Origin of the sequence: Microbacterium sp. M28, from assembly GCF_025836995.1 — a bacterium.
In the GTDB taxonomy this organism is placed as follows: Bacteria; Actinomycetota; Actinomycetes; order Actinomycetales; family Microbacteriaceae; genus Microbacterium.
The window spans coordinates 1,977,611-2,035,281 of record NZ_CP107546.1 but is presented as its reverse complement, the minus strand read 5'-3'; the positions used below and the strand labels follow the sequence as shown (position 1 = coordinate 2,035,281).

Here is a 57,671-nt window from a genome sequence, read left to right as displayed (position 1 = left end):
TCTGCCGCGCGGATGCCGAGGCCGTCGTCCTCGTGGTCAGCGCCGAACTGTGCACGCTGCACCTGCGCTCCTCGAGCGACCCCGACACGATCGTCGCATCGTCGCTCTTCGCGGACGGCGCCGCAGGCGTCCTCGTGACGGGACGGCCACCGGCCCCCGGGATCCCCGGTGCGGAGCTGGACTCGTTCGCGACGGCCATAGCCCCCGATTCCACCTCGCACATGGCATGGACGATCGGCGACAACGGCTTCGAGATGATCCTGTCCACCGCGGTGCCCAAGGTCATCGAGGCGAACATCGACGACGCTCTCGGAGCGCTGTGCGCGGCCGATGAGGAGCTCACCTATGCGCGCGACTGCGACGGCCTCGCCGACACCGTCACGCACTGGGCCGTGCATCCGGGCGGCCGCGACATCCTCGACCGCGTGCAGCACAGGGTCGGACTCGCGGACTCCCAGCTGGAGGCCGCACGCGAAGTGCTGCGCACGTGCGGGAACATGTCCAGCGCCACGGTGCTGTTCGTCATCCGGCGCATCCTGCTGGACCCGGCCTCTCGGACGGGGGAGCGGCTCGTGGCGATGGCCTTCGGACCGGGACTCACCATGGAAGGCGGTGTCATGACCGTGCTCGGAGGGGAGGGCGGGCGTGCCTGACCTGCGCTCGCGCGACACGTCGGCGCGCGAGCTCATGGACGACCCCGATGCCGACCGGATCGCCCTGGAGGCCACCTACCGGCGGTTCCGGATGATCAATGCGCTCGTCGGAGGCTGGCGGCGCATCTACCTGCATCGGATCCGGACGCGCGTGCGCGCCGGCGACGTGCGGATCCTGGACATCGGCTCCGGTGGCGGCGATGTCACGCGCAGGATCGCGCGCTGGGTCAGGCGCGATGCGTCGCGAGCGATCGTGACAGCGCTCGACGCGGATCCCCGGGCCACCGCGTGGGCCGAGCGTCAGAGCGGGCCTGCGAACATCCGGTATCGCACCGGAACGACCGCCGACCTCGTCGCGGCGGGAGAGCGCTTCGACGTCGTCGTGTCGAACCACCTGCTGCACCACCTCGACAGCGTGCCCGACCTGCTGCGCGAGACGGAGGCGCTGCTGGCCGAAGACGGCATCGCCGTGCACGTGGACATCGCCCGCAGCAGGCGCGCGTATGCGCTTTTCGATGCACTGACACGCGTGCTCCAGCCCTTCCTCGTCGGATCCTTCATCCGAGCAGACGGGCTGACCAGCATCCGCCGCTCGTACACCGTGGCCGAGCTCGCCGAGCGCGCGCCACAGGGCTGGACAGCGGTGGCGTCATCTCCGCACCGCGTCGTGCTGCTCAGAGGCGGCGTGCGTGCCTGAATGCGATGTCGCCATCGTGGGCGCCGGGCCGGCCGGGCTGCTGCTGGCCTGCCTGCTCGCGCGTCGCGGCACGGACGTGCTCGTGCTCGAGCGAGGGACCGGCCATGAGGATCGATCGAGGGCGATCGGCATCCACCCGCCAGGCCTCGCCGCTCTCCGGGACGCCGGCGTCGATGAGGAGTTCCGCGCCGATGCGCTCCTTCTCGCCGGGGGAACCGTGACATCGCGAGGACGCGTATTGGCGGAGCAGGACTTCGTGCCTGGGCGCGAAGTGCGCACGCTCGCGCAGTCGCAGACTCACGCGCTGCTGCAGCAGCGGCTGGCAGAGCTGGCTCCGGATGCCGTGCGCACCGGTGTCCAGGTGCGCGATGTCGTCGGCCGCGCCGGTGCGGCCAGGGTGCTGGCGGTGCGAGCAGGACGGGAGCAGGAGTTCTCCGCACGACGTGTCGTCGTCGCGGACGGCGTGCACAGCGGCATCCGTGACCGCCTGGGGGTGTCCTGGCGGCGGGTGCCCGGCGCCGGGGACTACACGATGCTCGACGTGGTCGATGCGCCGTCGGACGACCGGGCGCGGCTGCACCTCGAGCCGGACGGCGTGGTCGAGTCGTTCCCGCTTCCGGGCGGAGGGCGACGCTGGGTGATCCGCGAGCGCGAGCGGACGCGACGAACGACGGCATCCTTCGCGCGGACCGTCCTCGCCCGGACCGGCCTCGACATCGGCGAGCCGGGTGGAGCTCGGCCGCAGAGCTTCCGTGCCCGCCAGCATCGCGCGAGCCGGCTCGTGCACGGCCCAGCCGTCCTGCTCGGCGACGCGGCGCACGAGATCAGCCCGATCGGCGGGCAGGGCATGAACCTCGCCTGGATCGCAGCCTGCCGGCTCGCCGTGGCGCTCACCGAGCGATCCGATCGTGAGGCCGCTCTGAGAGCCTACGAGCGGGTGTCGCTGCGGGCGGCGGCGCTCGGGCAGCGACGAGCCCGCTTCAACATGGCGATGGGCGCCCCCGTCGGGGAGGCGGCACGCGCGGTGCGCGACGGCGCGATCGCGCTCCTCGACCAGGGCGTCAGCGGGCGCCGTATGCTCGGCGCCATGACGATGAGCGGTCTGTGAACGACGACGGCCCGACCGCCGTGAGGCGAACCGGGCCGTCGAGCTCGAGACGGATCAGAGGTTGATCATGTGCCCCGAGAGACCGTGGAAGGCCTCCTGGAGCGCCTCGGACAGCGTCGGGTGCGTGTGGACGTTGCGAGCGGCCTCGAGAGCCGTCAGGTCCCACTTCTGCGCCAGGGTCAGCTCGGGCAGGAGCTCGGAGACGTCGGGGCCGATCAGATGGCCGCCGATGAGCTCCAGATGCTCGGCATCCGCGATCAGCTTGACGAAGCCGATCGGCTCGCCCAGACCGTTCGCCTTGCCGTTCGCGCTGAAGGGGAACTTGGCGACCTTGATCTCGCGGCCCTCGGCACGCGCCTGCTCCTCGGTGAGACCGAAGCTGGCGACCTGCGGCTGGCAGAACGTCGCACGCGGCATCATCCGGTAGTCGCCCAGCGTCTGGGTCTCGGCGCCGGCGATGGCCTCGGCGGCCACGACGCCCTGCGCCTCGGCGACGTGCGCGAGCTGGAGCTTCGCGGTGACGTCGCCGATCGCGTAGATGCCCTCGACGTTCGTGCGCATGTGGTCGTCGATGTCGATCGCGCCGCGCTCGGTCAGAGCGACGCCGGTGTTCTCCAGGCCGTAGCCCTTGACGTTCGCCGCGAAACCGACCGACATCAGCACCTTGCCGGTGTCGATCGACGTCTGCTGGCCGTCCTTGCCGGTGTACGTCACGGTGACCGAGGAGCCGTTGTCGACGATGGTCTCGACCTTGGTGGAGGTGAGGATCTCGATGCCGTACTTCTTGTACTGCTTGGTGATCTCCTTGGAGACCTCCACATCCTCGTTGGGCAGTGCGCGGTCGAGGAACTCGACGATGGTCACCTTGACGCCGTAGTTCGACAGGACGTAGGCGAATTCCATGCCGATGGCGCCGGCGCCGACGATCACGATCGACTCGGGCAGCTCGCGGGAGAGGATCTGCTCCTCGTAGGTGACGACGTTCTCGCTGAGCTGCACGCCGGGCAGCAGACGCACGGTCGAACCGGTGGCGATGATGACGTTGTCGAACGTGACCTCTTCGGTCGTCCCGTCGGACTTCGCGACCGAGATCGCCTTGGGGCCGGTGAAGGTGCCTCGGCCGTCGTACTCGGTGACCTTGTTCTTCTTCATCAGGAAGTGGATGCCCTTGACGTGGGTGTCCGCCACCTTGCGGCTGCGGTCGAACGCCGCGCCGAAGTCGAAGTGCACGTCACCCGAGATGCCGAAGAACTCGGCCTTGTGGGTGAAGGTGTGGGCGATCTCCGCGTTCTTCAGGAGCGACTTGGAGGGGATGCAGCCCACGTTCAGGCACACACCGCCCCAGTACTTCTCCTCGATGATCGCGGTGGACAGTCCGAGTTGAGCGCTGCGGACGGCGGCGACGTATCCGCCAGGGCCCGCGCCGAGGATGACGACATCGTAATGTGGCATGGTTCCAGCCTATCCCTCTGCAGGGGTATCCGACTCGGCGCCCGACGCGGTCCGCCGTCCGCGGAGCCAGAACCAGACCATGGCGACGACGATGGCGAGGATGCCGACGATCGAGAGGGCCCAGATCCAGGCGGATGCCGGTGAGGAATCGGTCGCGGCAGGGGCCGGCGTCGCGGTGGCGTCCGGCGTTGGGGCCGCCGTCTCGGATGCCGAAGGGCTCGGCTCACCCGTCGCGGTCGGTTCCGTCGTGGCGGGCGATGCGGCTTCAGCCACGGTGAAAGCGAACTCGCCATCGGTCGGGTGACCGTCGCTGGAGACGACCTGCCAGATGACCGTGTACTCGCCCGCGGTCCCCGCCGCGGGATCCAGAGGCTGGATCAGCACGGCCCCGTCGATCTCCGGGGCGCCGGCTGTGACGTCGTTGCCCGCGGCGTCCGTCACGACGACGCCTGTTCCGCCGGCGGAGGCGATGAGGGCGGCGCTGAAGGTGAGCGTCATCTCCTCGGGGAGCGTCTCCACCGTCGAGTCGGCCGCGGGATCCGACGAGACGAGCTCGTCGTGCGCGGCGGCGCGATGGGCCGGGAACAGCACGAGCAGTGCTGTCAGCAGCGTCGCGGCGATCGCGGTGGGAAGGACCTGTCGTCTCAGAGCAAGGGAGGGCACCACTCCAGCCTATGAGCGAACACCTCGGCGATGACCGTGAGCGGATTCGCCCTCCCGCCGCGCCGGTTCGATCAGTTAGGCTGGGTTGTCTAGGGAGGGCACCGTGACAGACAGCGAGAGCCGACACAGCGAGAACGCCGCGATCCACCGCGATGGTGAGCAGAAGCACGACGTGACGCAGACGTTCGGACATGACTCCGACCTGTCCTTCGTGCCTTTCGGCGTGGAGCTGAGCGAGGCCGAGCAGACCGCGATCGCGGCGCTGCCGTCGGGGTCGGCCCTGCTGCTGGTGCGCTCCGGCGCTCTGGCGGGGGCACGCTACCTGCTCGATACGGATGTCACGACGGTCGGACGTCACCCGGAGGCCGACATCTTCTTCGACGACGTCACCGTCTCGCGCCGCCACGCCGAGATCACGCGCAACGGCACGACCTTCGAGATCATCGATCAGCGCTCGCTCAACGGCACGTACGTCAACGGTGAGCGCGCCGACCGGCACGTCCTCGCCAACGGCTACGAAGTGCGCGTCGGCAAGTTCCGTCTGAACTTCTTCGCATCGCCCGTCGACCTCGTGGCGGCGAACGACTGATGGCGTCGGCCAGCCCCACCCGGGAACGCACTGCGTCTCCGGGTCTTCTGAGCATCGGTCAGGTGCTGGCGAGACTCACCCCCGAGTTCCCCGATGTGTCGGCCAGCAAGCTGCGCTTCCTCGAGGTGCGCGGCATCGTCACGCCGGCGCGGACGGACTCCGGCTATCGCAAGTTCTCCACGAGCGACGTCGAACGGCTGCGCCTCGCGCTCACGCTGCAGCGCGACCACTATCTGCCGCTCAACGTGATCCGCGAGCAGCTGGACGAAGCGGAAGCGAACGGCGATCTCGCCGGCGCGCTGACCCCGCCGCCGTCGATCACACCGGCCGTGCGCCGCTACCGCCGAGACGAGCTGCTCTCGGCAGCCGGAGCCGCCCCTCAACTGCTCAACGATGCGATCAGCACGGGCATCATCGCGGCGGGGGAGTCCTACTCCGAGAACGTCGTCACCCTGCTCCGAGGGCTGGTGGCCCTCGACCGTCACGGCATCGAGCCGCGGCACCTCCGTTCCGTCCGCCAGAGCGCCGAACGGGATGTCGCGCTGATCGAGTCCGCCATGTCGGCGCTGCTGCGCCGAACGGATGCCGCATCGCGCGGGAAGGCGAACGAATTGGGGCCCGAACTGGCGTCTCAGATCGACGACGTGCGGGCGCTCTTCATGAAGGATGCGCTGGGTCGCATCCTTTCGTAACGAACTGGTTGCGACACACCTTCGGCTCGGCCGGGATGTCATTGCCGGGCACGGGGCACTGCTCTAGCGTGGAGGTAAGCGCTCCAGGGAGGAATTCAGATGAATGCGGACGAGCTGACAGGCGACCCGCGGTTCGTGACCGAACTCCTCTTCACGGACGGTCTGCCGGCCATGGACGACGAGGTGGGCTACCGCGGCGCGGTCGCCGCTCGCGCCGCCGGAATCACGTACCGCCAGTTGGATTACTGGGCCCGCACCGAGCTCGTCGTCCCGACGGTCCGCGGAGCCAACGGCTCGGGATCGCAGCGCCTCTACGGGTTCCGCGACATCCTCGTCCTCAAGCTCGTCAAGCGCCTCCTCGACACGGGTATCTCGCTGCAGCAGATCCGGACGGCCGTCGACCAGCTGCGCGCCGCGGGCATCCGTGACCTCGCCGGTACGACGCTGATGAGCGACGGCGCATCGGTGTACCTGTGCACGTCGAACGACGAGGTCATCGACCTGGTCAGCCGCGGACAGGGTGTGTTCGGCATCGCCGTCGGCAAGGTCCTGCGCGAGGTCGAGTCGACTCTGGTGGAGTTCGATCCGACCGCTCCGGACCCCGTCGACGAGCTCGCGACGCGTCGCGCCAAGCGCTCCGCCTGACATCACCTCGCGCGTCGTTCGCGGCGACCCTTCGATGGTCTGCGAACCACCACACCTTCGTCGGTCAAGCGAGGTCCGCTGACGGCCGGACGGGAGTCTGCGCTGCGTCAGGCCTGCGGACCCTTTTCCGACACCGGGATGCGGCCGGTGCGGACGATGCGGTCGAGGAGCAGATCGAAGTCGGCGGCGAGTTCCTGCGCGGAGTCGCCGGGCCAGATGTGCAACGGCTTGGCAGCGCCCTGCGCCTGCTGCAGCGAGGTGCGCTCGGGCAGCTGCGGGGAGAGCACGAGCGGCCCGAACATGTCGCGCAGCTCCTTGATGCGGAACTGGTGCTCGATCGACTGCGGCCGAACACGGTTGACGACGATGCCGAGCGGCTGCAGTCGGGGGGAGAGCCCCCGACGGATCTCCTCGATGGCACGCAGCGCGCGGTCGGCAGCGGCGACGGAGAACAGCCCCGGCTCGGTGACGACCATGACGCGGTCGCTCGCGGCCCAGGCGGTGCGGGTGAGCGCGTTCAGGGAAGGCGCGCAGTCGATCAGGACGAGGTCGTAGTCGGCCTCGACGGAGGCGAGAGCCTCCTCGAGCTTCCAGACGTCGCGCACGCTGGGGTGCGGGCCGTCGAAGTTGATGGCGGACGGGCTCCCGATGAGCACGTCGATCGTGCCGGGGTGCACCTTCGCCCAGCCGCTGGAGGTGATCGCCTGACGAACGATCTTCTCCTTCGGGTTCGCCAGGACGTCGGCGACGTTGAGCCGCCCGGCGACCTGAATGTCCATCCCGGTGGAGACATCGGACTGCGGGTCGAGGTCGACGACGAGGGTCCGGACACCCCTGGCGAAGGCCGCTGAGGCCAAGCCGAGGGTCACGGTCGTCTTGCCGACGCCTCCCTTGAGAGAGCTGACGCTGAGTACGTGCACGGTGTCCACGTTACCTTGCCCTAGTCTGGGGAGACACTCAGCCCCGCCCTTGCGTGCGGATCCGCGCACGCATCGAGCAACCAGAGGTGTGCATGTTCCAGAAGATCCTTGTGGCCAATCGCGGCGAGATCGCGATCCGGGCCTTCCGTGCGGCGTTCGAGGTCGGGGCGAGGACGGTCGCCGTCTTCCCGTACGAGGACCGCGGATCCCTGCATCGGCTCAAAGCCGACGAGGCCTACGTGATCGGTGAGCGAGGGCATCCCGTCCGGGCCTACCTGGATGTCGACGAGATCGTCCGGGTAGCGCTCGAATCCGGTGCCGACGCGATCTACCCCGGCTACGGCTTCCTCTCCGAGAACCCCGAACTGGCGGAGAAGGCCGCGGCCAACGGCATCGTCTTCATCGGACCGCCCGCCGCCGTCCTCGAGATGGCGGGCAACAAGGTCGAGGCGAAGCGGCACGCCGTCGAGGCCGGTGTGCCGGTGCTGCGATCCACCGAGGCATCCGACGACGTCGACGCACTGCTCGCGCAGGCGTCCGACATCGGCTTCCCGCTGTTCGCCAAGGCCGTAGCCGGTGGTGGCGGACGCGGCATGCGACGTGTCGAGACCGAGGCCGAGCTCGCGCCGGCTCTCGCCGAAGCCATGCGCGAGGCCGCCAGCGCCTTCGGCGACCCTCGGATGTTCCTGGAGCAGGCCGTCGTCCGTCCGCGTCACATCGAGGTGCAGATCCTGGCGGACAAGACCGGCGAGACCGTGCACCTGTTCGAGCGCGACTGCTCGGTGCAGCGTCGGCACCAGAAGGTCGTCGAGATCGCACCGGCGCCGAACCTGGACGATGACATCCGTCAGGCGTTGCACGGCTACGCGATCGCGTTCGCGCGTTCGATCGGTTACGAGAACGCGGGCACCGTGGAGTTCCTCCTCGAGACGGCGGGGGAGCGCTCCGGCGAAGTCGTCTTCATCGAGATGAACCCGCGCATCCAGGTCGAGCACACCGTGACCGAGGAGGTCACGGACGTCGACCTGGTCCAGACCCAGATGCGGATCGCGGCCGGTCAGACCCTGGCGGAGCTCGGCCTCGTCCAGGACCGCATCCAGCTGCGCGGCGCTGCGCTGCAGTGCCGCATCACGACCGAGGACCCGACGCAGGGGTTCCGCCCGGACACCGGCAAGATCACGACGTACCGCTCACCCGGCGGCGCGGGGATCCGCCTGGACGGCGGGACCGTCCACCAGGGTGCGCAGATCAGCCCGCACTTCGACTCCATGCTCTCCAAGCTGACCTGCCGCGGACGCGACTTCCCCGCCGCCGTCGCTCGGGCACGGCGTGCGCTGGCGGAGTTCCGCATCCGCGGCGTCTCGACGAACATCCCGTTCCTGCAGGCGCTGCTCGAGGACGAGGCCTTCATCGCCGGCGACGTCAGCACGTCCTTCATCGACGAGCGCCCTGAACTGCTCAAGGGTCGGGTCTCGAAGGACCGCGGCACCAAGATCCTCAACTGGCTCGTCGACGTCACCGTCAACAAACCGCACGGCGCCCACCCCGGCACGGCTGACCCGCGGACCAAGCTGCCGTCGCTGGACCTGTCCACGACACCGCCTGGCGGGTCGCGTCAGCGTCTGCAGGAGCTCGGCCCGGATGCCTTCGCCGCCGCGCTGCGCCAGCAGAAGGCGCTCGCGGTCACCGACACGACGTTCCGCGACGCGCACCAGTCGCTGCTGGCGACCCGGGTGCGCACGCGCGACCTCGTCGCCGCGGCTCCGTACCTCGCGCGCCTGACGCCCGACCTGCTCTCGGTCGAGGCCTGGGGCGGTGCGACCTACGACGTCGCCCTCCGCTTCCTCGGCGAGGACCCGTGGGAGCGCCTGGACAAGCTGCGCACGGCGCTGCCGAACATCGCGATCCAGATGCTGCTCCGAGGGCGCAACACGGTCGGCTACACGCCGTACCCGACAGCCGTGACGGACGCCTTCGTGCAGGAGGCCGCGACCAGCGGTGTGGACATCTTCCGCATCTTCGACGCGCTCAACGACGTGTCTCAGATGCGCCCGGCGATCGACGCCGTGCGCGCGACGGGCACCGCAGTGGCGGAGGTCGCGCTCTGCTACACCGGTGATCTGCTGAACCCGGCCGAGGACCTCTACACGCTGGATTACTACCTGCGTCTGGCCGAGCAGATCGTCGAGTCCGGTGCGCACATCCTCGCCATCAAGGACATGGCGGGTCTGCTGCGCCCCGCGGCGGCGGCGACGCTCGTCTCGGCGCTGCGGGACCGCTTCGACCTGCCGGTGCATCTGCACACGCACGACACGCCTGGTGGTCAGCTCGCGACGCTCCTCGCCGCGAGCGCGGCCGGCGTCGACGCGGTCGACGCGGCATCCGCACCGCTGTCCGGAACGACCAGCCAGCCCTCGCTGTCCTCCCTGATCGCGGCTCTCGCGCACACCGATCGCGACAGCGGGATCGACCTGGATGGGGTCAGCGACCTCGAGCCGTACTGGGAGGCGGTGCGCAAGACGTACGCGCCGTTCGAGTCCGGTCTTCCGGGGCCCACCGGACGCGTCTACCACCACGAGATCCCCGGTGGTCAGCTGTCGAACCTGCGGCAGCAGGCGAAGGCGCTCGGGCTCGCCGACGACTTCGAGCTCATCGAGGACATGTACGCCGCTGCCGACCGCATCCTCGGACGCGTGCCGAAGGTCACGCCGTCGTCGAAGGTGGTCGGCGATCTCGCTCTGCACCTCGCGGCCGTCAAGGCCGACCCGGCGGACTTCGAAGCCCATCCGGAGAAGTACGACGTGCCGGATTCGGTCGTCGGCTTCATGGCCGGCGAACTCGGCGATCTGCCTGGTGGATGGCCGGAGCCCTTCCGCACGAAGGTGCTCGCCGGACGGACGGTCCGGCCTGCTGTCGCGGAGATCAGCGTCGAGGACGAACAGGAGCTCGCCGGTTCCAGCGCTCAGCGCCGCGCACGCCTGAACCGGCTGCTGTTCCCTGCGCCGACGCGCGAGTTCGCCCAGAAGCGGGAGCTGTTCGGCGACCTGTCGGTGCTCGATACGAGCGACTACCTGTTCGGTCTCGTCCAGGGCCAGGAGCACCTCGTCGAGATCGACCGGGGTGTGCAATTGTTCGTCGGCCTCGAGGCGATCGGCGACGCGGACGAGCGCGGCATGCGCACGGTCATGACGACGATGAACGGGCAGCTCCGGCCGGTGTTCGTGCGGGACCGTTCGGTCGCCGTCGAGGTGCACGATGTCGAGAAGGCTGACACCTCGAAGCCCGGCCAGGTCGCAGCTCCGTTCTCGGGCGTGGTGACGTTGAAGGCCGAGGTCGGCGCGGCCGTCCGGGCCGGAGAGCCGGTCGCGTCGATCGAGGCGATGAAGATGGAGGCCGCGATCACCGCACCCGTGGACGGCGTGGTCGAGCGCCTTGCGGTCGCGGCGACCGCCCAGGTGGATGCCGGTGACCTTTTGGTCGTCATCCGCCCGGGCCAGTAACCTTGACCGGGCGTGCATGCTGCACGACTGGGAGTGAGACATGACCGCGAAGAACACCGATCGACCCGACGACGATGATTCGCTCGGGGTGCTGGACGACGCCGCATCTCTGGATACGGCCAGCCTCGGCATCCTCGGCGGCACCGCTCAGGTGAGCCTGACGATCCCGACCGGCGACGAGGACGACCTCCTCGACGACGACGCCGTCGTGGACGGCGAAGTCGCATCCGAGCTGATCATCGACCCGGCACCGGAGCTCGAGCCTTCTTCGGCCGCGGACGTCATCGGGCGCATCAAGGACGGCGGCATCGACATCGTCATCGAGGTCGCCGCCGATGAACTGCCCGAGGCGCCGGCTGCCACGAGCGTCGACGCGCCGGTGACCGCGGAGGTCGTGCTCGACCACGAGGAACTCGCCGACAGGATCGCGACGCACGAAGCCGGAACGTCCGCCGACAGCGGCGATCTGGTCATCGAACGGGATGCCGAGCCGGCGACGACCGCCGAGCCGGAGCCCTCCGTGTCGCCGATCGACTCGGAAGGCACGGAGGATGCCGCGGCCGAGAGCGACGACCAGGGGGCCGCAGCGCCGGTCGAAGTGCCCGAGCCCGCACCCGCTGCGGCGGCGCCGCAGAAGGCGAAACCGCTGACGAAGCCGGCCAAGCCCGCCAAGACGAAGCCCAAGCGGACGCCGAAGCCGGTCACTCCGGTCGACACGGATGCGTCTGACGACACGGATGCTCCGGTCGACACGGATGACCGGTTCGACACGGATGCTCCCGTCGCGTCGGCGCCTTCCACCGCTGCGGCGACATCGACCGAGAGTCCGGCCAGTGCGGCATCCGAAGTCGCCGCGGCACCGGCGGACGCGAAGGTCGAGGAGCCCGCAACGCAGAGCGAACCCGCCGACGCCGCACCCGCTCCTCGCCCGAGCTCCGCGTGGGTCGCCACGGTCGAACGAGCCGCGGCAGGCGAGGCATCCGATCCCGAAGAGGAACAGGACGACACCGTGAGCACTGAGAAGGACGCCCGAACGACGTCGACCGAGACCTCGGTCGCACCGCGGCCGGTATCCGCACCCGTCCGGGCGGATGTCGAGTTGACCTCGAAGCGACTCGGCGAACAGCTCGGCCAGGCTTCGCGGGAGTCGGCGGATCTGCTGACCGCCGATCGACTGCTCGACCCGCATCAGGTCACCAAACCGGAGCCGGAGGGGGCCTGGAGCCACTTCCTGTACACCGTGTCCGGCCGCCGCATCAACATCGGCGACGGCAAGAACGCGAAGGCGCGCAAGGCGCTGTCGGCGAAGATCGCGGCTCCGCTGAGCGGTGGCGCGCGCTTCGTCCCGGTGCTCTCCCGCAAGGGCGGGGTCGGAAAGACCACGATCACGGCGCTTCTCGGCATGGCTCTCGCCGATGCCAGAGACGACCGGGTGATCGCGGTGGACGCGAACCCCGACCGGGGGACCCTCGCGGAGCGGATCGTGCGTTCGCACAACAGATCCGTCCGAGACCTCGTCCGTCTGCACGGAGAGGTGCGCGGTTATCACGACATCTCGGCGATCGTCGCCCGCGACAGCACACGTCTCGATGTGCTCGCGTCCGACACGGACCCGCGCATCGCGGACGCGTTCAGCGACGCCGACTACCGTGACGTCGCCGACATCGCGGCGCACTACTACTCGTTGGTGCTGACGGACACGGGTACGGGAATCGTCCACTCCGTGATGGGGGCGACGCTCGAGCTCGCGGACCAGCTCGTGATCGTCTCCGGCCTGAGCGTGGACGAGGCGCGACTCGCCTCCGAGACGCTGACCTGGCTCGAGACGAACGGGTACGCGGCGCAGGCCCGCGACGCGATCGTCGTGCTCAACCAGTCGACGCCAGGCAGCCCGCTGGTGCGGCTCAACGAGCTGGAGGCCCACTTCGCCACACGCGCCCGCCACGTGGTGCGGATGCCGTACGACCCGCAGATCGCCGGCGGTGGAGCCATCGTGTTCACATCGCTGCAGCCGGAGACCCGCAAGGCGGCCAGGGAGCTGGCCGCGCTGCTCGTCGAGGGCCTCCGGGCGAGCGCCGCCTGATGGCCGTCCGGGAGATCCGGCTGTTCGGCGACCCCGTGCTGCGCACGACATGCGCGCCGATCGAGCACATCGATGACGGTGTCCGCGCCCTGGTCGCCGACCTGATCGACACTGTCGAGCTTCCCGGACGCGCCGGCGTCGCGGCGAATCAGATCGGCGTCGCGCTGCGGGCTTTCAGCTACAACATCGACGGAGACATCGGATACGTGCTCAACCCCGTGCTCGTCGAGGTGCGCGGCGAGCCGGTTCCCACCGGTGAAGGCTGCCTGTCCGTACCCGGTCTCTGGCACGATGCGCTGCGCCACCCATGGGCGCGCGTCGAGGGCATCGATCTCGACGGCGAACCCGTGGTCCTGGAGGGCGAGGGACTGCTCGCTCAGGCGCTGCAGCACGAGACGGACCACCTGGACGGCAAGGTCTACCTGTCGCGCCTCGCGCCGGAAACGCGCAAGATCGCGATGCGCGAGGTCCGCGAGAGCAGCTGGTTCTGATACGGGCCGGATCAATGCCGCGAAGCGGCGTTGACGCGGCCGCGTATCGACGTTGAGCGAGCGGAGCGAGGCGAAACGCGGTGACCGCTGAGCAGCGATCACCGCGTTTCACCCGCTCACTCGGGAGTGTCAGCCACCGAGGGCGACGTTCGTGGTCTGCACCGGCTCGTCATAGATCGCGGAGATCTCCTCGGCGAAGTCGGTCAGGATCACGTTCCGCTTGATCGACATCTTCGGCGTCAGGTGGCCTGAAGCCTCGGTCCACTCGGATCCAAGGATCGTGAACTTGCGGATCGACTCGGCGCGGGAGACGTTGCTGTTGGCGACGTCGACGGCGCGCTGCACCTCGGCACGAACCGCTGCGTTGCGGGATGCCTCGGCGAGCGACATGGAAGCGTCGAGGCCGTTGTTCGCGAGCCACGTCGGCAGCATTTCGGGATCGAGAGTGATCAGCGCCGAGATGAACGGCTTCTGGTCGCCGACGACGACGACCTGACCGACGACGGGATTGGCGCGGATGGGATCCTCCAGCGCCGCCGGTGCGACGTTCTTGCCGCCGGCGGTGACGATGATCTCCTTCTTGCGTCCGGTGATGGTCAGGAAGCCGTCGCTGTCGAAGGAGCCGATGTCACCGGTTCTGAACCATCCGTCGTCGAATGCGGCGGCGGTGGCCTCCGGGTTGTTCCAGTACTCCTTGAAGACGTTGACGCCCTTGACCTCGATCTCGCCGTCCTCGGCGAGGCGGACGCTCACACCGGGGAGCGCGGGGCCGACGGTTCCGATCTTGGACTTGTCGCCCTGATTGACCGTGGCCGGTGCCGTGGTCTCGGTCAGGCCGTATCCCTCCAGGATCACCACGCCGAGGCTATGGAAGAAGTGCCCGAGCCGAGCGCCCAGGGGAGCGGAGCCGGAGATCGCGTAGGCGATGTTGCCGCCCATCGCGGCGCGCAGCTTCGAATAGACCAGCTTGTCGAACAGCGCGAACTTGATCTTCAGCCCGAACGGGATCTTGCGTCCCTCTTCGAGCAGACGCGAGTGCTCGATCGCCGCGGCCGCCGCGGCGTGGAAGATCTTGCCCTTGCCGCCGGCCTCCGCCTTCTGCTCGGCGGAGTTGTACACCTTCTCGAACACGCGCGGGACGGCGAGCAGGAACGTCGGCTTGAACGACCCGAGCGCAGGCAGCAGCTGCTTCGTGTCCGGCTGGTGGCCGGTGCGCACACCGGCGTGGATGTTGAGGATCGAGATGAACCGGGCGAACACGTGCGCCGTCGTGATGAACAGCACGGTCGACGCGCCGGGCATCGAGAGCACGGAGTCCAGCGACTTCGAGGCGTTGCGCGTCAGCTCGACGAAGTTGCTGTGCGTCAGCACGCAGCCCTTGGGGCGCCCCGTCGAGCCGGAGGTGTAGATGAGGGTCGCGATGTCGCTGCCGACGGCGATCTGACGGCGCCGTTCGATCTCGGCATCCTCGACCGAGGTGCCCTGCGCGGTGAGCGCGTCGATCGCGCCGAGGTGCAGCTGCCAGACCTCGCGCACCAGGGGCAGGTCGCCGCGGACCTCGTCGAAGCGCTGGAAGTGATCGGACGACTCGACGATGAGCGCGACAGCGCCGGAGTCCTCCATGATCCACTGGATCTGCGCGGGGGAGCTGGTCTCGTAGACCGGCACCATCACGGCTCCGGCGTAGAAGAGCGCGAAATCGATGAGTGTCCACTGATAGGTGGTGCGTGCGATGAAGCCGACTTTGTCGCCGGGCTGGACGCCGGCGGCGACGAAGCCCTTCGCGAGCGCGATCACGGCCGTCTGGAAGTCGGCCGCCGTGATGTCGCGCCATCCTTCGCCCTGCGGGACCGAGAACAGTGCCCGGTCCGGAGTGGCCTTGACCCTCTCGACGAGCAGGTCTGTGATGTTTGCATCTGGGTCGGCGGGGACGATGGCGGGAACATCGAACTGGACCATGGCAGCTCCTTCGGTACCGGTCGGGCACGGGTGTGACTCGAGTCTAGGGCATGGCATTCAGTCGCACGAGATCTGAGACTGCGTCGCACCCGGGAGCGGGGCGCTAGACTGCACATCGATGTTCTACTGGCTGATGAAGTATGTCGCGATCGGCCCCATCGTCAAGGCGATCTTCCGCCCCTGGATCGTGGGTCGGCGCAACGTGCCGACGACGGGCGCGGCGATCCTCGCCAGCAACCATCTCTCGTTCGCCGACTCGATCTTCCTGCCGCTCGTGATCGACCGTCCGATGTCCTTCCTCGCCAAGAGCGACTACTTCACCGGCCGCGGGATCAAGGGATGGGCCACTCGCTTCTTCATGAAGGCCACCGGCCAGATCCCGATCGACCGCTCGGGTGGCAAGGCCTCCGAGGCGTCCCTCAACACCGGACTGCAGGTGCTCGGACGCGGAGATCTGCTCGGCATCTATCCGGAGGGGACGCGCAGCCCCGACGGCAAGCTGTACCGCGGTCGCACCGGCATCGCCCGCATGGCGCTCGAGGCGAAGGTCCCGGTGATCCCGGTCGTCATGGTCGACACCGACACCGCGATGCCGATCGGGCAGCGTCTGCCGAACATCGTGCGCGTCGGCATCGTCATCGGTGAACCGTTGGACTTCTCCCGATACGAAGGGATGGAGAACGATCGCTACATCCTCCGTTCCGTCACGGACGAGATCATGATCGCACTGCAGCGCCTCGGCGAGCAGGAGTACGACGACGTCTACGCCTCGACCGTCAAGGACCGCCTCCCGACCCGCGTCACACGGGGTTCCTGACGCGTCGGGGAGGCACCGCACCCCAGTAAGCTGGGGAGCATGCCGAACCCGCATGACGCCGCACTCGACGCCTGGCGCGCACTTCCGATCAAGCAGCAGCCGCAGTGGCCCGACGCGGACCGCGTCGCCGAGGTCTCCGGCCAGATCGCATCGCTCCCGCCGCTGGTGTTCGCGGGCGAGGTCGACAATCTGCGGGATCGGCTTGCGCGCGCGGCATCGGGCAAGGCGTTCCTGCTGCAGGGAGGCGACTGCGCCGAGACGTTCGCCGGCGCCACGGCGGAACAGATCCGCAACCGCATCAAGACGGTTCTGCAGATGGCTGTCGTGCTCACCTACGGCGCGTCCATGCCCATCGTGAAGATGGGGCGGATGGCGGGTCAGTTCGCCAAGCCCCGCTCCAGCGACTCCGAGACGCGCGGCGACATCACGCTGCCCGCCTACCGCGGCGACATCGTCAACGGCTACGACTTCACCGAGACGTCCCGCACTGCCGACCCCGGCCGGTTGCTTCAGGGGTATCACACCGCGGCATCCACCCTGAATCTCATCCGCGCGTTCACCCAGGGCGGGTTCGCCGACCTCCGCGAGGTGCACTCCTGGAACAAGGGCTTCGCGCAGAACCCGGCCAACCAGCGCTACGAGCGGATGGCGAGCGAGATCGATCGTGCCATCAAGTTCATGGAGGCGGCAGGAGCCGACTTCGACGAGCTCAAGCGCGTCGAGTTCTTCACGGGTCACGAAGGCCTGCTGATGGACTACGAGCGTCCGATGACGCGCATCGACTCGCGCACGGACACGCCGTACAACACCTCTGCGCACTTCCTCTGGATCGGTGAGCGCACGCGCGAGCTCGACGGCGCGCATGTCGACTACTTCTCCAAGATCCGCAATCCGATCGGCGTCAAGCTCGGCCCGACCACCTCGCCCGAGACGGCTCTCGCGCTCATCGACAAGCTCGACCCCGAGCGCGAGCCCGGTCGACTCACCTTCATCACGCGCATGGGCGCGGGCAAGATCCGCGATGCGCTTCCGCCCCTGCTGGAGGCCGTGAAGGATGCCGGTGCGACTCCGCTCTGGGTCACCGACCCCATGCACGGCAACGGCATCACCACGCCGACAGGGTACAAGACGCGTCGCTTCGACGACGTCGTGGACGAGGTGCGCGGCTTCTTCGAGGCGCACCGAGCGGTGGGGACGTTCCCCGGCGGCATCCATGTCGAGCTCACGGGTGACGACGTCACCGAGTGCCTCGGCGGATCGGAGCACATCGACGAGGCCGACCTCGCGACGCGCTACGAGTCGCTGTGCGACCCTCGCCTGAACCACATGCAGAGCCTGGAGCTGGCGTTCCTCGTCGCCGAGGAGCTCGAGAAGCGCTGATCCTGTGCGGGTGCCGAGGACGCCCTCGGCACCCGCAGCGGACTCGTCGACGTGCCTGGGCCTAATCCCGGACGTCGATGGTGATCTTGACGGTGGTGCCGGCTGGGTGCATAGACTCGCCGCCCGGCTCCTGCGATTTGACCTCGGTCAGGCCGTCCTGGGCGATGTTCCACGGGAAGTCGATCCCGGACACCTGGAACCCGGCTTCCTCGAGCGTGGACCGCGCCTCGTCGCGGGTCATGCCGACCACGCTCGGCACCTCGAACAGCTTGGGGCCCTTGGAGACGATGAGCGTCGCCTCGTCACCCGGGCGCCACGGGCCTTCCTCGGCACGATCCGCGATGCCGATGACCTCGCCGTCGGAGAACGTGTCGCTGAACTGCAGCGTGGGCTCGGCGGCGACCGAGAGGCCCTTGTCCGTCAGGGCTTCCGTCGCCTGATTCACAGTCATCCCTGCGACATCCGGGACCGCGCCCAGCGACACCTGGATGGTCGCGGAGTCGTCCTCGCGGACCTCGCATCCTTCACCGCAGGCATACGCGTCGCCGCCGTCGCGCGGGGTGATGCGCACGTTGAGCACGGAGCCCTCTGCGACGTCCGCGGAGAAGTACGTCTCGTCTTCTGCGAGGTTGACCTTCGCGTCGCCGAGGATGGTGCGCACGGCATCCGCGCTCTGACCTGCGAGCGGCTCGAGCGAATGGGTCGCGGGGCCGGTGGAGATCACGACCGTGACCTCGGTGCCCCTGTCCAGGCGCTGACCGGGCTCCGGATCGGTGCGGATCGCGAGACCCGCATCGACCTCGATCGAATCCGCCTCCGCGCGGACGGCGACGAGATCGTGCTCGACGAGTTCCGCCTGTGCGGCCTCGAAGGTCTCGCCCGCCACATCCGGGACGGCGACCAGCGACCCTGGTCCGGACCCGAACCACCACCCGACGCCGCCGGCGAGCGTCGCGAGCAGCAGGACGAGGGCGAGCAGGAACGCTCCTCGTGCTCGTCTGCGCGAGGTGCGACGCCGCAGCAGCGTGGCGTTGTCGACCTGCTCGGTCACCGGTCCGGTCGGATCGGCGACGACGGCCGTGCCGGGGAGAACCTTCGTGACCTCGCCGGAGTCAAGCTGGGAACGCGCCGGGGGAGAGGTCGCCGCGGCGACCTGCGGAGCGATGCCGAGCTCCTTCTCGATCTCGCGCAGGCGGTTCAGCATCGCCTGCGCGTCGTCCGGGCGCTCCTGCGGGGACCGCTCGGTCGCCCACAGGACGAGTTCGTCCAGAGGTTCGGGGACCGAGGGGTTGCGCACGCTCGGACGCGGCACGGACTCCGTGGCGTGCTGGAAGGCGATCTGCATCGGCTGCTCGCCCTTGTACGGCTGCTCGCCGGTGAGCATCTCATACAGCATGATGCCCAGCGCATAGATGTCGCTGCGCGCGTCGGCGGTTCCGCGGGTGACGAGTTCCGGAGCGAGATAGGCGATCGTACCCAGCAGCTGCGCACCGGTGGCGGTGTTCGCGGTCGTCGCGCGGGCCAGGCCGAAGTCACCGATCTTGATCCGACCGTCCTCGGCGAGCAGCACGTTCTCCGGCTTGACGTCGCGGTGCACGATCCCCGCCCGATGGGCCGCCGCGAGACCCGCGAGCACGGCATCCATGATGGTGATCGTCTGAGGGATGGTCAGGCGCCGCTGTTCGCGCATGAGCTCGCGCAGCGTGATGCCGGGGAGGTACTCCATCACGAGGTAGGCGAGTTCGCCGTCCTGCCCCTGATCGAACACGTTGACCACGTGCGGGTCGGCCAGTCGTGCCGCTGCGCGGGCCTCCTGGATGAACCTGCTCTGGAAGTTCGAGTCGTCGCTGAGATGGGCGTGCATCACCTTCAGGGCGATGCGGCGCTCGAGCCGCAGGTCGGTGGCGACGTACACCGTGGCCATCCCGCCGCGAGCGATGCGGGCGCGCACACGGTAGCGACCGTCGACAAGCCGCCCGATGAGAGGGTCGGCCTGCTGATTCGTCGTCACGAAGAAAGTCTACGGAGAACAGGCTGAAAGCCCCGGGAACGCCTCACCCCTGAGGCGATCCCGGCAGGGGAGTCGTTCGTCATCCGAGCTGCGCGAGCCACTGGTGGGCCGCCTGCTCCCACTGGCCGTAGCGCTCGGGGAAGGCCGACTTCTGCACGGCCTGCGCCGCATCCGTGAACCGCATTGACTCCCAGCCGCTGACATCCAGCAGGCCGTGCGTCATCGTGCCGTCCGGGTTCGTGTTGCCGGTGTAGAACGTGCGGATCGCGTAGTCGCGGTTGCGGATCTCCTCCGCCGTGCCCCAGCCGGTGCTGGGCCGCTGCTGGAACAGACCGAGCGAATCCCGGTCGCCCCAGTCGAGGTTGCGCAGCCACGACTCCACCATGCTGGTCGCCAATGCGATCGCGATCCCGCGGTCCGAGACGCCGAGCTCGCGCCCGATCCGGATGATCATGAGGGCGTTCTCGGTCTGGGGAGCGTTGAGGACCGCGTTCTGGGGCCCATGATCGGTCGGCGCCAGCGCCGGAACGCTGGCGGGCTGCGCGGCCCGGGTGCCGGGGATCGCGATCTTCTGACCGGGGTAGATGATCGACGAACCCGTCAGTCCGTTGGCGGCGAGGACGGCGCTCACGCTGGTCGCGTACTTCTTCGCGATCGCGCTGATGGTGTCGCCGGCGACGACGGTGTGGCTGGTCGCCGCGTCGGCGGTCGGAGCAGGGGCGGATGCCGGCGTCGCCGCTGGTGCGGATGCCGGAGCGGCGACCCCGGAGATGCGCAGCTGTTGACCCGGATAGATGACCGACGACCGGGAAAGCCCGTTCGCCGCGAGCACGGCGTTGATCGTCGTGCCGTGCTTCGAGGCGATGCGGGTGATCGTGTCGCCGGCGACCACGGTGTAGGACTGGGCGGCGGGCGCCGGTGCGGGCGCGGGCGCCGTGCTCGCCGGTGCGGCGCCGGGCGTGAGACGCAGCACCTGGCCCGGCCTGATCAGGGCATCGGCGCCCAAGCCGTTCCATGCCACGAGATCGGCCGACCGCAGTCCGTGCTGCCGGGCGATCGCCCAAACGGTCTCGCCTGCCTGCACCGTGTGCGTGGCGGCGCCCGGAGCCGTGGTGGGCAGGGCGCGAGAGCCGACCGCATGCGTGCGTTCCAACACGCCGGTGGGAACCTCGGATGCGGCGGCCGGAGCGACGGCGAAAGCGCCGGAAAGAGTACTCAGGAGCGCGGCCGGGATGCCCACCTGGACGTGGCGATTGCGGCGACGCGTGTTCTGCTGGCTCAAGGTAAGCCCCCCCTTAGATCCTCGTCCACGCTGACACGGTTGTATACGGAAGTCAACAGAAGTGGCCAATGTGACCGCTGTTACTGATGGGGCGATATGCGTGTTCCGACCAGAGGTGAGATAGTGAACAACGTGTCTGAGACTGCCCCCGCATCGACCCCGACCGACTGGCTGACCCTGCCCGACCTCGTCGAGGTGCTCGGCGAGTCGCAGAGCCGCGTGCGCCGACTCATCGACGAGCACTACCTGGTCGCCTCGCGGCGCACGGGTGTTCTCGCGGTGCCGGCGATCTTCATCGTCGACGGACATCCGCTCTCATCGCTGCGCGGCACGATCATCGCGCTGCAGGATGTCGGACTCACCGACGACGAGGTCATCGACTGGCTGCTCGCCGAAGACGACTCGCTCGGGCGCACCCCGATCGCCGCTCTGCTGGACGGACACAAGAGCGCGGTCCGGCGCGTCGCGCGCACCCTCGCCTGAGGGCGGGCCGTCAGGCCACGCGCGACGTCGCGGCCCTGGTGAGCTCGCGCAGATCGCCGACCGCGGCGTTGTCGAGGCGCGCGCCGGTCAATGACCGGTCGGCCGTGCGCGCGTAGTCCGTGATCAACTCCTCCACACGGTCCAGCGCACCGCTGTCGCGGACAGTCGCCTGCAGCGCGGCGACCTGCGCGTCATCGAGGTCGGGGTCGCCGAGCATCTCGTCGAGCACGACGCGGGCGGACGCGGCCAGACGCTCGCGCGTGAAGGCGATGAGCACCGTGCGCTTCCCCTCCCGGAGATCGTCTCCGCTCGGCTTGCCCGTGAGCGCCGGATCGCCGAACACGCCGAGGACGTCGTCGCGCAGCTGGAAGGCCATGCCGAGTGGCATCCCGAAGCTGTCGAGCGCCTCCAGCTGCGCATCGTCGGCGCCCGCGAGGATCGCCCCGAGCCGAAGAGGCTGGGTGACGCTGTACCGAGCGGATTTGAAAGAGATCACCCGCAGCGCGCGTTCGGCGTGCTCGTCGATCGGATTGACGCTCCACGCGGACTCCTCGGTGACGTCGAGGAACTGCCCGGTCGTGACATCCCGCCGCATGCGGGCGTACTCGGCCCGAACCGCCGGTGCCTGGGGCAATCCCTGCAGGGCGTCTTCGAGCAGGTCGTCGCTCCACGCCACCAGCAGATCTCCGAGCAGCACGGCCCCGGATCGCCCGAACCCTTCGGCGTCTCCGCTCCATCGTGCATCACGATGCTCCGCCTCCAGCGCCCGATGCGCGGCAGGGCGTCCGCGGCGGGTGTCGGAGTTGTCGATGAGGTCGTCGTGCACCAGGGCCGCGGCCTGGAACACTTCCAGCGAAGCGCACAGCCGCCACAGGGCATCCGGCTCCGGCGCCTTCGGGTTCCCGACCCGAGCGACCGCGCTCCAGCCGGCATGGCAGAAACGTGCGCGCAGGCGCTTGCCGCCCGACAGCGTCGCCGCCGCGGCGTCGATGAACCGTCGCCCGTCGGGTCCGTAGGGGTCGGCTTCGGCTCGCACCCTCGAAACGAACTCGTCCAGCGAGCGGGCGACGGAATCGGCGACGGAGGAGGGGGAGTGCACGTGCTCAGCCTACGGCGATCCGGTGCAACACCTCTCAGCCGATCTCTAGCCTCCGAGCCCGGTGCGCGGGTAGACTGGAAGACACGAAACCCGAGGGGGACGGAATGCCACTGTCCGAACAGGAGCAGCGTCTGCTCGACGAGATGGAACGCCATCTCCTTCAGAACGACGCCGATGTCGTCAGCGCGCCCTCGGGGGATCGCGTTCTGAGCTATCGCAACCTCGTCTACGGTGCGGTTCTGCTGCTGGTCGGCATCGGCGCGCTCGTCGTCGGCGTCGCACTGGCCGGCGATCTCGGCGCATTCGCGATCGCCATCGGCGTCGTCGGATTCCTCGCGATGCTCGGGGGCGTCATGCTCGCCGTGACCCCGGTGCGTCGCACGACCGGATCCCTCCCCAAGGCACCGCGCGAGAAGCGCGCTCCCTCCTCGGCCGGCTTCATGGATCGCATGAACGATCGATGGGATCGCCGCCAAGAAGGTCGCTGACCCACTTCGCTCCACTTCGAGAACCCGGATGCTCTGAGCATCCGGGTTCTTCGTGTTTTCGGCGCCGGATCCTCCGCGCGCCCCCACCCTCCCTCCACTGATGCTCCACTTCGCTCCACTGTCCAGGATCGTCGGTTTTCCGCGGTTCGATGAGGCGTTCCTCGCGGGGTGATGTCGCCGTGTGCCATCATCGAGGCGATTGGTCATAGGAATGTGGAGCAAAGTGGAGTAAAGTGGGGCGTACCTCGAGTTGGCCGGACGGAGAGGGGGTGAAGGCCGATGTTGCTGGGGACGCACTCACCGAAGCTCGACGACAAGGGCCGAGTCATCCTTCCCGCGAAGTTCCGAGAGGATCTCGCCGGCGGCATCGTCGTCACGCGTGGGCAGGAACGCTGCCTCTACGTCTTCAGCACGGCCGAGTTCGAGGAACTGCACGAGCGGATCCGGCAAGCGCCGCTCAGCAACAAGCAGGCGCGGGACTTCCTGCGCATGTTCCTGTCGGGTGCCAGCGCAGAGATGCCCGACAGCCAGAACCGCATCACCATCCCGGCGCACCTGCGCCAGTACGCGGGACTCCAGAAGGAGCTCGTCGTGACCGGTGTCGGCGCCCACGCCGAGATCTGGGATGCCGCGGCCTGGAACACCTACCTCGAAGGAAACGAGGAATCGTACGCAGAACTGGAACAGGAGGTGATTCCGGGATTGTTCTGACCTCGACTGTGATGCCCCGCCGCTCCCGCCCCGACACACTTCCCCGGTGCCGGGTCGAGAAGCGGAGGGGGATCAGAGTCGAAGGTCTCCCGAAGACATCATGAGCATCCGTGACATCCACACCCCGGTCCTCCTGGAGCGCTGCATCGAACTGCTGGCTCCGGCCCTGCAGCGCGACGGCGCCGTCCTGGTCGACGCCACGCTCGGAATGGGCGGGCATGCCGAGGCGTTCCTCGAGCGATTCGAGAACATCCGGCTGATCGGTCTCGACCGCGACACCGATGCGCTGCGCATCGCGTCGGAGCGCCTGGCACGCTTCGGTGGGCGCGCCTCGTTCGTGCACTCCGTATACGACGAGATCGGCCTGCACGCGCAGGGCGCCGACGGCATCCTCTTCGACCTCGGAGTCTCCTCCCTGCAGCTCGACGAGGCGGATCGCGGCTTCGCGTACTCGAAGGACGCGCCGCTGGACATGCGGATGGATCAGACCAAGGGCACGACGGCCGCCGACGTGCTCGCGACGTACAGCGAGGGCAACCTTCGCCGCATCTTCGAGCGCTACGGCGAGGAGAAACTCGCCGGCCGATACGCGCGTTTCATCGTGCAGGCGCGCCAGCAGGCACCGTTGGAGCGGTCGGGGCAACTCGTCGAGCTGCTCGTCGCGGCGACGCCGGCGGCAGCCCAGCGCGCCGGCCACCCCGCCAAGCGGGTGTTCCAGGCTCTGCGGATCGAGGTCAACTCCGAGTTGAGCGTGCTGGCGGACGCGATCCCGTCCGCGATGGACGCACTCGACATCGGCGGACGCATCGTCGTGATGGCGTACCAATCGCTGGAGGACCGTCTGATCAAACAGGCGTTCGCCACGGCATCCGCGTCGACGGCCCCGGCCGGTCTTCCGGTCGAGCTTCCGGAGCACGCCCCCCGCTTCCGGATGCTGACCAAGGGCGCCGAACTGGCAGGAGACGAAGAGCGCGCACGCAACCCGCGCGCGATACCGGTGCGCTTGCGCGCCGCAGAGAAGCTGAGGGAGCGGTCATGAGTGCTGAAGCCACCGCACGCCGGCTGCCGCACCCGCAGTCGCCGATCCGTGAAGAGCGCGGCCCGCGCCTGCGTCCGGTCGAGGAGACGGCACCGCGCCGCCGTCCGAAGCTGGTGTACGCGCTTGTGGCGCTCGCAGGGGCGGTGCTGATCGGAGCCGCGCAGATGGGCTTGACCCTCGCGACGACGCATGACTCGTTCGTGCTCGCCGATCTGAAGGACCAGCAGCGCTCGCTGAACCTGGAGGCGCAGGCGCTCGAAGAGCAGCTCGCCGGCGCCAACTCACCGCAGTCGCTCGCGAGCAAGGCGAGCGAGCTCGGCATGGTCGTGGCCGGCAGCGCCTCGTACCTGCGTCTCAGCGACGGGACGGTCGTCGGCGCGGGTACGGGAGCCGACTGGACGTCGTCCATCGACCCGAACGGAGCGGGCGCGGTGGCCAACTCCCTGATCGAGGACCGCGCCGCCGCGGCCGCCGCGGCTGGGGCCGCCGAGCAGTCCGCCGCCGGTGATGCCGCTGCGCCACCGGAATCCGACACGCCGCCCGCCCTGACCGATGGGCTGCCGACCCCGAGCACACACTGAGACCGGAGACATGATGACGACTCGCGCAACCCGTGGTCCCCGGCGGCGTACCGTCGTCGCGCTGGCAGTCGTCTTCGCGGTCCTCGCCGCCTTCGTCGTGCGTCTGGTCGACATCCAGGTCGTCTCGGCGGACGATCACGTCACAGACTCGCTGCAGGTGGGCAATCTCGGCACGACGACGACCGTCGCCGGCAACCGGGGCAGCATCGTCGACTCCAACGGGACCGTCCTCGCCGCGAGCACGCTGGTGTACGACGTCCAGCTCTCGCCGTCGCTCATCGCGGTCGTCGACGCGAACACGAAGAACCCGCCCGCTTATCTGTGGGCGGAGGCCTCGGACAAGATCGCCGCGATCATCGGCACGACAGGGGAGCAGCTCCGAGCCGACGTCGCGGCGCGCCTCGAAGAGGACCCGGCGTCGCAGTACCTCTTCCTCGAGAGCGGGGTGAACACCGAGCAGTACCTGAAGCTGAAAGAGCTGAAGGAGGAGGGGCTCGCCTATCTCGCGATGAAGTCCCGCAGTGTGCGGGTGTACCCCAACGGCGCCGTCGCGGGCACCATGGTCGGCTTCCTCAACGGCGACGGTGAAGGCCAGTACGGTGTCGAGCGCATGGCTGGTGAGTGCCTCGCGCCGACCGACGGCTCGCAGACCTACCGCACCGGCAAGGACGGTGTGATCATCCCCGGCAGTCAGACCACCACGGATGCCGTCGACGGCGGCACCGTGCAGCTCACGCTCAACAGCGACCTGAACTGGTACCTGCAGCAGATGATCGCCGAGGAGGCGCAGCGTCAGGGGGCCGAGAGCGCCACAGTGACGGTCGTGGAGGTCAAGAGCGGCAAGATCCGCGCCGCGGCGGAATGGCCGTCGGTCGACCCCAACAACGTCGATGGCACTCCGCAGGACTATTGGAAGTCGCAGATCTTCTCGAAGTGGTTCGAGCCTGGCTCCACGTTCAAGGCCGTGACCGCAGCCACGATCATCGACCAGGGCGCCGCGGACTGGTCGACGACCGTGACGGCGAAGAGCCGTGAGCACTTCCCGAACGGGGCCGAGATCAACGACCCGTTCTCGCACCCTCAGTACACGTACACGCTCGCCGGTGCGTTGATCGATTCGTCCAACGTGGCCCTGTCGAAGTACGGCACGATGGTCTCTCCCGAGGTCCGCCACGACTACCTCGCCAAGTTCGGCGTCGGGCAGAAGACGGCCATCGATTTCTACGGAGAGCTGGCCGGCCAGCTCCATCCGGCCAGCGAGTGGGACAACCAGTCGCTGTACACCACGACGTTCGGTCAGCACTTCACGATCACCGCGGCGCAGCTCGCGAGCACCTATCAGACGCTTGCGAACGACGGACAGCGCATCGATCTGTCGCTCATCGAATCGTGCACCGGGGCCGATGGCACCGTCGTGGCGGCCGACGAGCCGGCCCGCGAGCAGGTCATCAGCGAGAGCACGGCGGCGCAGGTCCAGCGGATGCTCGAGAACGTCGCCGTCCAGGGCGGACTGTCCGAGCGGATCGAGGTCCCCGGCTACCGGATCGCGACCAAGACGGGTACCGCGCAGACACCGGACGGACACGGCGGGTACAAGTCGGGCGTGTTCGACGTGAGCATCGTCGGATACGCGCCGGCCGAGGACCCCGAGTACGTCGTCGTGGTCACGATGGACGAGCCGACTAAGATTAGGAATTCCGCTGCCACCGCCGTCGCCTTCCAGAAGGCGATGACGCAGGTGCTCAAGACCTACCGCGTGCAGCCGTCCACAGAGCCCATGGACGAACTCCTGTCCAAGTTCGATTGAGCCGGCGCCTGCGCCGCGCATGGAGATGTGATGATCGCCCTGTCCCTCGCCGAGATCGCCGCTGTCCTGAAGGGCGAGCTGCATCCCTTCGGCGACCACACCCCCGAGAGCGTCGTGGACGGAGTCGTCGACACCGACTCGCGGCAGATGGGTCGAGGGGCGATCTTCGTGGCCAAGCCCGGTGCGACGACCGACGGGCACGCCTTCGTCGGCCAGGCCGCCGAGCAGGGGGCATCGCTCGCGATCGTGGAACGCGTCGTCGACGCCCCGATCACGCAGATCGTCGTGGCGGATGCCGTCGGAGCGCTTGCCGACCTCGCCCGCGAGGTCGTGGCGCGCGTCAGGGCGCTCGGCCGGCTCCGCATCGTGGGAATCACCGGCTCGAACGGCAAGACCACGACGAAGAACATGCTCGCCCGCATCCTCGAGGGCGAAGGGGCGACCGTCGCACCCATCAACTCGTACAACAACGAGGTCGGCGCGCCCGTGACCATGCTGCGGGTCACCGAGGACACCGCGTTCCTGGTCAGCGAGTTCGGTGCGAGCGCACCGGGCCGGATCGCGCACCTGGCAGGACTCGTCGAACCCGATCTGTCGATCGTGCTGATGGTCGGCATGGCTCACGCCGGCGGCTTCGGCGGCATCGAGGCCACGGCTAAGGCCAAGGCCGAGCTGATCACCGCGACGAGGAACGGCGGAACCAGCGTCCTGAACGTGGACGACCCCCGCGTCGCGGCCATGCGTCCGGCGGCAGAGCAACGCGGCATCACCGTGATCGGCTTCGGCCAAGGCGCGAGCGCCGACGTCCGCGCCCGCGACGTCGAGGTCTCGGCATCCGGAACCCGTTGCGTGATCGAGGCCGACGACGCGTCGTTCCCCCTGTCGCTCCAGGTCCTCGGAGCACATCACATCTCGAACGCCCTGGCCGCGATCGCGGCAGCACGGGCGCTGGGCGTGCCGACGGCGACCGCCATCGAGCGCGTGCAGACGCTGAAGATCGCGGAGCGCTGGCGCATGCAGCCGATGGGCAACGACGAGGTGCGCATCATCAACGACGCGTACAACGCCAGCCCCGACTCGATGGCGGCCGCGCTGCGCACCCTCGCGCAGATCACCGGACCGGACGAGCGCACCGTCGCGGTCCTCGGCGCGATGAGCGAGCTGGGCGAGGATGCGGGGGAGGAGCACGACCGGATCGGGCTGCTCGCCGTGCGGCTCAACATCCAGCGCATCGTCGTCGTCGGCCCGGAGGCGAGGCGTCTGTACATCTCCGCCATCGGGGAGGGGTCCTGGGACAGCGAGGCGGTTCATCTGCCCGACCAGGACTCCGCTTTCGAGTACCTGAAGAACGAGCTGCGCGCGGGGGACCGCGTGCTCGTGAAGTCATCCAATTCCGTGGGGCTCCGGCACCTCGGTGATCGTCTGGGAGAATTGTTCTCGTGAGGTCCCTGCTTATGGCGGCGGCGATATCGCTCGCCTTCACACTCTTCCTGACACCGGTCTTCCTGCGGCTGTTCCGCGCATGGGGCTGGGGTCAGGTCATCCGCACCCCCGACGCGATCGAGAACCCGAGCCACGAGGCCAAGCGCGGAACGCCCACGATGGGCGGCGTCATCTTCATCGTGGGAACCATCGTCGGCTACTTCACCGGGGTCTACGCGGGGGGCAGCGAACCGACCATCTCGGCGATGCTCGTGCTGTGGCTCATGGTCGGCTTCGGCGCGGTCGGTTTCATCGACGATTACATGAAGGTGCGCTCTCAGCGCAGCCTCGGTCTCTCAGGGTGGCGGAAGATCGTCGGCCAACTGATCGTGATGATCCCGTTCGGGATCCTCGCGCTGAACTTCCCCAACGACTTCGGCAACACACCGGCGAGCGGATACGTGTCGCTGTTCCGCGACATCCCCTGGCTGAACCTCATGGCCGGCGGCCTGGTCCTCGGATGGGCGCTGTACCTCATCTGGATCTCGGTGATCGGCGTCGCGACCTCCAACAGCGTCAATCTCACCGACGGACTCGACGGGCTCGCGGCCGGCGCGGGGGTCTTCGTCGTCAGCGCCTACGGCCTGATCGCGTTCTGGCAGTTCAAACAGGTGTGCGGCGAGGAGATCGACCCGTCCGTCCTGTCCGCCTGCTACGAAGTGCGCGACCCCTTCAGCCTCGCGATCGTGGCCGCGTCGTTCGCGGCCGGTCTCATCGGGTTCCTCTGGTGGAACGCTCCCAAGGCGAAGGTCTTCATGGGCGATGTCGGCTCGATGGCCATCGGCGGCGTCATCACGGCCCTGGCGATCCTCACCCGCACCGAGCTGCTGCTGCTGATCATCGCGGGTGTCTTCGTGCTCTCCTCCGGATCGGTGATCCTCCAGCGCGCGTACTTCAAGATCACCCGCGGCAAGCGGCTGTTCCTGATGAGTCCGTTCCATCACCATCTGGAGATGCGCGGCTGGCCGGAGGTGACCATCGTCGTCCGGCTGTGGATCATCGCAGGGCTGCTCTCGGTCTCGACCGTCGGTCTGTTCTACGTCGAATGGCTGAGCCAGATCAATGACTGAGCGGCGCCTCGACGAGCTGACCAGCTGGCACGCCGATTGGACCGGCCTCCGGGTCGCCGTCCTCGGACTCTCCGTGACCGGATTCTCGGTCGCCGACACCCTCACCGAGCTCGGTGCCGAGGTGCTCGTGCTGTCCGAGAGCGCGAGCGAGGAGTACGAGCGGCTCGTGCCGATCATCGGCGCCGCGCTCGAGATCGGCCCGCTCTCCGACGTCCCGGATGCGCTGCGCGCGTTCGGACCAGAGGTCGTCATCGCTTCGCCGGGGTTCCCGCCGTCGCACCCCGTGATCCGCTGGACGCAGGAAGCCGGCATCCCGCTCTGGGGCGATGTGGAGCTCGCCTGGCGGGTGCGCGACAAGGTCGTGCGTCCGGACGGCAGCCCTGCCGAGTGGGTGCTCATCACCGGCACCAACGGCAAGACGACGACGACGCAGTTGACTGCGACCCTGCTCGTCGAAGGCGGCCTCCGCGCGGCACCGTGCGGCAACATCGGCATCCCCGTCCTGGACGCGGTGCGCGACCCGGCCGGCTTCGATGTCCTCGTGGTCGAGCTCTCCAGCCATCAGCTCTGGTACCTCGGACAGAGCGCGCCGGAGGCCGAGCTCTACCCGTACTCGACCGTCTGCCTGAACCTCGCCGACGATCACCTCGTCTGGCACGGCAGCGCTCGGGCCTACCGGGACGCGAAAGCGATCGTCTACCGCAACACGCGGGTCGCCTGCGTGTACAACAAGGCGGATGCCGCGACGCGCGAGATGGTCGAAGAGGCGGATGTCGTCGACGGCGCCCGTGCGATCGGGTTCGACCTCGGCATCCCCGGCCCCAGTGACTTCGGCATCGTCGAGGGGATCCTCGCCGATCGGGCGTTCCTCGACGATCGCGCCAACAGCGCCCTCGAACTGACGACGATCGCCGACCTCGAGCGCGCAGGGCTGTCCGCACCGCACGTGGTGCAGAACATCCTCGCCGCCAGTGCACTGGCACGATCGCTCGGCGTCGAGCCGGAGGCGATCGCGCGGGCGCTGAGCGCCTTCCGGATGGATGCCCACCGCATCCAGGTCATCGCGCGGCACCGTGGGATCACCTGGGTCGACGATTCCAAGGCCACCAACCCGCACGCCGCGGCGTCGTCGCTGCGCGCCTATCCCGGTGCGGTGTGGGTCGTCGGGGGCGATCTGAAGGGCGTCGACATCGCAGAGCTCGTCGCGGACGTCGGATCGACGGCGCGCGCCGCAGTGGTCATCGGCGTGGAGCGCGCCGAGGTCGTCGCGGCATTCGCACGACACGCGCCGGCGGTGCCGGTTTTCGAGGTCGTCACTGGGGACACTGGAGAGGTAATGAACCGCGTCGTGGAGATCGCGACCGGGATCGTCGATGGGGAGGGCACGGTCCTGCTGGCCCCCGCCGCGGCATCCTTCGACCAGTTCTCCAGCTACGCGGACCGCGGCCGCCGCTTCGCCGAAGCGGTGCAGGGATGGATCGACCGGGGGAGCGCGCATGACGCAGGTGGCTCGCCCGAAGCGCACTGAGTCCACGACCGGTTCGGCCGGCCTCGCGGCCCGCGTCTCGCTCGGACGGCTGCTCACGCCGCCGTCGACCGAATTCGTCCTGATCGCGTCCGCCGCGCTGCTGCTGACGATCTTCGGACTCGTCATGGTGGTGTCCGCGACCGCCGCCATCGAAAGCGGCACGATGGACACCGCGATCAAGCAGGGGCTGTTCGCCCTCGTCGGCATCCCGATGATGTTCCTCGTCAGCCGGATGCCGATCGCCTGGCTCAAACGGCTCGCCTGGCCGGCGCTGATCGGCGCCACCCTGCTGCAGCTGCTCGTGTTCACGCCGCTCGGCGTCAACTCCTACGGCAACCGCAACTGGATCGACATCGGCGTCACGCAGCTGCAGCCGTCCGAGTTCCTCAAACTCGCTCTCGCGCTGTGGATCGCATACGTGCTCCTGCGCAAGAAGACACTGCTCGCCAACTGGAAGCACGTCTTCATCCCTGTCATCCCCGTCTCGGTGCTCGTGATCGGAACCGTCATCGCGGGTGACGACCTGGGAACGGCCATGGTGCTCGTGCTCGTGCTGCTGGCCTGCCTGTTCTTCTCCGGGGTGAAGCTGCGGCTGTTCATCATCCCGCTGCTGCTGGGCATCACGGCTGTGCTGTTCTACGCGCTCTCCAGCGACAACCGCATGCGCCGCATCACGGCGCTGTGCGCCAATGTCGATCCCGCCGTCGATCGGACCACGTACGACACGATCTGCTATCAGGCGATCCACGGCTTCTGGGGTATGGCCACCGGAGGCGTCTTCGGCCTGGGACTGGGCAACTCGCAGGAGAAGTACGGCTGGCTGCCCGCCGCGGCGAACGACTACATCTTCGCCATCGTCGGCGAGGAGCTCGGACTGATCGGCTGCATCGTCGTCATGGCCCTGTTCACCGTCTTCGCCGTCGGCGCCTTCCACATCATCCGCAAGACGGACGACCCGTTCATCCGCGTCGCCGCGGGCGGCATCACGGTCTGGATCATCGGGCAGGCGCTCATCAACATCGGCGTCGTCATCGGCGTCTTCCCCGTGATGGGCGTGCCGCTGCCGTTCATGTCGCAGGGCGGAACGGCCCTGCTGTCGGTGCTGCTCGCGTGCGGTGTGCTCCTGGCTCTGGCGCGCACGATCCCCGCAGACGGACGAGGTAAGGTCACCAGGTGACCACGTACCTGCTCGCCGGCGGAGGAACCGCCGGACACGTCAACCCCCTGCTCGCCGTGGCCGACGGCATCCGTCGGCGCGACGCCGAAGCCGACCTTCTGGTGCTCGGCACGGCCGAGGGCCTCGAGGCCCGTCTGGTCCCGGAGCGCGGCTACGAACTGCTCATCGTCGACAAGGTCCCCTTCCCCCGGCGGGCGAACAAGCAGGCTGCGGCTTTCCCGAGCCGGTTCCGCCGCGCGGTCCGCCAGGTCCGAGAGCACATCCGCGCGCGCGGCGTCGACGTCGTCATCGGCTTCGGCGGGTACGCGTCTGCTCCCGCCTACGTGGCCGCGCGGCGAGAGCGCGTGCCGTATGTGATCCACGAGGCCAACGCCAAGCCGGGACTGGCGAACAGGCTGGGCGCGCGTCGCGCGGTCGCGGTCGGCGTCGCCTTCGACGGGACGCCCATGCGCGGAGCGGAGGTCGTCGGCATGCCTCTGCGGCGCGAGGTCATCGAACTCGACCGTCAGGCCGCCAGAGCCGAGGCCGCAGAGGCGTTCGGACTCGATGCGGACCGCCCTGTGCTGCTGGTCTTCGGCGGTTCGCTCGGCGCTCAGCGACTGAACAACGCCCTCGCGGACTCCTGGCAGGACGTGCTGGATGCCGGATGGCAGCTGCTGCACGTGACGGGGGAGCGCAGCGACCTCGCCGACCCCGCCGCCGCCGGGTACACGATGCGCCGCTACATCGATCGGATGGACCTCGCATTCGCGCTGGCCGATCTGATCGTGTCGCGCTCAGGAGCAGCCACCGTCAGCGAGATCAGCGCCCTCGGCATTCCGGCGCTGTACGTGCCGTATTCGGTCGGCAACGGAGAGCAGCGGCTCAACGCGGGTTCCGCCGTCGCGGCGGGTGCTGCGGTGCTGCTGGACGACGCCACGTTCTCGGGCGACACGGTGCGCGAGGTCGTCGTACCGCTGCTGCGCGACCCCGATCGCATCTCCGCGATGGCGGACGCGGCCACTCGCGTCGGGACGCGCGCCGGCACGGAGAACGTCATCGCCCTCGTCGACCGCGCCCTGGCGACGGCGAACTAAACTGAGGACGACATGATCAGACCTGACCTCACCCTCCCGATCCCGGAGTCCATCACCGCCGCGCACTTCATCGGCATCGGCGGATCCGGTATGAGCGGACTCGCGAAGATGTTCCTCGACGCAGGGATCCGGGTGTCCGGTTCCGACCGTGCCGACAGCGCCGCCCTGCGCGCGCTGGCGGATGCCGGTGCGACCGTCCACGTCGGCCACGACGCCGCGCAGCTGGGCGACGCCGACACCGTGATCCACACCGGCGCGATCTGGCCGGAGAACCCGGAGTTCGTCACCGCCAAGGAGCGTGGGCTGCACGTCATCCACCGCTCGCAGGCGCTGCACTGGCTGATCGGCTCGCGCCGGCTCGTCTCCGTCGCCGGCGCGCACGGCAAGACCACGTCCACCGGCATGATCGTGACGGCTCTGCGCGACCTCGGCGCAGACCCGAGCTTCGTCAACGGGGGAGTGATCGAGCAGCTCGGCACGTCCAGTGCGACCGGCTCCGATGAGCTGTTCGTGATCGAGGCCGACGAGTCCGATGGCACGTTCCTGCTCTACGACACCGCCGTGGCGCTCATCACGAATGTCGACCCCGACCACCTCGACTTCTACGGCTCCGACGAGGCGTTCCACGACGCGTTCGTCCGGTTCGCGGATGCCGCCGCAGAAGCGGTCGTGATCTCGAGCGATGACCCCGGCGCCCTACGCGTCGCGTCCGGCATGTCGCACCCGAACGTGATCACCTTCGGCCTCGCCGAGGACGCCGATCTCCGCGTCACGGACATCGACACCACGGGCCCTGTTTCGGCGACGCTCACGCGCGGCGAGGAGTCCGTCCGACTCACGCTCGCCGTTCCCGGCGCGCACAACGCGATCAATGCCGCCGGTGCGGTGGCGGTGCTGCAGGCGCTCGGCCACTCGCTCGCCGACGCCGCGCGCGCGCTCGAGGGGTTCGCCGGCACCGTCCGGCGCTTCGAACTGCACGGCACCGAGCGCGGCGTGAGCGTGTTCGACGATTACGCGCACCACCCGGCCGAGGTGCAGGTCGCCCTCGCCACCGCTCGCAGCGTGGTCGGCGGAGGTCGGGTCATCGCGATCCAGCAGCCGCACACGTATTCGCGCACCCAGCACATGTTCCGCGAGTTCGCGGAGGTGCTGGAGCAGGGTGCGGACCACACCGTCATGCTCGATGTGTACGGCGCCCGTGAGGATCCGGTACCGGGTGTGACCGGTGAGCTGGTCAGCGGTGCGTTCGCCGATCAGGGCAACGTGCACTATGTCGCGGATTGGCAGGAAGCGGCTGACTACACGGCGAGCATCGCGCGCGAGGGCGACTACGTCATCACGCTGGGCTGCGGCAACGTCTACCAGATCATCCCGCAGGTGCTCGACTCGCTCCGCCGGACGCCAGGGGACTGACGCGTGCGCCGGCCAGCGCCCCTTCCGGTCACACCGGACGAGCAGCCGCCCGCCGATGGGTCGGTCCGCCGTGGACGGCGGACGGACGATCGCGCGCCGGACGGCCTGGTCACGCCGATCACCACGGCGGACGAGGAAGCGACGGACGATCGAGCAGCCGCCGAGGCCGAGGAACCGCTGCTCACGCAGCGTGATGTGTGGCGCGCGGCCCGCGCACGGCGGAAGGCGCTCAAGAGCGAGATCCGTCGGTTCACCCAGCGCTCCCGGCGTCGCAGGATGCTGTGGCTCGGCGTCCTCGGGGCGTTCGTTCTCCTGATCGGCGGAACGGCGCTCACCGCGTACAGCCCGCTGTTCGCGGTGCAGAAGGTGACGGTGGTCGGCGCGTCCGCGCTCGACCCTGCGCAGATCGAGTCGGCGCTGTCCGAGCAGATCGGCACGCCGCTGGCGCTCGTCGATGCGGGCGAGGTCAAAGCGGCGCTCGTGGCCTTCCCGCTGATCGAGACGTACGCGCTCGAGGCGAAGCCGCCGCACGAGCTGACGGTGCGGATCGTCGAGCGCACCCCCGTCGGCGTCCTGAAGACGGATGCCGGCTACACCGTCGTGGATGCCGCAGGCGTCGCCCTGGCCACGACCGACTCCCAGCCAGAGGGGCAGCCCCTGCTGGAGATCGAGGGCGGGACGGACTCTGCGGCCTTCGAATCGGCGGGGCTGGTTGTCCGGTCGCTGCCGGCCGACCTGCGCGCCCAGCTCACGCGGGTGCAGGCCTCGTCGACCGACGATGTCACGCTCGCGCTCGGCGACAAGAACGTCGTGTGGGGGAGTTCGGAGGAATCGGCGCTCAAGGCGGTCGTCCTGTCCCGGCTCGTCGCCGGCAACCCAGACGCACGGAACTTCGACGTCTCGACTCCTGACGTCGGCATCGCGGGCTGACCGTCGAGCGTGCCCTCGCGAGCGCTCGAACGAGGCGATTGCGAGACACGCCCGTGTCGTTGCGGGCGCACGCCTGATAGGCGCATACCTTCGATCAAGAGAACGCAATACCGGGAAATACTTTACACCTCTAGTTGAGGTTTAAAGTTCACACACTCGCAGAACAGATTTTCAGGCTCGACATATCGGAGGCCGGCCATGAGCCAGAACCAGAACTACCTCGCCGTGATCAAGGTCGTCGGCGTCGGCGGTGGCGGTGTCAACGCCGTCAACCGCATGATCGAACTCGGCCTGCGCGGTGTCGAGTTCATCGCCGTCAACACCGACGCACAGGCGCTGCTGATGAGCGACGCCGACGTCAAGCTCGACGTGGGTCGCGAGCTCACCCGCGGTCTGGGCGCCGGAGCCGACCCCGAGGTGGGCCGTCGGGCCGCCGAGGACCACGCCGAGGAGATCGAGCAGGCGTTGACCGGTGCCGACATGGTCTTCGTGACGGCCGGCGAAGGCGGCGGGACCGGAACCGGCGGCGCGCCGGTGGTCGCCCGCATCGCGAAGTCGATCGGCGCCCTGACGATCGGTGTCGTGACGAAGCCGTTCTCGTTCGAGGGTCGTCGTCGCCAGAGCCAGGCCGAGGCTGGCGTCGCGAAGCTCAAGGAAGAGGTCGACACCCTCATCGTGGTGCCGAACGACCGCCTCCTGGAGATCAGCGACCGCGGCATCTCCATGATCGAGGCGTTCGCGACCGCCGACCAGGTGCTCCTCGCCGGTGTGCAGGGCATCACGGACCTCATCACCACGCCTGGCCTGATCAACCTCGACTTCGCCGACGTCAAGTCGGTCATGCAGGGCGCGGGTTCCGCCCTCATGGGCATCGGCTCCGCCCGCGGCGCCGACCGGGCCATCAAGGCCGCCGAACTCGCCGTGGAGTCGCCGCTGCTCGAGGCATCCATCGAGGGCGCGCACGGTGTCCTGCTCTCGATCCAGGGTGGTTCCAACCTCGGCATCTTCGAGATCCACGACGCAGCCGACCTGGTCAAGGAAGCCGCGCACCCCGAGGCGAACATCATCTTCGGTACCGTCATCGACGACACGCTCGGCGACGAGGTGCGCGTCACGGTCATCGCGGCCGGCTTCGACGGTGGAGAGCCGTCGCTGCGTCTGGATCCGACGTTCCTGTCGCGCCCGGAGGCGCTGCCCGAGCAGACGGTCGCGGAGGAGAAGAGCATCGAGGTGCCGGTGGTCGAGGAGAAGCGTCAGCCCGTCGCTCCCATCTCGGCGACCAGCAGCTACGAGCCGGCGTTCGCGGACGACAACGACCTCGACATCCCCGAGTTCCTCAAGTGACCACGCGGACGCTCGCACGATGACCCTGGCAGCACGGCTGTCGGCGATCGATGAGCAGATCGCCGACGCCGCGCGCCTGGCAGGGCGGGATGCCCGGGAGATCACGCGCATCGTCGTGACCAAGTTCCACCCGGCGTCGCTCGTGGCGGACCTCGCGGCCCTCGGCGTGACCGATGTCGGTGAGAATCGCCAGCAGGAATTGACCGCCAAGCGGGGCGAGCTCGCCGACGTGCCGGTGCGCTGGCACTTCATCGGCCAGGCCCAGACGAACAAGGCGGGAGCGATCAGGCGCAGCGCTGACGCGGTGCACTCCGTCGATCGCGAGCGTCTGGCCGACGCCCTGCACCGCGCGGCGGAGAACGACGACGTGCTCGACGTGCTCGTGCAGGTGAACCTCACCGAGGACGTCGGTCGCGGAGGAGTCGAGCCCGACGGTGCGCTCGGGCTCGCGGATCACATCGCCGGCCTGCCCTCGCTGCGCCTGCGCGGGGTCATGGCGGTGGCGCCCTTGGACGAGGAGCCCGCATCGGCTTTCGCCCGGTTGCGCTCGGTGGCGGATGCCGTGCGCGCGCAGCATCCGGACGCCACCTGGATCTCGGCGGGCATGACCGCCGACTTCGTTCCGGCGATCGCCGCCGGCGCGACACACCTGCGGATCGGCTCCGCAATCACCGGTCCTCGCCCTGCGCGGGGATAACCTCGAACAAGACCAGCCCCGATAGTTTCCGGAGGACACGATGGGAAACCCGCTGAAGAAGACCATGGTGTATCTCGGCCTCGCCGACGAGGAAGAGGTCTACGAGGAGGAGTCGTCTCAGGCGCCCGCCCGTGCACACCGCGAACGCGACCGCGAGGTCGAGGAGCAGGCCCCCGCACCGGTGACCCCGTTGCGCCGCCCCGTCGCCGTGCGTCAGCCGGCCGCCGGCACGGTCAACGAGATCCTCACCGTGCACCCCAAGCAGTACCGCGACGCGCAGCTGATCGCGGAGAGCTTCCGCGAGGGCATCCCGGTGATCATCAACCTGTCGCAGATGTCGGATGCCGAGGCTCGTCGCCTCATCGACTTCGCGAGTGGGCTCTCGCTCGGCCTGTACGGTCGTATCGAGCGCGTCACCTCGAAGGTCTTCCTGCTTTCGCCGGAGAACATCGCGGTCTCCGGTCACGGTGGCATCGCGCACGCGGACGCGGAGTCCGCGGGCTTCGACCACGCATAACCCGTGGGTTCGCTGGTCTCCGTCATCGCCGGCATCGTTCACCTGGTGCTGCTGATCTACATCTTCGTGCTCTTCGCGCGCCTGATCCTCGACTACATCCCGTTGTTCAACCGGGAGTGGCGTCCGAAGGGCTTCGGGCTCGTCGCCGCCGAGGCCGTGTACACGGTCACGGATCCGCCCATCCGGTTCTTCCGACGGATCATCCCACCGCTGCGGATCGGCGGCCTGTCGCTGGACTTCGGCTTCGCGCTGACCATGTTCATCGTGCTCATCCTGATGTCCATCGTGCGCGCCATCGGCGGCGCCGCCGCCTGAGCGAACATGCGCCGCGCTGAGCGCGCGCCGTCGCGACGATCAGGTGCGGGGACTATGCTTGGCTCCCAGGTGCGCCCCCAGGGTCCGCGCCAGATCCACACCGCGCCATCGTCGTAGTACTGGCAAACCGAACTCATCGAAAGAGGAGCCAACCCATGGCACTGACCCCGGATGACGTCGTCACCAAGCAGTTTCAGCACGTCCGTTTCAAGGACGGATTCGACCCCGACGAGGTGGATGACTTCCTCGACGAGATCGTCGTCGAGTGGCGCAAGGCCCTCGAGGAGAACGCCGAGCTGAAGAGCAAGCTCGCCGCCTACGAGTCCGGCGAGAAGGCCCCTGCGGCCGCCGTCGTGACCGAGGTCCCCGCGCCTGCTGCCCCGGCTCCTGCCCCCGCGGAGCCCGCCAAGGCGGCCCCCATCGCGACCACGACGACGGCCGGCATCATCGAGCTGGCTCAGCGCCTGCACGACGAGCACGTCGCCGAGGGTGAGACCAAGCGCGCTCAGCTCATCGCCGAGGCCGAGGCCGAGGTCGAGAAGATCCGCAGCGAGGCCGCGGCCAAGCAGCGCGAAGAGTCCGCCCGTCTGGAGCGCGAGCGCAACACGCTCGAGGCTCGCATCACCGAGCTGCGTACGTTCGAGCGCGACTACCGCACTCAGCTGCGCGGTTACATCGAGGGTCAGCTGCGCGACCTCGATGAGAAGTCGGCGTCGACGGACTCGACGCCGGTCTCCGCCATCGGTCTCTAAGGCATCCTCTTGTCAGGACGTCGTCCCCTTCGTCGGTCGGCGGCCGGCGCGATCGTCGCGATTCTCGCGATCATCGTGCTGGCCGCCGATCAGTTCGTGAAGCACCTCACGGTCGAGAACCTGCCCTATGGGGAGCCGGTTCCGGTCTGGGGAGAATTCCTTCAGCTGTACTTCGTGCGCAATCCCGGTGCCGCGTTCTCGATCGGCTCCGACCACACCTGGATCTTCACGATCGCCCTGAGCGCCGTGGCCGGCGTCATCATCTGGAAGACCGTCGGTCTGCGGTCGCGTCTGTGGGCCGTCGTCCTCGGCTGCCTCCTGGGCGGTGTGCTCGGCAACCTCACGGACCGTTTCTTCCGCGAGCCGGGCTTCGCCAGGGGCGAAGTCGTCGACATGATCTCGATGCCGTGGATGATGCCGGCGATCTTCAACGTCGCCGACATCTTCATCGTCACGGGCATGATCTCGGTGGCGCTGCTCGTCGTGCTCGGACTGCGGTTCGACGGTACGCGCGAGCGCGACCACGTCGAGGCGGAGAAGCTGGCCGCCGAGGCGGAGCAGGATGCCGAGGTAGACCGGACCGCTGGAGACGTCTCCGTCGTGTCCCAGGATGGCGAAGCGGGGCGCCCGGCGTCCTCCGGTGCGGCGTCCTGATCGTGGAATCCCGGAACCTCCCCATCCCCGACGGACTCGACGGCGTGCGGGTCGACGCCGCGCTGGCCAAGATGCTCGGATTCTCGCGGACCTTCGCCGCCGAGGTCGCCGAAGCCGGCGGCGTGAGCGTCGACGGCGTGTCGCTGGGCAAGTCCGATCGTCTCCGCGCGGGCGGATGGCTGAGCGTCGAATGGCGGCCGAAGGAGGAACCGCGCATCGTCCCGGTCGACGTGCCGGAACTCGGGATCGTCCACGACGACGATGACATCGTGGTCGTGGACAAGCCGACCGGTGTCGCCGCCCATCCATCGTTGGGCTGGGAGGGCCCGACGGTCCTCGGAGCCCTGGCCGGTGCCGGATTCCGCATCGCCACGAGCGGGGCGGCCGAACGCGCCGGAATCGTGCACCGCCTCGACGTCGGAACCAGCGGACTCATGGTCGTCGCCAAGACCGAGCGCGCCTACACGCTGCTCAAGCGCGCCTTCAAGGAGCGCACGGTCGAGAAGATCTACCACGCCGTCGTTCAGGGGCATCCGGACCCGCTGGTGGGAACCATCGACGCACCGATCGGGCGGCACCCCAACCACTCGTGGAAGTTCGCCGTCACACCGGAGGGCAAGGACTCCGTCACGCACTACGAGACGCTGGAGGCGTTCCCCGGCGCGTCGCTGCTGGAGATCCATCTGGAGACGGGACGCACGCATCAGATCCGCGTGCACATGGCGGCGCATCGGCATCCGTGCGTCGGCGATCCGCTCTACGGGGCGGACCCGACGACGGCTGCGCGCCTCGGTCTGACGAGGCAGTGGCTGCACGCGCACAAGCTGGCCTTCGCGCACCCCGGCTCCGGCGACGGGGTCGAGTTCGAGTCCGCATATCCGGCGGATCTCGCCGGGGCGCTGGAGATGCTGCGCGGCGACTGAACGCGCGGCCGCGCCTCGCCTGATCTCGAGAGAACGTCCTGAATTGGGACACCCGATGTCCGCGGCATCCGGCACACTGTCTTCATGACGATCGAGGTGCACCCTGCGACGGCCTTCGAAGATGTCGCGACCGTGGTCGGGCCGAAGAATCCGATGTCGAATGTGTGCTTCTGCCTGAACTACCGGATCGGCAGCGGCGAGGCGGGCAAGCTTCGAGAACCAGCGCGATCCGCGAAGGTGCGCGAGCTGTGCGAGATGGACCCGCCGCCCGGTGTCATCGCGTACGTCGACGGACAGCCGGCCGGATGGGCGGCGCTGCATCCGCGTCGCGACACGAGCTTCGCCCGCAGCCGCGTGATTCCCCGAGTGGACGATCTGGACGCGTGGTCGCTGTGGTGCTTCCGGGTGCGTCCCGGATATCGCAAGCACGGGCTGATGCACTCCCTCCTCGAGGGGGCGGTCGCCTACGCGCGGGAGCGCGGCGCACCTGCGGTCGAGGGATATCCGGTCGACAACGACGGAGCACGGATCAATCAGACGATGATGTACGTCGGGACGCGCGCGATGTTCGAACGGGCCGGATTCTCGAAGGCCGCTGACACGTCGAGCATGTTCGACGGGCACCCGCGTGTGGTGATGCGGTTGGACCTGGCTCGGACGACCGTTTCCTGAGCCCTCGCGCCGCTCGCGCGGCGCCCGACGTCGGATGCCGAAAGTAGACTCGAAGCATGGCATCCGACTCCTTCGTCCACCTGCATGTGCACAGCGAGTATTCGATGCTGGACGGTGCTGCGAAGATCGGCGCGATGACCCAGGCGGCGGCGGATTACGGCATGCCGGCCATCGCCGTGACCGACCACGGCAACACGTTCGCGGCCTTCGAGTTCTACCGCGCGGCCCAGAACGCCGGCGTCAAGCCGATCATCGGTCTCGAAGCGTACGTGACGCCGGGCACCCACCGCAGTGACAAGTCCCGGGTGCAGTGGGGATCACCCGATCAGAAGAGCGACGACGTCTCCGGGTCCGGCGCGTACACCCACATGACCATGTGGAGCCAGAGCACCGAGGGCATGCACAACCTCTTCCGGCTCAGCTCACGCTCGAGCATGGAGGGGTACTACTTCAAGCCCCGTATGGACCGCGAGCTGCTGCAGACGTACGGCAAGGGCCTGATCGCGACGACGGGGTGTCCCTCGGGCGAGATCCAGACCCGCCTGCGTCTCGGGCAGTACGACGCGGCGCGGGCCGCGGCTGCCGAGTTCCAGGACATCTTCGGCAAGGAGAACTACTTCGCCGAGATCATGGATCACGGCCTCTCCATCGAGCGGCGCGTCATGACCGACCTGCTGCGTCTGTCGAAGGATCTCGGCATCCCGCTCGTGGCGACCAACGACTCGCATTACACGCACCAGCACGAGGCCGACGCGCACGCCGCGCTCCTCTGCGTGCAGTCCGGCTCCACGCTCGACGATCCGAACCGCTTCAAGTTCGATGGTGACGGCTACTACATCAAGACCGCAGCCGAGATGCGCCAGCTCTTCCGCGATCACCCCGAGGCGTGCGACAACACGCTCCTCATCGCGGAGCGCTGCGAAGTCGAGTTCAACACGTCCGCGAACTACATGCCGCGGTTCCCCGTTCCGGACGGCGAGACCGAGGACAGCTGGCTCATCAAGGAGGTCGAGAACGGGCTGCACTACCGCTACCCGAACGGCATCCCAGACAAGGTGCGCAAGCAGGCCGAGTACGAGACCGGCATCATCCTGCAGATGGGGTTCCCCGGCTACTTCCTCGTCGTCGCCGACTTCATCAACTGGGCCAAGGACAACGGCATCCGCGTCGGTCCTGGGCGCGGATCCGGTGCCGGTTCCATGGTCGCGTACGCCATGAAGATCACCGACCTGGATCCGCTCGAGCACGGCCTGATCTTCGAGCGCTTCCTCAACCCGGACCGCGTCTCGATGCCCGACTTCGACGTCGACTTCGACGACCGTCGCCGCGGCGAGGTCATCGAGTACGTGACCCAGAAGTACGGGTCGGAGCGCGTCGCCCAGATCGTCACCTACGGCACCATCAAGTCCAAGCAGGCGCTGAAGGATGCCGGACGCGTGCTGGGTTTCCCGTTCAGCATGGGGGAGCGGCTCACCAAGGCCATGCCGCCGCCCGTCATGGGCAAGGACATGCCGCTGGACGGCATGTTCGACTCCGCGCACCCGCGCTACAAGGAGGCCAGCGAGTTCCGCGCTCTCATCGAGACCGATCCGGAGGCGAAGACCGTCTTCGACCGCGCGCTCGGCCTCGAGGGCCTGAAGCGCCAGTGGGGTGTGCACGCCGCCGGCGTCATCATGTCGTCCGAGCCGCTGCTCGACATCATCCCGATCATGCGCCGTGAGCAGGACGGCCAGATCGTCACGCAGTTCGACTATCCCTCCTGCGAGACCCTCGGTCTCATCAAGATGGACTTCCTGGGGCTGCGCAACCTCACGATCATCTCCGATGCGCTGGAGAACATCCGCCTGAACAGGGGAGAGGAGCTCGATCTCGAGCACCTCGCCCTTGATGACCGCGGCGTCTACGACCTGCTGGGCAAGGGCGACACCCTCGGCGTGTTCCAGCTCGACAGCCCGCCGCTGCGATCGCTCATGAGACTGATGAAGCCCGACAACTTCGGCGACATCTCGGCCCTCATCGCGCTGTACCGTCCTGGTCCGATGGGGGCGAACTCGCACACCAACTACGCTCTGCGCAAGAACGGTCAGCAGCCGATCACCCCGATCCACCCGGAGCTCGAGGAACCGCTCGCAGAGATCCTGCAGGAGTCGTACGGCCTGATCATCTATCAGGAGCAGGTCATGGCCATCGCGCAGAAGGTCGCCGGCTTCAGCCTCGGTCAAGCCGACATTCTCCGCCGCGCGATGGGAAAGAAGAAGAAGTCCGAGCTGGACAAGCAGTACGAGGGCTTCTCCGGCGGCATGAAGGAACGCGGGTTCGGCGAGGCCGCCATCAAGGCGCTGTGGGACATCCTGCTCCCGTTCTCGGACTACGCGTTCAACAAAGCCCACTCCGCCGCGTACGGTCTCGTCTCGTACTGGACCGCGTACCTCAAGGCGCACTATCCCGCTGAGTACATGGCCGCACTGCTCACGAGCGTCGGCGACTCCAAGGACAAGATGGCGCTCTACCTCAACGAGTGCCGCCGCATGGGGATCCGTGTCCTTCCGCCGGATGTCGCGGAGTCGATCAACTTCTTCGCCGCCGTCGGCGAGGACATCCGCTTCGGCCTCGGGGCCGTGCGCAACGTGGGCAGCAACGTGGTCGACGGCATCGTGCAGGCGCGCAAGAAGGAGACCTTCACCTCCTTCCACGACTTCCTGCACAAGGTGCCGCTCCACGTCGCCAACAAGCGCACGGTCGAGTCCCTGATCAAGGCCGGCGCGTTCGACTCGATGGGCGACAGCCGTCGCGCGCTGATGGAGATCCACGAGGATGCCGTCGAGGCCGCCGTCGATCGCAAGCGCAACGAGGCCCAGGGGGCGATCGGCTTCGACTTCGACAGCCTCTACGACGACATGGAGGAGGCGGCACCCGCCAAGGTCCCCGAGCGCCCGGAGTGGACCAAGAAGGACAAGCTGGCCTTCGAGCGCGAGATGCTCGGGCTGTACGTGTCGGATCACCCGCTCGCCGGACTCGAGGTGCCGCTGGCCAAGCACGCGTCGATCTCGATCCACAACCTGCTGTCCTCGGAGGATCTGCAGGACGGCGATCAGGTCACCGTGGCCGGACTCGTGACCAGTGTGCAGCACCGCGTCGCCAAGGCGAGCGGCAACCCGTACGGCATGATCACCGTCGAGGACTTCAACGGCGAGGTCACCGTGATGTTCATGGGGAAGACCTACACCGAGTTCCAGCACGTTCTGCAGCAGGACGCGATCCTCGCCGTGCGCGGTCGCGTCTCCCGGCGCGATGACGGCCTGAACCTCCATGCGCAGTCAGCGTTCGCGCCCGACGTCGGCTCGTTCGACGCCGCGGGTCCGCTGTCGCTCGTCGTCGCCGAGCAGCGGGCCACGGAGCGGGTCATGAACGATCTCGCCGATGTGCTGCGCCGTCACACCGGAGACACCGAGGTCGTGCTCCGCGTGCACCGCGGCCGAACGGCCAAGGTCTTCGAGGTGCCGATGCCGGTGACAGTGTCCGCCGATCTCTTCGGAGACCTGAAATCCCTGCTCGGCCCGGCATGCCTGGGCTGACGTCGTTCATGAGAAAGTCATGACGGTTACGGTCTCGATAACGGGCGCTCGCGCCCTCACAGGTAATATCGGGACGCGTTAGGGGCCCGCGCCGACATGGCCGTGCCCCGTGACGAAAGGAACAGGATGAGTACCCAGCACCCGTTCGAGGACGCCCCCGAGTCCGCGACGCCCGTCCCCGATGAGGAGACCTTCACCGTGGAGGACGGATCCGTCCTCTACGAGGATCAGGTCACCCCGGAGTACGGCATCCTCGGGTTCACGCTGCGCGAGCTGATCCTCGTCGGCGTGTGGCTGGTCGCCTTCGTGGTCTCCTTCTTCCCGCTCGCTGCGGGAACGACCTCGGTGTGGGGGCAGGGGATCTCCTGGGTCCTGCCGATCGGACTGCCGACGGCGGCGATGTTCCTCATCGTCCTGCGTCGGTTCTCGCCCGACGGCATCCGCCGTGTCGGCTCCCTCGGAATCGATCAGTTCGCGTCGGTGACGTTCACCGTGGCCGCCATCTGGTGGGCGCAGGTGCTGTGGTCGCTGGTCGGCTCGTCGATCGCCAGCGGCATCGCCACGGCCGCCTGGGTGCCCTGGGTGGAGCTGGTCGCTTCGCTCGGACTCGTCGCGCTGACGGTCTTCGCGCCGCTGATCCCCGGCGTGCGCGAGGACTTCATCGGCCGACTCGAGACGCTGGCGCACCGCAACGCCAACCCCGTCCGTCCCGTGATCGCGCGCCCGCGCGAGCCGAAGAACGACGACGCCGCTGCGACGCCGGAGGCCGAGCACACCGGCACGTACACCGACGAGATCGCCACACTCGGCCTTGCCGATCAGGTGCCGCTGTCCGCGCACGCCTCCGGCGGCGACACCGGTTCCGTGCTGACGGAAGACGAGTACGTGCCCGGGTATGCCCGCCGCTCGCGCCGCGAGGAGGCCGAGGTCGACGAGGCCGACGGCACCGACGCGAACGCCGACATCGAGCCCATCGTCGAACTCGGTCTCGTCCCCGATGCCTCTTCGGATGCCGACGTGGCGGAGGAGACGCCTCTGACCGAATCCTTCGACGTCGATGCGACGAACCCGCGCTTCGCACCGACCTCGCAGCCGTTCTGGGCTCTGGCGCCCACCGAGCGCGACGTCGTGGACGAGCGCGGCGAGCTCCTGTTCCGTATCGGCCCGGATGCGTGGGCGCTCGTGATCGAGGATCGCGGTGGCGCGTTCGTCGTGCGACACGATGATGGCCGCATCGGCTATCTGCACGACATCGACGACATCACGAAGGGCTGACATGCGCACGATCGATCTCCGAGGGCGCGAGCTCTCGGCATCCGACATGCTCGGTGCCGTGCCACGCGCCACGCAGGCGCGCGCCGAGGCGCTCGACGCGGCGACGCGGATCGTCGAAGCGGTGCGCGTCGATGGCGAGGCGGCGCTGCGGGAGCAGGCCGAGCGCTTCGATCGGGTCACGGGGCACGCGATCCGTGTCCCGGCCGAGCACATCGCGGCGGCGGTCACCGCACTGGCTCCCGATGTCCGGGCGGCGCTGGAGGAGACGATCCGGCGTGTGCGGCAGGCATCGGGCGCCCAGGTGCCCGCGCCGCAGACGACGCAGATCGGCCAGGGTGCGCAGATCGTCCAGCGCTGGCAGCCGGTCCGCCGCATCGGCGTGTACATCCCCGGTGGGAAGGCGGTCTATCCGTCGAGCGTCATCATGAACGTCGTCCCCGCGCAGGTCGCGGGCGTCGAGCAGATCGCGCTCGCGTCGCCGCCGCAGTCCGACCAGGACGGTCGCATCCACCCGACCATCCTCGCCGCAGCCGGTCTGCTCGGCGTCGATGAGGTCTACGCGATGGGCGGTGCCGGTGCCATCGGCGCCTTCGCCCACGGCGTCGAGGAGATCGGTCTCGATCCCGTCGACGTCGTCTCGGGGCCGGGCAACAATTACGTCGCTTCCGCCAAGCGGGTGGTCGCGGGCGTCGTCGGCACCGACTCCGAGGCCGGCGCGACCGAGATTCTCATCGTCGCGGATGCCGCAGCCGACTCGCGTCTCATCGCGGCGGACCTCATCAGCCAGGCGGAGCACGACGAGCAGGCGTCCGCCGTGCTCGTGACCGATTCGGCCGAGCTCGCGGAAAGCGTGTCCTCCGAGGTCGCGACGCAGGCGGCGACGACCCGTCACGCAGACCGCGTCGCGGCGGCACTGGGCGGCGAACAGTCTGCGATCGTGCTCGTGGACGACCGCGCGATGGCGACCGCGTTCAGCAACGCCTACGCACCTGAGCACCTGGAACTGCACCTCGAGGATGCGGATGCCGCGGCATCCGCTTTCACCAGCGCCGGAGCCGTCTTCGTCGGCGACCAGACCCCGGTGAGCCTGGGGGACTACATGGCCGGCAGCAACCACGTCTTGCCCACCGGTGGCCAGGCGCGATATGCGCCGGGTCTCGGCGCGTACACGTTCCTGCGCCCCCAGCAGGTGATCCGGTACGACCACGTCGCCCTCGCGCAGGTGCGCGAGGGAGTGGTCGCACTCGCGAACACCGAAGCGCTGCCTGCCCACGGTGAGGCGATCGAGGCGCGGTTCACGACCGAACCCGCCGGCGACTGAGCGGGTACGCTGAGACAAATGCACTGTCCGTTCTGCCGGCATCCGGATTCCCGCGTCATCGACTCGCGCACCAGCGACGACGGTCTGTCGATCCGTCGCCGCAGACAGTGCCCGGAGTGCGGTGGACGCTTCTCCACCACGGAGACGGCGAGTCTGAACGTGATCAAGCGCTCGGGTGTGATGGAGCCGTTCAGCCGCGACAAGGTCATCTCCGGCGTGCGCAAGGCCTGTCAGGGACGCCCCGTGACCGACTCCGATCTGGCGGTCCTCGCTCAGCGGGTGGAGGAGAACGTCAGGGCGACCGGCGTCTCCCAGCTCGATGCGAACGAGATCGGGCTCGCGATCCTCGGTCCGCTGCGGGAGCTCGACGAGGTCGCCTACCTGCGATTCGCGAGCGTCTACCAGGCGTTCGATTCGCTCGAGGACTTCGAGAGCGCCATCACCGATCTGCGCGCCGACCACGCTCGCGCGGGGAACGACGCCGACGACCGGTAATCTGGCAGGGATGTATCCCCTGCTCTTCCGCGTCGTCCTCACGCGCCTCGACCCCGAGTTCGCCCACCATGCCGGCATGGCGGTGATCCGTGTCCTCGGTGTTCCGCCGTTCTCCTGGGCGACTCGCGCCCTGACGAAGCCTCCCGCCGAACAGCGCGTGCGCGCGCTGGGGCTGGACTTCCCCTCGCCGTTCGGCATCGCGGCCGGGTTCGACAAGAACGCGGTCGGTGTGCGCGGTCTGGCCGCGCTCGGTTTCGGACATGTCGAGGTCGGGACGATCACGGCCGTCCCGCAGGAGGGCAACCCCAAGCCTCGGCTGTTCCGGTTGGTCCCCGATCGCGCGGTCATCAACCGGATGGGCTTCAACAACGCCGGCGCTGACGCCGCGGCGAAGCGCCTCGTCAAACTGCGCCGACGCAAGCCGGACACGATCATCGGCGTCAACATCGGCAAGAGCCGGGTCGTCGACGTCGAGAACGCGACCGCCGACTATGTGACCAGTGCCACGACGCTCGCACCGCTGGCCGACTATCTCGCGGTCAACGTGTCGTCGCCCAACACTCCAGGGCTGCGAGGACTGCAGGCCGTCGAGACGCTCGCTCCGCTGCTGCGCGCGGTGAAGGATGCCGCAGGCGCCACGCCGCTGCTGGTGAAGATCGCCCCCGACCTGCCGGATGAGGAGATCGAGGCGATCGCACAACTCGCCGTCGCCGAGGGGCTCGCCGGCATCATCGCCCACAACACGACGATCGGACGCGACGGGCTGTCCACGGCTCCGGCGAAGGTCGAGGCCGCCGGCGCAGGAGGACTCTCCGGGGCGCCGCTGCGCGAGCGCTCGATGGAGGTGCTGAAGGTCGTGCGGGCCGCGGTGCCGAACGACTTCTGCGTGATCTCGGTCGGCGGCGTGGAGACCGCCGGGGACGTGCGTGCACGTCTGGATGCCGGAGCCACGCTCGTGCAGGGCTACACGGCGTTCCTGTACCGCGGTCCGTTCTGGGGTCGCCAGATCAACCGGGGTCTGCGCTCGGGTCGATGAGCGCTCCCCGGTCGTCCGGCGCTGTGTGTCGGATGCCCGGAGCTCAGGCGGGGTACTGGCGCCGCTTGACCTGCGGCTTCGGCAGACGCATGAAGCGCATCTGCAGTGCGCGCATCGCCGCGTACCAGCCGAGGCCCTTCTCGAGCTTGTCCTTGCCGAACTTCGCCGCGGCCTTGCGCTTCACGCGGTTCGCCAGGAGGACCATGTCGAGGATCGAGATGATCAGGTACGCCCACAGACCCACGAAGGCGTAGAACGAGATCGCAGGGAAGGCTTCGCCGAACAGCGACACGATGATCACGACCAGCATGAGGGCCATGATCCACTCGGACAGGTGCCAGCCGGCATCCACGTAGTCGCGTACCCAGCGGCGCTGCGGACCCTTGTCGCGCGGCGGGAGGTACTTGTCGTCGCCGTTGGCCATCCCGATGCGCGCCTTCTCGCGCTGCTCGTTCAGCTGCGCCTTCGCCGCGGCCTTCGCCTCCTTGGTGTTCGCCACCAGCGGCCGACGGCGGGCAGCTTCCTGCTCGGCACGCGTCGGCGTCGCACGCCCCTTGCCGGCGATGGGGTTCTGCGCGGCGGCGTCGTTCGTCTCAGGGGTGGGATTGGCCACAAGGCTCCTCGGTCACGTGATCGGGTTCGCCCTTAAGATTACCCGCATGACCTCTTCCGATTCGCAGACCCCTGAAGACCTCGCCGTCGAAGAGGCGGTGCTCGAATCCGTCGCGACCGGCCTGCCCCGCGCGCTCGGTGATCTGGGGACTCTCGTGCGCATCCCCGGCATCGCATGGCCGTCGTTCGATCAGTCCCAGTTGGAGCGCAGCGCCGAGGCCATCGCGGCGCTCGCGACGGACACCGGCGTGTTCGACGAGGTGCGCGTGCTGCGTGCGGCGATTCCGGGGACGGACGAACAGGGCCAGCCGGCCATCCTCGCCACCCGTGCCGCGCGCAACGGCCGACCGACCATCCTCCTCTATGCGCACCACGACGTGCAGCCTCCGGGAGACGACGCGCTCTGGGAGACGCCTCCGTTCGAGCCCACCGTGCGCGACGGCCGGCTGTACGGCCGAGGAGCGGCGGACGACAAGGCAGGCGTCATGGCGCACATCGCGTCGCTGCGCGCCGTCGCGGATGCCGTCGGCGACGGCCTCGACCTCGGTGTCGCCCTGTTCATCGAGGGGGAGGAGGAGTACGGCTCCCGTTCCTTCGCGCAGTTCCTCAGCGACAACGCCGACGCCCTTCGCGCGGATGCGATCGTCGTGGCGGATTCCGGCAACTGGGACTCCAGGACGCCCGGCCTGACGGTGTCGCTGCGCGGCAACGCGCGATTCACGCTCACGGTCCGCACGCTCGAGCACGCGTCGCACTCCGGCATGTACGGCGGCGCGGTTCCCGACGCGATGATGGCCACGATCAAGCTCCTGAACACCCTGTGGGATGCCGATGGCTCCGTAGCGGTGGCCGGCCTCGAACAGCGGGCGGCCGCCACACCCGATTACTCCGAAGAGACCCTCCGCGACGAGGCCGGTCTCCCCGAGGGCGTCTCACCGATCGGCCGCGACAGCATCCTGAGCCGGATCTGGAACAAGCCGGCCGTCACCGTCATCGGTGTCGACGCGACGAGCGTGGCGTCGGCATCCAACACCCTCTCGCCCGAGGTGACCGTCGTCATCAGCGCACGCGTCGCACCGGGCCAGAGCGGGGCAGACGCCTATGCAGCGCTCGAGCAGCACCTGCGCGCGCACGCACCGTTCGGCGCCGAGTTGACGTTCTCGGACGTCGATCTCGGCGACGGCTTCCTCGTGGACACCAGCGGATGGGCGGTCGCGCTCACGCGGCAGGCCATGGCGGACGGCTACGGAGTCGAGCCGGTCGACCTCGGAGTCGGCGGTTCGATCCCGTTCATCGCGGACCTCGTCCGCGAGTTCCCGGAGGCGCAGATCCTGGTCACCGGCGTCGAGGACCCGCATGCCAGGGCACACAGCCCGAACGAGTCGCTGCACCTCGACACGTTCCGCCACGCCGTTCGGACCGAGGCGCTCATGCTGACGCGCATGAACCGGATCACGCGCTGACACGCCCGGCCGGCGCACCCGGCGGTAGAATCTGAAACAACGCCGTGCCGCGCGCGGCCCCGTCCCTGAGGAGTGAGATGAGCGACACCACACTGACCACCGAGACCAACACCGCACACGGGGTGAAGCTGACCGACGCCGCGGCGCTCAAGGTCAAGAGCCTCCTCGAGCAGGAGGGGCGCGACGACCTGCGTCTGCGCGTCGCCGTGCAGCCCGGCGGCTGCTCCGGCCTGATCTACCAGCTGTACTTCGACGAGCGGTACCTGGACGGCGACGAGACGGTCGACTTCGACGGCGTCGAGGTCATCGTCGACAACATGAGCGTGCCGTATCTCGACGGTGCATCGATCGATTTCAAGGACACGATCTCGGAGCAGGGCTTCACGATCGACAACCCGAATGCGGCGGGCAGCTGCGCCTGCGGCGACAGCTTCCACTGACCCTGACGCACACGCCAACCTGCGTGCTTGGCGTGAATCGGGTGTGAGGTTGCCCTAGACTGGGGTGTGCCCTGTCCGCGATCTGAAAGGTGCATCGTGCCCTCGAAACGCCGCCTTCGTTGGGCCGCCATTCCTCTGGGAATCGCGGCAGCCGTGGCCCTGGCGGGATGTACTCCCACCGAGCTCAACGGCTTCCTTCCTGGCTTCGTCGAGGACGGTACGGCCGCGACAAACCAGACCGAGCGAGTCTCCGGTCTGTGGGTGAACTCCTGGATCGTCCTGCTGGCGGTCGGTGTCATCACCTGGGGTCTCATGGCATGGGCCGCCATCGCGTACCGCCGTCGCAAGGGCCAGACCGGCCTGCCGGTGCAGATGCGCTACAACATGCCGATCGAGATCTTCTACACGATCGTGCCGCTGCTGCTCGTGCTCGGAATGTTCTTCTTCACCGCGCGTGACCAGACCGCGATCGAGACGCAGTGGGAAGAGCCCGACGTCGAGATCACCGCGATCGGCAAGCAGTGGGCGTGGGACTTCATGTACGCCGGCGAGGACGACGACCTGTCGGATGCCGTGTGGACCATGGGCATCCAGGCCCAGCCCGACAAGGACGGCAACGTCGACCAGGAGCAGCTTCCGACGCTGGTCCTGCCGGTCGATCAGGATGTCACCATCCACCTCCAGTCGCGCGACGTCATCCACTCGTTCTGGATCATCGACTTCCTCTACAAGAAGGACATGTACATCGGGAAGGACAACACCTGGTCCTTCACTCCGACGCGTGTCGGCGAGTACGAGGGCAAGTGCGCGGAGCTCTGCGGCGAGTACCACTCGATGATGCTGTTCAACGTCAAGGTCGTCGAGCAGGACGAATACGACGCCTACGTCGAGGAACTGCGCGAGAAGGGCAACACCGGCGACATCGCCGATGCCTACGACCGCCTGTCGAACCTCCCCGGAACCGGATCCTCCGAAGAGGCATCCGAGGGAGAAGAGGAGTAAGTCATGTCGACCACAGCTGAACCCAAGATCGACGAGACCGCCGGCTCCCGCCCGAACACCCTGCCCGCCCGCCAGGCCGCTCTGATGAGCTCCTCGCGCGTCGAGCAGAAGGGCAACATCGTCGTCAAGTGGATCACCTCCACCGACCACAAGACCATCGGGTACATGTACCTGATCGCGTCCGTGCTGTTCTTCCTCCTCGGCGGCGTGATGGCCCTGGTCATCCGTGCCGAGCTGTTCGCGCCGGGTATGCAGATCATCCCGACGAAGGAGCAGTACAACCAGCTGTTCACGATGCACGGCACGATCATGCTGCTGATGTTCGCGACGCCGCTGTTCGCGGGCTTCGCCAACGCGATCCTGCCGCTGCAGCTGGGTGCTCCGGACGTCGCCTTCCCGCGTCTGAACGCGTTCGCGTTCTGGCTGTTCCTGTTCGGCTCGACGATCGCGGTCGCCGGCTTCCTCACCCCGCAGGGTGCGGCGTCGTTCGGCTGGTTCGCCTACCAGCCGCTCGCGAACGCCTCGTTCTCACCCGGTGCCGGTGGAAACCTCTGGATGGTCGGTCTCGGCATCTCCGGTTTCGGCACGATCCTCGGTGCGGTGAACTTCATCACCACGGTCATCACGATGCGCGCCCCGGGTATGACGATGTGGCGCATGCCGATCTTCAGCTGGAACACGCTCATCACCAGCCTGCTGATCCTGATGGCCTTCCCCGTGCTGGCGGCAGCGATCTTCGCCGCGGCGGCCGACCGCATCCTCGGTGCGCACATCTACGACCCGGCCAACGGCGGCGTGCTCCTGTGGCAGCACCTGTTCTGGTTCTTCGGGCACCCTGAGGTGTACATCATCGCGCTGCCGTTCTTCGGCATCGTCTCCGAGATCTTCCCGGTGTTCAGCCGCAAGCCGATCTTCGGATACAAGACCCTCGTGTACGCGACCATCGCGATCGCCGCGCTGTCGGTGGCCGTCTGGGCGCACCACATGTACGTCACGGGTTCGGTGCTGCTGCCGTTCTTCGCGCTGATGACGATGCTCATCGCGGTTCCGACCGGTGTGAAGATCTTCAACTGGATCGGCACCATGTGGCGGGGCTCCGTCACGTTCGAGACGCCGATGGTCTTCGCTCTCGGCTTCCTCGTCTCGTTCGTCTTCGGTGGCCTCACCGGCGTCATCCTCGCCTCGCCTCCGCTGGACTTCCACCTCAGCGACTCGTACTTCGTCGTCGCCCACTTCCACTACGTGGTGTTCGGGACCGTCGTGTTCGCGATGTTCGCCGGCTTCTACTTCTGGTGGCCGAAGTGGACTGGGCGGATGCTGAACGAGCGTCTCGGCTACGTGCACTTCTGGATGCTGTTCATCGGCTTCCACATGACCTTCCTCATCCAGCACTGGCTGGGCGTCGACGGCATGGTCCGCCGCTACGCGGACTACTCCGCGGCCGACGGGTGGACGTGGCAGAACCAGGTGTCGACGATCGGTGCGATCATCCTCGGCGCTTCGATGCTGCCGTTCTTCCTGAACGTGTGGATCACGGCCCGCAAGGCGCCGAAGGTCACCGTGAACGACCCGTGGGGATACGGCGCATCGCTCGAGTGGGCGACCAGCTGCCCGCCGCCGCGTCACAACTTCACGTCGATCCCTCGTATCCGCAGCGAGCGTCCCGCGTTCGACCTGAACCACCCGGAGGCCGCAGAGCACCCGGTCGCAGCTCACGCAGCTGCGGGAGAGGCCAAGTAACATGCGCGACAACGTCATCCTGTGGTGGGTGCTCACGGCCTTCTTCGCCGTCGTGGCCGTCGTCTACACCGGCTGGAACATCCTGGAGCACCAGGACCGTCCGATCGTGACCGCGATCGAGTGGGTCGGCACCGTTGCCCTGTTGTTCACCGCCTTCATGGGCGCGATGATCGCCTGGTACCTGCACCGCACCCACCGTGCCCAGGGCGGCGAGCTGCCCGAGGACATCCTGACGAGCGACATCGACGACGGAGATCCCGAGCTCGGCGAGTTCAGCCCGTGGTCGTGGTGGCCGATCGTCCTCGCGGGTTCCGCGGCGATCTTCGTCGTCGGACTCGCCGTCGGACACTTCCTGCTCCCGATCGGTCTCGCGATCTTCGTCATCGCGATCGTCGGCTGGGTGTACGAGTACTACCGCGGCAACTTCGCCCGCTGATACGCAGCATCGAAGAAGGCCCCCGGATCTCCGGGGGCCTTCTTCGTGCGCGGTGGGCCGGCCCCGCCGTGCCCGACGGGGGCCGCGGGTCGTTTCGCCGGCGTTGAGGCGGCCGTCCACAGCGCCTTCCGGCTGCCCGCGCGTGATGCGGGTCGCTGATGGCCGTCCACGGGCGCTGGACCGAGCATTCACGCCCTCTCCGCAAGCCGCCCGGGTGCGACTCGCAGCTACGCGCGCGTGCGGATGCGCGGGACGCCGGTGAGCGGGTCGACCGTTCGCCGGTGGACGCCGTCGGCGTTCTCGACAGGGTAGCCCTCGCGCACCCAGTACTCGAACCCGCCGATCATCTCGCGGACCGGATAGCCGAGCTTCGCGAACTCCAGGGCTCCCTTGGCACCGGCGTTGCACCCCGGGCTCCAGCAGTACACGACGACGTCCGTGCCGGCGGGGATCTCCTGCGGGGCGCGATCGGCGATGTCGTTGTAGTGCATGTGGATGGCCCCCGCGACGCGTCCCTGCGCCCAGGCCTCGTCGGAGCGGACGTCGATGACCAGGACGCCGTCCCCGGCCTTCTGGCGGGCGTACAGGTCGCTGGCGTCGGTCTCGTAGGCCAGCTTGGCTGCGAAGTAGTCGGTGCGCTCGATCATGCGTCCAGCCTACGGATGCCGTGGCGCCCGCGCCTTCTCGTTGCGGTCAGCTCTCGCATGATTTCCGACACGGGAACGGCATGAAGAAGGCCCCGCCGCGAAACGCGACGGGGCCGGGGGAGAGCGGCGTCTTACTCGCCGTCCTCCGACTTCTTCTTCTTCTTGGACGCCTTCTTGACCGGCTCGGTCGCGATGACCGTGCTGGGCGTGTTGGCTGTTTCGCCGACGTGGTCCTCGGTGGCCACCAGCGGGGCGTCGGGGACTCCGGCGCGCTCGTGAGCACCCTGGATCTCGGCGGCCTCGGTCTCGGCATCCTGTGCGATGACGTGGTGCTGGTGAGCATCCGCGGCGTCCACCTCGGCCTGTGTGAGCGGGGTGAGACGGTCCTCGTAGAACCAGCGCGACATGGCCGAGCGCAGGTTCTGCGTCCACGGGATGCGACCCTTGGCGTTGGGGCGCACGACGAGCGGCTCGTAGCCCTCGACATCGATGAGCTTCCAGCGGTCGTACTTGTCGACCGGCTGGTGCACCTCGATGAACTCGCCACCGGGGAGGCGGACGATGCGGCCGGACTCATAGCCGTGCAGGACGATCTCGCGGTCCTTCTTCTGCAACGCGATGCAGATGCGCTTCGTGACGAAGTAACCGAGCACCGGGCCCAGGATCAGCAGCGCCTGCAGCGTGTGGATCACGCCTTCCATCGTCAGCATGAAGTGCGTCGCGATGAGGTCGGACGATGCCGCGGCCCACAGCACTGCGTAGAAGATCACGCCGGCGACGCCGATCGCGGTGCGCGTGGCGGCGTTGCGCGGACGCTGGGCGATGTGGTGCTCGCGCTTGTCGCCGGTGACCCACGCCTCGATGAAGGGGTAGATCGCGACGGCGACGAGGAACACCAGCAGGACGAGCACCGGGACGATGATGCCGAACGACCAGGTGCGGTCCAGGAACACGATGTCCCAGTTCGACGGCGCCAGACGCAGTGCCCCGTCCGCGAAGCCGATGTACCAGTCGGGCTGGGTACCGGCGGAGACGGGGGAGGGGTCGTACGGTCCGTAGTTCCAGATCGGGTTGATCTGGAAGAACGTCGCGATCAACACGATCGTGCCGAACACGATGAACAGGTAGCCGCCCATCTTGGACATGTAGACCGGCATCATCGGGTAGCCCACGACGTTGTCGTTCGAACGGCCGGGGCCGGCGAACTGCGTGTGCTTGTTGATGACCATGAGCATGAGGTGCAGCACGATGAACGCGATCACCAGCAGCGGCAGCAGCAGGATGTGCAGTGTGTACAGGCGGCCGACGATGTCGGTGCCGGGGAACTCGCCGCCGAACAGCAGGAACGAGGTCCAGGTTCCGATCAGCGGGAGACCCTTCACCATGCCGTCGATGATGCGCAGGCCGTTGCCAGAGAGCAGGTCGTCGGGGAGCGAGTAGCCGGTGAAGCCCTCGGCCAGTGCCAGGACGAACAGCACGAAGCCGATCACCCAGTTGAGCTCGCGCGGCTTGCGGAACGCGCCGGTGAAGAACACGCGCAGCATGTGCACGCCGATGCCGGCGATGAAGACCAGCGCCGCCCAGTGGTGGATCTGACGGACGAGGAGTCCGCCGCGCACGTCGAACGAGATGTTCAGCGTGGACTCGAGAGCCGCGGACATCTCGATGCCGCGCATCGGAGCGTAGGCGCCGGTGTAGTGGGTCTCCACCATCGAGGCCTGGAAGAAGAACGTCAGGAAGGTTCCGGAGAGGAACACGACCACGAAGCTCCACAGTGCGATCTCACCCAGCATGAACGACCAGTGGTCGGGGAAGATCTTGCGACCGAGCTCCTTGACGAAGCCGGAGAGGCTGGTGCGCTCATCGATGTAGTTCGACGCGGCGCCGACGAAACGGCCGCCGAGAGGCGCCTTGGTGTCCTTGTTGTCC

The 57,671-nt window shown here is 68.2% G+C and carries 52 protein-coding genes (2 of these 52 running past the window's edge); 42 read left to right on the top strand and 10 right to left on the bottom strand.

Annotated elements, in window-relative coordinates; all coding sequences use genetic code 11:
• The 3 genes in view from OED01_RS10045 to OED01_RS10035 are tightly spaced (each overlapping or abutting the next) and all read left to right on the top strand, a layout consistent with a single transcriptional unit that may run on beyond the window.
• On the top strand, positions 1–653 hold the 3' portion of the coding sequence (locus OED01_RS10045) for a type III polyketide synthase (RefSeq protein ID WP_264155142.1). Its footprint begins 505 nt before the window's first position; only the last 653 of its 1,158 coding nucleotides appear in the window; its start codon lies off the left edge, out of view; the stop codon is at positions 651–653.
• Positions 646–1,350: a methyltransferase domain-containing protein gene (locus tag OED01_RS10040; protein WP_264155141.1), complete on the top strand. Its 705-nt coding sequence runs from the start codon at positions 646–648 to the stop codon at positions 1,348–1,350. Before OED01_RS10045 ends, OED01_RS10040 begins: the two co-directional genes overlap by 8 nt.
• Positions 1,343–2,458 (top strand): FAD-dependent oxidoreductase, encoded by a 1,116-nt coding sequence (locus OED01_RS10035; RefSeq protein WP_264155140.1) that lies wholly within the window; start codon positions 1,343–1,345, stop codon positions 2,456–2,458. The genes OED01_RS10040 and OED01_RS10035 overlap by 8 nt, the downstream gene beginning before the upstream one ends.
• Positions 2,459–2,512: 54 nt before the next feature.
• Here the strand turns inward: OED01_RS10035 and lpdA are convergent, their stop codons facing one another.
• Positions 2,513–3,910 carry a dihydrolipoyl dehydrogenase gene (lpdA, locus tag OED01_RS10030; RefSeq protein ID WP_264155139.1) on the bottom strand — a complete coding sequence of 466 codons (1,398 nt, stop codon included), beginning with the start codon at positions 3,908–3,910 and terminating at the stop codon, positions 2,513–2,515.
• Between the two features lie 9 nt (positions 3,911–3,919).
• On the bottom strand, positions 3,920–4,573 hold the full coding sequence (locus tag OED01_RS10025; protein WP_264155138.1) for a copper resistance CopC family protein: 654 nt from the start codon (positions 4,571–4,573) through the stop codon (positions 3,920–3,922).
• Between the two features lie 103 nt (positions 4,574–4,676).
• Between OED01_RS10025 and OED01_RS10020 the strand changes: the two genes are divergently transcribed.
• From OED01_RS10020 to OED01_RS10010, 3 genes are all read left to right on the top strand, one after another.
• Positions 4,677–5,162: an FHA domain-containing protein gene (locus OED01_RS10020; protein ID WP_264155137.1), complete on the top strand. Its 486-nt coding sequence runs from the start codon at positions 4,677–4,679 to the stop codon at positions 5,160–5,162.
• Positions 5,162–5,854, top strand: a complete 693-nt coding sequence (gene ftsR, locus OED01_RS10015; RefSeq protein WP_264155136.1) for a transcriptional regulator FtsR — start codon at positions 5,162–5,164, stop codon at positions 5,852–5,854. Before OED01_RS10020 ends, ftsR begins: the two co-directional genes overlap by 1 nt.
• A 99-nt stretch (positions 5,855–5,953) precedes the next feature.
• Entirely contained in the window at positions 5,954–6,499 is a 546-nt protein-coding gene (locus OED01_RS10010) for a MerR family transcriptional regulator (protein WP_318841100.1), read from the top strand.
• Between the two features lie 107 nt (positions 6,500–6,606).
• Here OED01_RS10010 and OED01_RS10005 read toward each other — a convergent pair whose 3' ends face one another.
• Positions 6,607–7,419 carry a ParA family protein gene (locus tag OED01_RS10005; RefSeq protein WP_264157953.1) on the bottom strand — a complete coding sequence of 271 codons (813 nt, stop codon included), beginning with the start codon at positions 7,417–7,419 and terminating at the stop codon, positions 6,607–6,609.
• A gap of 92 nt (positions 7,420–7,511) precedes the next feature.
• Between OED01_RS10005 and OED01_RS10000 the strand changes: the two genes are divergently transcribed.
• From OED01_RS10000 to def, 3 genes are read left to right on the top strand one after another with little or no spacing between them, the layout of a single operon-like run.
• Positions 7,512–10,919 (top strand): pyruvate carboxylase, encoded by a 3,408-nt coding sequence (locus tag OED01_RS10000; RefSeq protein ID WP_264155135.1) that lies wholly within the window; start codon positions 7,512–7,514, stop codon positions 10,917–10,919.
• 40 nt (positions 10,920–10,959) lie between these two features.
• Positions 10,960–13,002 carry a MinD/ParA family ATP-binding protein gene (locus tag OED01_RS09995; protein ID WP_264155134.1) on the top strand — a complete coding sequence of 681 codons (2,043 nt, stop codon included), beginning with the start codon at positions 10,960–10,962 and terminating at the stop codon, positions 13,000–13,002.
• Complete coding sequence (def, locus tag OED01_RS09990; protein WP_264155133.1) at positions 13,002–13,493, top strand: peptide deformylase; 492 nt, start codon at positions 13,002–13,004, stop codon at positions 13,491–13,493. The genes OED01_RS09995 and def overlap by 1 nt, the downstream gene beginning before the upstream one ends.
• 129 nt (positions 13,494–13,622) lie before the next feature.
• Here def and OED01_RS09985 read toward each other — a convergent pair whose 3' ends face one another.
• Positions 13,623–15,452, bottom strand: coding sequence for an AMP-dependent synthetase/ligase (locus OED01_RS09985; protein ID WP_264155132.1), 1,830 nt, complete (start codon positions 15,450–15,452; stop codon positions 13,623–13,625).
• A 118-nt stretch (positions 15,453–15,570) separates the two neighbouring features.
• On the opposite strand from OED01_RS09985, the gene OED01_RS09980 reads away from it, so the two are divergent.
• Both OED01_RS09980 and OED01_RS09975 read left to right on the top strand, forming a co-directional pair.
• Positions 15,571–16,269, top strand: coding sequence for a lysophospholipid acyltransferase family protein (locus tag OED01_RS09980; RefSeq protein WP_264155131.1), 699 nt, complete (start codon positions 15,571–15,573; stop codon positions 16,267–16,269).
• A gap of 39 nt (positions 16,270–16,308) precedes the next feature.
• Positions 16,309–17,649, top strand: coding sequence for a class II 3-deoxy-7-phosphoheptulonate synthase (locus OED01_RS09975; protein ID WP_264155130.1), 1,341 nt, complete (start codon positions 16,309–16,311; stop codon positions 17,647–17,649).
• 61 nt (positions 17,650–17,710) lie between these two features.
• Here OED01_RS09975 and pknB read toward each other — a convergent pair whose 3' ends face one another.
• Entirely contained in the window at positions 17,711–19,660 is a 1,950-nt protein-coding gene (gene pknB, locus OED01_RS09970) for a Stk1 family PASTA domain-containing Ser/Thr kinase (RefSeq protein ID WP_264155129.1), read from the bottom strand.
• 79 nt (positions 19,661–19,739) lie between these two features.
• The gene (locus OED01_RS09965; protein WP_264155128.1) at positions 19,740–20,942 is read right to left on the bottom strand and encodes a LysM peptidoglycan-binding domain-containing protein; all 1,203 of its coding nucleotides are present in this window, start codon (positions 20,940–20,942) and stop codon (positions 19,740–19,742) included.
• A gap of 123 nt (positions 20,943–21,065) precedes the next feature.
• On the opposite strand from OED01_RS09965, the gene OED01_RS09960 reads away from it, so the two are divergent.
• Positions 21,066–21,425, top strand: a complete 360-nt coding sequence (locus OED01_RS09960) for an Rv2175c family DNA-binding protein (protein ID WP_413231577.1) — start codon at positions 21,066–21,068, stop codon at positions 21,423–21,425.
• A gap of 10 nt (positions 21,426–21,435) precedes the next feature.
• On the opposite strand, the gene OED01_RS09955 is transcribed toward OED01_RS09960, so the two are convergent.
• Positions 21,436–22,524, bottom strand: coding sequence for a polyprenyl synthetase family protein (locus OED01_RS09955; protein WP_264155126.1), 1,089 nt, complete (start codon positions 22,522–22,524; stop codon positions 21,436–21,438).
• 104 nt (positions 22,525–22,628) lie between these two features.
• Here OED01_RS09955 and OED01_RS09950 point away from each other — a divergent pair, with 104 nt between their 5' ends.
• The 25 genes from OED01_RS09950 to OED01_RS09830 all read left to right on the top strand — a co-directional run bounded on the left by OED01_RS09950 (position 22,629) and on the right by OED01_RS09830 (position 49,402).
• Positions 22,629–23,012: a DUF3040 domain-containing protein gene (locus OED01_RS09950; RefSeq protein WP_264155125.1), complete on the top strand. Its 384-nt coding sequence runs from the start codon at positions 22,629–22,631 to the stop codon at positions 23,010–23,012.
• 279 nt (positions 23,013–23,291) lie between these two features.
• On the top strand, positions 23,292–23,723 hold the full coding sequence (gene mraZ / locus OED01_RS09945) for a division/cell wall cluster transcriptional repressor MraZ (protein WP_264155124.1): 432 nt from the start codon (positions 23,292–23,294) through the stop codon (positions 23,721–23,723).
• A gap of 100 nt (positions 23,724–23,823) precedes the next feature.
• The gene (gene rsmH / locus OED01_RS09940; protein ID WP_264155123.1) at positions 23,824–24,762 is read left to right on the top strand and encodes a 16S rRNA (cytosine(1402)-N(4))-methyltransferase RsmH; all 939 of its coding nucleotides are present in this window, start codon (positions 23,824–23,826) and stop codon (positions 24,760–24,762) included.
• A complete protein-coding gene (gene ftsL / locus OED01_RS09935; protein WP_264155122.1) occupies positions 24,759–25,343 on the top strand; it encodes a cell division protein FtsL in 585 nt (194 codons plus the stop codon). Before rsmH ends, ftsL begins: the two co-directional genes overlap by 4 nt.
• A 10-nt stretch (positions 25,344–25,353) precedes the next feature.
• Positions 25,354–27,150: a peptidoglycan D,D-transpeptidase FtsI family protein gene (locus tag OED01_RS09930; RefSeq protein ID WP_318841099.1), complete on the top strand. Its 1,797-nt coding sequence runs from the start codon at positions 25,354–25,356 to the stop codon at positions 27,148–27,150.
• Positions 27,151–27,180: 30 nt separating this feature from the next.
• The gene (locus tag OED01_RS09925) at positions 27,181–28,593 is read left to right on the top strand and encodes a UDP-N-acetylmuramoyl-tripeptide--D-alanyl-D-alanine ligase (RefSeq protein ID WP_264155121.1); all 1,413 of its coding nucleotides are present in this window, start codon (positions 27,181–27,183) and stop codon (positions 28,591–28,593) included.
• Positions 28,590–29,702 (top strand): phospho-N-acetylmuramoyl-pentapeptide-transferase, encoded by a 1,113-nt coding sequence (gene mraY, locus OED01_RS09920; protein ID WP_264155120.1) that lies wholly within the window; start codon positions 28,590–28,592, stop codon positions 29,700–29,702. The genes OED01_RS09925 and mraY overlap by 4 nt, the downstream gene beginning before the upstream one ends.
• Positions 29,695–31,230 (top strand): UDP-N-acetylmuramoyl-L-alanine--D-glutamate ligase, encoded by a 1,536-nt coding sequence (gene murD / locus OED01_RS09915; RefSeq protein WP_264155119.1) that lies wholly within the window; start codon positions 29,695–29,697, stop codon positions 31,228–31,230. The genes mraY and murD overlap by 8 nt, the downstream gene beginning before the upstream one ends.
• Positions 31,199–32,407 (top strand): FtsW/RodA/SpoVE family cell cycle protein, encoded by a 1,209-nt coding sequence (locus OED01_RS09910; protein ID WP_264155118.1) that lies wholly within the window; start codon positions 31,199–31,201, stop codon positions 32,405–32,407. The genes murD and OED01_RS09910 overlap by 32 nt, the downstream gene beginning before the upstream one ends.
• Positions 32,404–33,483, top strand: a complete 1,080-nt coding sequence (locus tag OED01_RS09905; RefSeq protein ID WP_264155117.1) for a UDP-N-acetylglucosamine--N-acetylmuramyl-(pentapeptide) pyrophosphoryl-undecaprenol N-acetylglucosamine transferase — start codon at positions 32,404–32,406, stop codon at positions 33,481–33,483. Before OED01_RS09910 ends, OED01_RS09905 begins: the two co-directional genes overlap by 4 nt.
• Before the next feature lie 12 nt (positions 33,484–33,495).
• Positions 33,496–34,896 carry a UDP-N-acetylmuramate--L-alanine ligase gene (gene murC / locus OED01_RS09900; protein ID WP_264155116.1) on the top strand — a complete coding sequence of 467 codons (1,401 nt, stop codon included), beginning with the start codon at positions 33,496–33,498 and terminating at the stop codon, positions 34,894–34,896.
• A 3-nt stretch (positions 34,897–34,899) separates the two neighbouring features.
• Positions 34,900–35,826, top strand: a complete 927-nt coding sequence (locus OED01_RS09895; RefSeq protein ID WP_264155115.1) for a cell division protein FtsQ/DivIB — start codon at positions 34,900–34,902, stop codon at positions 35,824–35,826.
• 198 nt (positions 35,827–36,024) lie between these two features.
• Positions 36,025–37,170, top strand: a complete 1,146-nt coding sequence (gene ftsZ, locus OED01_RS09890; protein ID WP_264155114.1) for a cell division protein FtsZ — start codon at positions 36,025–36,027, stop codon at positions 37,168–37,170.
• Between the two features lie 19 nt (positions 37,171–37,189).
• Complete coding sequence (locus OED01_RS09885; protein WP_264155113.1) at positions 37,190–37,867, top strand: YggS family pyridoxal phosphate-dependent enzyme; 678 nt, start codon at positions 37,190–37,192, stop codon at positions 37,865–37,867.
• Between the two features lie 40 nt (positions 37,868–37,907).
• Positions 37,908–38,384, top strand: coding sequence for a cell division protein SepF (locus OED01_RS09880; RefSeq protein WP_264155112.1), 477 nt, complete (start codon positions 37,908–37,910; stop codon positions 38,382–38,384).
• Between the two features lie 3 nt (positions 38,385–38,387).
• Entirely contained in the window at positions 38,388–38,699 is a 312-nt protein-coding gene (locus OED01_RS09875; RefSeq protein ID WP_264155111.1) for a YggT family protein, read from the top strand.
• Between the two features lie 155 nt (positions 38,700–38,854).
• The gene (locus tag OED01_RS09870) at positions 38,855–39,451 is read left to right on the top strand and encodes a DivIVA domain-containing protein (protein WP_264155110.1); all 597 of its coding nucleotides are present in this window, start codon (positions 38,855–38,857) and stop codon (positions 39,449–39,451) included.
• A 9-nt stretch (positions 39,452–39,460) separates the two neighbouring features.
• A complete protein-coding gene (gene lspA, locus OED01_RS09865) occupies positions 39,461–40,105 on the top strand; it encodes a signal peptidase II (protein WP_264155109.1) in 645 nt (214 codons plus the stop codon).
• 2 nt (positions 40,106–40,107) lie between these two features.
• Positions 40,108–41,028, top strand: coding sequence for an RluA family pseudouridine synthase (locus OED01_RS09860; protein ID WP_264155108.1), 921 nt, complete (start codon positions 40,108–40,110; stop codon positions 41,026–41,028).
• A gap of 84 nt (positions 41,029–41,112) precedes the next feature.
• A complete protein-coding gene (locus OED01_RS09855) occupies positions 41,113–41,700 on the top strand; it encodes a GNAT family N-acetyltransferase (RefSeq protein WP_264155107.1) in 588 nt (195 codons plus the stop codon).
• Positions 41,701–41,756: 56 nt separating this feature from the next.
• The gene (dnaE, locus tag OED01_RS09850) at positions 41,757–45,275 is read left to right on the top strand and encodes a DNA polymerase III subunit alpha (RefSeq protein ID WP_264155106.1); all 3,519 of its coding nucleotides are present in this window, start codon (positions 41,757–41,759) and stop codon (positions 45,273–45,275) included.
• 126 nt (positions 45,276–45,401) lie between these two features.
• Positions 45,402–46,550: a hypothetical protein gene (locus OED01_RS09845; protein ID WP_264155105.1), complete on the top strand. Its 1,149-nt coding sequence runs from the start codon at positions 45,402–45,404 to the stop codon at positions 46,548–46,550.
• Between the two features lies 1 nt (position 46,551).
• Entirely contained in the window at positions 46,552–47,871 is a 1,320-nt protein-coding gene (gene hisD, locus OED01_RS09840) for a histidinol dehydrogenase (protein ID WP_264155104.1), read from the top strand.
• 18 nt (positions 47,872–47,889) lie between these two features.
• On the top strand, positions 47,890–48,366 hold the full coding sequence (gene nrdR / locus OED01_RS09835) for a transcriptional regulator NrdR (protein ID WP_264155103.1): 477 nt from the start codon (positions 47,890–47,892) through the stop codon (positions 48,364–48,366).
• Between the two features lie 10 nt (positions 48,367–48,376).
• Complete coding sequence (locus OED01_RS09830; protein ID WP_264155102.1) at positions 48,377–49,402, top strand: quinone-dependent dihydroorotate dehydrogenase; 1,026 nt, start codon at positions 48,377–48,379, stop codon at positions 49,400–49,402.
• A 43-nt stretch (positions 49,403–49,445) separates the two neighbouring features.
• Here the strand turns inward: OED01_RS09830 and OED01_RS09825 are convergent, their stop codons facing one another.
• Positions 49,446–50,015, bottom strand: a complete 570-nt coding sequence (locus OED01_RS09825; protein ID WP_264155101.1) for a DUF3043 domain-containing protein — start codon at positions 50,013–50,015, stop codon at positions 49,446–49,448.
• Between the two features lie 46 nt (positions 50,016–50,061).
• Between OED01_RS09825 and OED01_RS09820 the strand changes: the two genes are divergently transcribed.
• The 5 genes from OED01_RS09820 (at position 50,062) to OED01_RS09800 (ending at position 55,095) form a co-directional block, all read left to right on the top strand.
• Entirely contained in the window at positions 50,062–51,477 is a 1,416-nt protein-coding gene (locus OED01_RS09820; RefSeq protein WP_264155100.1) for a dipeptidase, read from the top strand.
• Positions 51,478–51,554: 77 nt separating this feature from the next.
• Positions 51,555–51,917, top strand: a complete 363-nt coding sequence (gene erpA, locus OED01_RS09815) for an iron-sulfur cluster insertion protein ErpA (protein ID WP_264155099.1) — start codon at positions 51,555–51,557, stop codon at positions 51,915–51,917.
• Between the two features lie 96 nt (positions 51,918–52,013).
• A complete protein-coding gene (gene ctaC, locus OED01_RS09810) occupies positions 52,014–52,919 on the top strand; it encodes an aa3-type cytochrome oxidase subunit II (RefSeq protein WP_264155098.1) in 906 nt (301 codons plus the stop codon).
• A gap of 3 nt (positions 52,920–52,922) precedes the next feature.
• On the top strand, positions 52,923–54,659 hold the full coding sequence (gene ctaD, locus OED01_RS09805) for an aa3-type cytochrome oxidase subunit I (protein ID WP_264155097.1): 1,737 nt from the start codon (positions 52,923–52,925) through the stop codon (positions 54,657–54,659).
• A 1-nt stretch (position 54,660) separates the two neighbouring features.
• A complete protein-coding gene (locus tag OED01_RS09800; protein WP_264155096.1) occupies positions 54,661–55,095 on the top strand; it encodes a cytochrome c oxidase subunit 4 in 435 nt (144 codons plus the stop codon).
• 227 nt (positions 55,096–55,322) lie between these two features.
• Here the strand turns inward: OED01_RS09800 and OED01_RS09795 are convergent, their stop codons facing one another.
• Together OED01_RS09795 and qcrB are read right to left on the bottom strand one after the other, a co-directional pair.
• Positions 55,323–55,742, bottom strand: coding sequence for a rhodanese-like domain-containing protein (locus tag OED01_RS09795; RefSeq protein WP_264155095.1), 420 nt, complete (start codon positions 55,740–55,742; stop codon positions 55,323–55,325).
• A gap of 131 nt (positions 55,743–55,873) precedes the next feature.
• Positions 55,874–57,671, bottom strand: the 3' portion of a protein-coding gene (gene qcrB / locus OED01_RS09790) for a cytochrome bc1 complex cytochrome b subunit (RefSeq protein ID WP_264155094.1). Its footprint extends 26 nt past the window's final position; only the last 1,798 of its 1,824 coding nucleotides appear in the window; the start codon falls outside the window, past its right edge; the stop codon is at positions 55,874–55,876.

What these genes read in the sequence shown, in the direction of transcription:
- dnaE (WP_264155106.1), top strand. Translation starts at nt 41,757, where the DNA reads ATGGCATCCGACTCCTTCGTCCACCTGCATGTGCACAGCGAGTATTCG.
- OED01_RS10000 (WP_264155135.1), top strand. Translation starts at nt 7,512, where the DNA reads ATGTTCCAGAAGATCCTTGTGGCCAATCGCGGCGAGATCGCGATCCGG.
- OED01_RS09950 (WP_264155125.1), top strand. Translation starts at nt 22,629, where the DNA reads ATGCCACTGTCCGAACAGGAGCAGCGTCTGCTCGACGAGATGGAACGC.
- OED01_RS09845 (WP_264155105.1), top strand. Translation starts at nt 45,402, where the DNA reads ATGAGTACCCAGCACCCGTTCGAGGACGCCCCCGAGTCCGCGACGCCC.
- ctaD (WP_264155097.1), top strand. Translation starts at nt 52,923, where the DNA reads ATGTCGACCACAGCTGAACCCAAGATCGACGAGACCGCCGGCTCCCGC.
- OED01_RS09995 (WP_264155134.1), top strand. Translation starts at nt 10,960, where the DNA reads ATGACCGCGAAGAACACCGATCGACCCGACGACGATGATTCGCTCGGG.
- OED01_RS09830 (WP_264155102.1), top strand. Translation starts at nt 48,377, where the DNA reads ATGTATCCCCTGCTCTTCCGCGTCGTCCTCACGCGCCTCGACCCCGAG.
- ftsL (WP_264155122.1), top strand. Translation starts at nt 24,759, where the DNA reads ATGAGTGCTGAAGCCACCGCACGCCGGCTGCCGCACCCGCAGTCGCCG.
- murD (WP_264155119.1), top strand. Translation starts at nt 29,695, where the DNA reads ATGACTGAGCGGCGCCTCGACGAGCTGACCAGCTGGCACGCCGATTGG.
- murC (WP_264155116.1), top strand. Translation starts at nt 33,496, where the DNA reads ATGATCAGACCTGACCTCACCCTCCCGATCCCGGAGTCCATCACCGCC.
- erpA (WP_264155099.1), top strand. Translation starts at nt 51,555, where the DNA reads ATGAGCGACACCACACTGACCACCGAGACCAACACCGCACACGGGGTG.
- hisD (WP_264155104.1), top strand. Translation starts at nt 46,552, where the DNA reads ATGCGCACGATCGATCTCCGAGGGCGCGAGCTCTCGGCATCCGACATG.
- OED01_RS09800 (WP_264155096.1), top strand. Translation starts at nt 54,661, where the DNA reads ATGCGCGACAACGTCATCCTGTGGTGGGTGCTCACGGCCTTCTTCGCC.
- ftsR (WP_264155136.1), top strand. Translation starts at nt 5,162, where the DNA reads ATGGCGTCGGCCAGCCCCACCCGGGAACGCACTGCGTCTCCGGGTCTT.
- OED01_RS09885 (WP_264155113.1), top strand. Translation starts at nt 37,190, where the DNA reads ATGACCCTGGCAGCACGGCTGTCGGCGATCGATGAGCAGATCGCCGAC.
- OED01_RS09975 (WP_264155130.1), top strand. Translation starts at nt 16,309, where the DNA reads ATGCCGAACCCGCATGACGCCGCACTCGACGCCTGGCGCGCACTTCCG.
- ftsZ (WP_264155114.1), top strand. Translation starts at nt 36,025, where the DNA reads ATGAGCCAGAACCAGAACTACCTCGCCGTGATCAAGGTCGTCGGCGTC.
- OED01_RS09820 (WP_264155100.1), top strand. Translation starts at nt 50,062, where the DNA reads ATGACCTCTTCCGATTCGCAGACCCCTGAAGACCTCGCCGTCGAAGAG.
- def (WP_264155133.1), top strand. Translation starts at nt 13,002, where the DNA reads ATGGCCGTCCGGGAGATCCGGCTGTTCGGCGACCCCGTGCTGCGCACG.
- OED01_RS09980 (WP_264155131.1), top strand. Translation starts at nt 15,571, where the DNA reads ATGTTCTACTGGCTGATGAAGTATGTCGCGATCGGCCCCATCGTCAAG.
- OED01_RS09930 (WP_318841099.1), top strand. Translation starts at nt 25,354, where the DNA reads ATGATGACGACTCGCGCAACCCGTGGTCCCCGGCGGCGTACCGTCGTC.
- rsmH (WP_264155123.1), top strand. Translation starts at nt 23,824, where the DNA reads ATGAGCATCCGTGACATCCACACCCCGGTCCTCCTGGAGCGCTGCATC.
- lpdA (WP_264155139.1), bottom strand. Translation starts at nt 3,910, where the DNA reads ATGCCACATTACGATGTCGTCATCCTCGGCGCGGGCCCTGGCGGATAC.
- OED01_RS09910 (WP_264155118.1), top strand. Translation starts at nt 31,199, where the DNA reads ATGACGCAGGTGGCTCGCCCGAAGCGCACTGAGTCCACGACCGGTTCG.
- nrdR (WP_264155103.1), top strand. Translation starts at nt 47,890, where the DNA reads ATGCACTGTCCGTTCTGCCGGCATCCGGATTCCCGCGTCATCGACTCG.
- mraZ (WP_264155124.1), top strand. Translation starts at nt 23,292, where the DNA reads ATGTTGCTGGGGACGCACTCACCGAAGCTCGACGACAAGGGCCGAGTC.
- OED01_RS09855 (WP_264155107.1), top strand. Translation starts at nt 41,113, where the DNA reads ATGACGATCGAGGTGCACCCTGCGACGGCCTTCGAAGATGTCGCGACC.
- OED01_RS09795 (WP_264155095.1), bottom strand. Translation starts at nt 55,742, where the DNA reads ATGATCGAGCGCACCGACTACTTCGCAGCCAAGCTGGCCTACGAGACC.
- OED01_RS09880 (WP_264155112.1), top strand. Translation starts at nt 37,908, where the DNA reads ATGGGAAACCCGCTGAAGAAGACCATGGTGTATCTCGGCCTCGCCGAC.
- OED01_RS09985 (WP_264155132.1), bottom strand. Translation starts at nt 15,452, where the DNA reads ATGGTCCAGTTCGATGTTCCCGCCATCGTCCCCGCCGACCCAGATGCA.
- OED01_RS09925 (WP_264155121.1), top strand. Translation starts at nt 27,181, where the DNA reads ATGATCGCCCTGTCCCTCGCCGAGATCGCCGCTGTCCTGAAGGGCGAG.
- OED01_RS10010 (WP_318841100.1), top strand. Translation starts at nt 5,954, where the DNA reads ATGAATGCGGACGAGCTGACAGGCGACCCGCGGTTCGTGACCGAACTC.
- OED01_RS09870 (WP_264155110.1), top strand. Translation starts at nt 38,855, where the DNA reads ATGGCACTGACCCCGGATGACGTCGTCACCAAGCAGTTTCAGCACGTC.